General features: G+C 60.0%; 55 protein-coding genes and 2 pseudogenes (1 of these 57 cut by a window edge). 38 read left to right on the plus strand and 19 right to left on the minus strand.

Annotated features, from left to right (window positions below; genetic code table 11):
• On the plus strand, nt 1–908 hold a 908-nt coding region (gene mltG / locus AC2FND_RS03070), incomplete at its 5' end, for an endolytic transglycosylase MltG (RefSeq protein ID WP_496767855.1).
• 90 nt (nt 909–998) lie between these two features.
• On the opposite strand, the gene AC2FND_RS03075 is transcribed toward mltG, so the two are convergent.
• Nucleotides 999–2264, minus strand: coding sequence for a DEAD/DEAH box helicase (locus AC2FND_RS03075; protein WP_496767935.1), 1266 nt, complete (start codon nt 2262–2264; stop codon nt 999–1001).
• A gap of 690 nt (nt 2265–2954) precedes the next feature.
• Between AC2FND_RS03075 and AC2FND_RS03080 the strand changes: the two genes are divergently transcribed.
• The 20 genes and pseudogenes from AC2FND_RS03080 to AC2FND_RS03175 all read left to right on the plus strand — a co-directional run bounded on the left by AC2FND_RS03080 (nt 2955) and on the right by AC2FND_RS03175 (nt 18397).
• Nucleotides 2955–3299, plus strand: a complete 345-nt coding sequence (locus AC2FND_RS03080; protein ID WP_480473381.1) for a hypothetical protein — start codon at nt 2955–2957, stop codon at nt 3297–3299.
• Entirely contained in the window at nt 3208–4578 is a 1371-nt protein-coding gene (locus tag AC2FND_RS03085) for a DNA-packaging protein (RefSeq protein WP_496767857.1), read from the plus strand. Before AC2FND_RS03080 ends, AC2FND_RS03085 begins: the two co-directional genes overlap by 92 nt.
• Before the next feature lie 163 nt (nt 4579–4741).
• Nucleotides 4742–5608: a hypothetical protein gene (locus tag AC2FND_RS03090; RefSeq protein ID WP_480538122.1), complete on the plus strand. Its 867-nt coding sequence runs from the start codon at nt 4742–4744 to the stop codon at nt 5606–5608.
• 103 nt (nt 5609–5711) lie between these two features.
• Entirely contained in the window at nt 5712–6875 is a 1164-nt protein-coding gene (locus tag AC2FND_RS03095; RefSeq protein WP_496767859.1) for a phage portal protein, read from the plus strand.
• Nucleotides 6868–7086, plus strand: a complete 219-nt coding sequence (locus AC2FND_RS03100) for a GTA head formation protein, RCAP_rcc01685 family (protein WP_480480401.1) — start codon at nt 6868–6870, stop codon at nt 7084–7086. The genes AC2FND_RS03095 and AC2FND_RS03100 overlap by 8 nt, the downstream gene beginning before the upstream one ends.
• A gap of 14 nt (nt 7087–7100) precedes the next feature.
• Nucleotides 7101–7658, plus strand: coding sequence for an HK97 family phage prohead protease (locus tag AC2FND_RS03105; protein WP_496767861.1), 558 nt, complete (start codon nt 7101–7103; stop codon nt 7656–7658).
• Nucleotides 7659–7693: 35 nt separating this feature from the next.
• On the plus strand, nt 7694–8872 hold the full coding sequence (locus tag AC2FND_RS03110) for a phage major capsid protein (protein ID WP_496767863.1): 1179 nt from the start codon (nt 7694–7696) through the stop codon (nt 8870–8872).
• 171 nt (nt 8873–9043) lie between these two features.
• Nucleotides 9044–9643 carry a head-tail connector protein gene (locus tag AC2FND_RS03115; RefSeq protein ID WP_496767864.1) on the plus strand — a complete coding sequence of 200 codons (600 nt, stop codon included), beginning with the start codon at nt 9044–9046 and terminating at the stop codon, nt 9641–9643.
• On the plus strand, nt 9640–9978 hold the full coding sequence (locus tag AC2FND_RS03120; protein ID WP_496767866.1) for a phage head closure protein: 339 nt from the start codon (nt 9640–9642) through the stop codon (nt 9976–9978). The genes AC2FND_RS03115 and AC2FND_RS03120 overlap by 4 nt, the downstream gene beginning before the upstream one ends.
• Nucleotides 9975–10388: a DUF3168 domain-containing protein gene (locus AC2FND_RS03125; RefSeq protein ID WP_480485295.1), complete on the plus strand. Its 414-nt coding sequence runs from the start codon at nt 9975–9977 to the stop codon at nt 10386–10388. Before AC2FND_RS03120 ends, AC2FND_RS03125 begins: the two co-directional genes overlap by 4 nt.
• Nucleotides 10389–10408: 20 nt before the next feature.
• The gene (locus AC2FND_RS03130; protein WP_267364994.1) at nt 10409–10822 is read left to right on the plus strand and encodes a phage major tail protein, TP901-1 family; all 414 of its coding nucleotides are present in this window, start codon (nt 10409–10411) and stop codon (nt 10820–10822) included.
• A 4-nt stretch (nt 10823–10826) separates the two neighbouring features.
• The gene (locus AC2FND_RS03135) at nt 10827–11147 is read left to right on the plus strand and encodes a gene transfer agent family protein (protein ID WP_480485297.1); all 321 of its coding nucleotides are present in this window, start codon (nt 10827–10829) and stop codon (nt 11145–11147) included.
• On the plus strand, nt 11144–11353 hold the full coding sequence (locus tag AC2FND_RS03140; protein WP_480538114.1) for a rcc01693 family protein: 210 nt from the start codon (nt 11144–11146) through the stop codon (nt 11351–11353). The genes AC2FND_RS03135 and AC2FND_RS03140 overlap by 4 nt, the downstream gene beginning before the upstream one ends.
• Nucleotides 11340–12002, plus strand: a complete 663-nt coding sequence (locus AC2FND_RS03145; protein ID WP_496767869.1) for an RcGTA-type gene transfer agent tail tape measure protein — start codon at nt 11340–11342, stop codon at nt 12000–12002. Before AC2FND_RS03140 ends, AC2FND_RS03145 begins: the two co-directional genes overlap by 14 nt.
• Nucleotides 12003–12017: 15 nt before the next feature.
• A complete protein-coding gene (locus AC2FND_RS03150; RefSeq protein ID WP_267364987.1) occupies nt 12018–12650 on the plus strand; it encodes a phage distal tail protein, Rcc01695 family in 633 nt (210 codons plus the stop codon).
• Nucleotides 12650–13537, plus strand: coding sequence for a phage/gene transfer agent baseplate hub protein (locus tag AC2FND_RS03155; protein WP_496767871.1), 888 nt, complete (start codon nt 12650–12652; stop codon nt 13535–13537). Before AC2FND_RS03150 ends, AC2FND_RS03155 begins: the two co-directional genes overlap by 1 nt.
• Nucleotides 13534–13980 carry a C40 family peptidase gene (locus tag AC2FND_RS03160; protein WP_496767873.1) on the plus strand — a complete coding sequence of 149 codons (447 nt, stop codon included), beginning with the start codon at nt 13534–13536 and terminating at the stop codon, nt 13978–13980. Before AC2FND_RS03155 ends, AC2FND_RS03160 begins: the two co-directional genes overlap by 4 nt.
• A pseudogene (locus AC2FND_RS03165) lies at nt 13980–15311 on the plus strand (baseplate multidomain protein megatron); the annotation flags it as partial. The gene AC2FND_RS03160 and the pseudogene AC2FND_RS03165, both read left to right, overlap by 1 nt.
• A 165-nt stretch (nt 15312–15476) precedes the next feature.
• Nucleotides 15477–18092: pseudogene (locus AC2FND_RS03170) on the plus strand (baseplate multidomain protein megatron); the annotation flags it as partial.
• 8 nt (nt 18093–18100) lie between these two features.
• A complete protein-coding gene (locus tag AC2FND_RS03175) occupies nt 18101–18397 on the plus strand; it encodes a DUF7742 family protein (RefSeq protein ID WP_209503584.1) in 297 nt (98 codons plus the stop codon).
• Here AC2FND_RS03175 and AC2FND_RS03180 read toward each other — a convergent pair.
• Complete coding sequence (locus tag AC2FND_RS03180; RefSeq protein ID WP_480485305.1) at nt 18378–18716, minus strand: TraR/DksA family transcriptional regulator; 339 nt, start codon at nt 18714–18716, stop codon at nt 18378–18380. The genes AC2FND_RS03175 and AC2FND_RS03180 overlap by 20 nt on opposite strands.
• Nucleotides 18717–18800: 84 nt before the next feature.
• Between AC2FND_RS03180 and cysE the strand changes: the two genes are divergently transcribed.
• On the plus strand, nt 18801–19610 hold the full coding sequence (gene cysE / locus AC2FND_RS03185; RefSeq protein WP_480473363.1) for a serine O-acetyltransferase: 810 nt from the start codon (nt 18801–18803) through the stop codon (nt 19608–19610).
• A 69-nt stretch (nt 19611–19679) separates the two neighbouring features.
• Here cysE and AC2FND_RS03190 read toward each other — a convergent pair whose 3' ends face one another.
• The 6 genes from AC2FND_RS03190 to AC2FND_RS03215 form a co-directional block, all read right to left on the minus strand.
• Nucleotides 19680–20993 (minus strand): pyruvate dehydrogenase complex dihydrolipoamide acetyltransferase, encoded by a 1314-nt coding sequence (locus AC2FND_RS03190; protein ID WP_496767875.1) that lies wholly within the window; start codon nt 20991–20993, stop codon nt 19680–19682.
• A 14-nt stretch (nt 20994–21007) separates the two neighbouring features.
• Complete coding sequence (locus tag AC2FND_RS03195) at nt 21008–22381, minus strand: pyruvate dehydrogenase complex E1 component subunit beta (protein ID WP_496767876.1); 1374 nt, start codon at nt 22379–22381, stop codon at nt 21008–21010.
• A gap of 15 nt (nt 22382–22396) precedes the next feature.
• The gene (gene pdhA / locus AC2FND_RS03200) at nt 22397–23386 is read right to left on the minus strand and encodes a pyruvate dehydrogenase (acetyl-transferring) E1 component subunit alpha (protein WP_209503593.1); all 990 of its coding nucleotides are present in this window, start codon (nt 23384–23386) and stop codon (nt 22397–22399) included.
• Between the two features lie 159 nt (nt 23387–23545).
• Nucleotides 23546–23845: an FtsB family cell division protein gene (locus AC2FND_RS03205; protein ID WP_496767877.1), complete on the minus strand. Its 300-nt coding sequence runs from the start codon at nt 23843–23845 to the stop codon at nt 23546–23548.
• Between the two features lie 141 nt (nt 23846–23986).
• The gene (locus AC2FND_RS03210) at nt 23987–24331 is read right to left on the minus strand and encodes a lysozyme inhibitor LprI family protein (RefSeq protein WP_209503597.1); all 345 of its coding nucleotides are present in this window, start codon (nt 24329–24331) and stop codon (nt 23987–23989) included.
• A 72-nt stretch (nt 24332–24403) separates the two neighbouring features.
• On the minus strand, nt 24404–25594 hold the full coding sequence (locus AC2FND_RS03215) for a phosphoglycerate kinase (protein WP_496767879.1): 1191 nt from the start codon (nt 25592–25594) through the stop codon (nt 24404–24406).
• Between the two features lie 133 nt (nt 25595–25727).
• Between AC2FND_RS03215 and AC2FND_RS03220 the strand changes: the two genes are divergently transcribed.
• Together AC2FND_RS03220 and AC2FND_RS03225 are read left to right on the plus strand one after the other, a co-directional pair.
• Nucleotides 25728–26234, plus strand: coding sequence for a peptidylprolyl isomerase (locus AC2FND_RS03220; protein WP_209503601.1), 507 nt, complete (start codon nt 25728–25730; stop codon nt 26232–26234).
• Nucleotides 26227–26784 carry a peptidylprolyl isomerase gene (locus AC2FND_RS03225; RefSeq protein ID WP_209503603.1) on the plus strand — a complete coding sequence of 186 codons (558 nt, stop codon included), beginning with the start codon at nt 26227–26229 and terminating at the stop codon, nt 26782–26784. The genes AC2FND_RS03220 and AC2FND_RS03225 overlap by 8 nt, the downstream gene beginning before the upstream one ends.
• A gap of 41 nt (nt 26785–26825) precedes the next feature.
• Here AC2FND_RS03225 and AC2FND_RS03230 read toward each other — a convergent pair whose 3' ends face one another.
• From AC2FND_RS03230 to AC2FND_RS03260, 7 genes are all read right to left on the minus strand, one after another.
• Nucleotides 26826–27668 carry an alpha/beta fold hydrolase gene (locus tag AC2FND_RS03230; protein WP_496767881.1) on the minus strand — a complete coding sequence of 281 codons (843 nt, stop codon included), beginning with the start codon at nt 27666–27668 and terminating at the stop codon, nt 26826–26828.
• Between the two features lie 98 nt (nt 27669–27766).
• Nucleotides 27767–28456, minus strand: a complete 690-nt coding sequence (aqpZ, locus tag AC2FND_RS03235) for an aquaporin Z (RefSeq protein ID WP_209503607.1) — start codon at nt 28454–28456, stop codon at nt 27767–27769.
• A gap of 102 nt (nt 28457–28558) precedes the next feature.
• Nucleotides 28559–29380, minus strand: coding sequence for a M90 family metallopeptidase (locus tag AC2FND_RS03240; protein WP_496767882.1), 822 nt, complete (start codon nt 29378–29380; stop codon nt 28559–28561).
• Nucleotides 29381–29499: 119 nt separating this feature from the next.
• A complete protein-coding gene (locus tag AC2FND_RS03245; protein ID WP_496767884.1) occupies nt 29500–30000 on the minus strand; it encodes a bactofilin family protein in 501 nt (166 codons plus the stop codon).
• Complete coding sequence (locus AC2FND_RS03250; RefSeq protein WP_209503613.1) at nt 29990–31321, minus strand: DUF5930 domain-containing protein; 1332 nt, start codon at nt 31319–31321, stop codon at nt 29990–29992. Before AC2FND_RS03250 ends, AC2FND_RS03245 begins: the two co-directional genes overlap by 11 nt.
• A 173-nt stretch (nt 31322–31494) precedes the next feature.
• Nucleotides 31495–32313 (minus strand): ferritin-like domain-containing protein, encoded by an 819-nt coding sequence (locus AC2FND_RS03255; RefSeq protein ID WP_496767937.1) that lies wholly within the window; start codon nt 32311–32313, stop codon nt 31495–31497.
• Nucleotides 32314–32402: 89 nt separating this feature from the next.
• Complete coding sequence (locus AC2FND_RS03260) at nt 32403–32864, minus strand: peroxiredoxin (protein WP_496767886.1); 462 nt, start codon at nt 32862–32864, stop codon at nt 32403–32405.
• A 68-nt stretch (nt 32865–32932) separates the two neighbouring features.
• Between AC2FND_RS03260 and AC2FND_RS03265 the strand changes: the two genes are divergently transcribed.
• The 4 genes from AC2FND_RS03265 (at nt 32933) to AC2FND_RS03280 (ending at nt 39482) form a co-directional block, all read left to right on the plus strand.
• Nucleotides 32933–36319, plus strand: coding sequence for a YhdP family protein (locus AC2FND_RS03265; protein ID WP_496767888.1), 3387 nt, complete (start codon nt 32933–32935; stop codon nt 36317–36319).
• Nucleotides 36320–36361: 42 nt separating this feature from the next.
• Nucleotides 36362–37411: a tRNA preQ1(34) S-adenosylmethionine ribosyltransferase-isomerase QueA gene (queA, locus tag AC2FND_RS03270; RefSeq protein ID WP_496767890.1), complete on the plus strand. Its 1050-nt coding sequence runs from the start codon at nt 36362–36364 to the stop codon at nt 37409–37411.
• Between the two features lie 108 nt (nt 37412–37519).
• On the plus strand, nt 37520–38797 hold the full coding sequence (locus AC2FND_RS03275; protein ID WP_496767891.1) for an MFS transporter: 1278 nt from the start codon (nt 37520–37522) through the stop codon (nt 38795–38797).
• A gap of 109 nt (nt 38798–38906) precedes the next feature.
• Nucleotides 38907–39482, plus strand: coding sequence for a DUF924 family protein (locus AC2FND_RS03280; protein WP_209504864.1), 576 nt, complete (start codon nt 38907–38909; stop codon nt 39480–39482).
• Nucleotides 39483–39520: 38 nt separating this feature from the next.
• Here AC2FND_RS03280 and AC2FND_RS03285 read toward each other — a convergent pair whose 3' ends face one another.
• Nucleotides 39521–39955: a hypothetical protein gene (locus tag AC2FND_RS03285; protein ID WP_496767893.1), complete on the minus strand. Its 435-nt coding sequence runs from the start codon at nt 39953–39955 to the stop codon at nt 39521–39523.
• 215 nt (nt 39956–40170) lie between these two features.
• Here AC2FND_RS03285 and lpdA point away from each other — a divergent pair, with 215 nt between their 5' ends.
• Entirely contained in the window at nt 40171–41565 is a 1395-nt protein-coding gene (gene lpdA, locus AC2FND_RS03290) for a dihydrolipoyl dehydrogenase (RefSeq protein WP_496767895.1), read from the plus strand.
• Nucleotides 41566–41720: 155 nt separating this feature from the next.
• On the opposite strand, the gene AC2FND_RS03295 is transcribed toward lpdA, so the two are convergent.
• The gene (locus AC2FND_RS03295) at nt 41721–43106 is read right to left on the minus strand and encodes a M20/M25/M40 family metallo-hydrolase (protein ID WP_496767897.1); all 1386 of its coding nucleotides are present in this window, start codon (nt 43104–43106) and stop codon (nt 41721–41723) included.
• 327 nt (nt 43107–43433) lie between these two features.
• Here AC2FND_RS03295 and hemA point away from each other — a divergent pair, with 327 nt between their 5' ends.
• The 4 genes from hemA to AC2FND_RS03315 all read left to right on the plus strand — a co-directional run bounded on the left by hemA (nt 43434) and on the right by AC2FND_RS03315 (nt 48171).
• Nucleotides 43434–44657, plus strand: a complete 1224-nt coding sequence (gene hemA, locus AC2FND_RS03300; protein WP_496767898.1) for a 5-aminolevulinate synthase — start codon at nt 43434–43436, stop codon at nt 44655–44657.
• Nucleotides 44658–44786: 129 nt separating this feature from the next.
• Nucleotides 44787–45992, plus strand: a complete 1206-nt coding sequence (locus AC2FND_RS03305) for a helix-turn-helix domain-containing protein (RefSeq protein ID WP_496767900.1) — start codon at nt 44787–44789, stop codon at nt 45990–45992.
• Between the two features lie 71 nt (nt 45993–46063).
• Nucleotides 46064–47185 (plus strand): flavodoxin-dependent (E)-4-hydroxy-3-methylbut-2-enyl-diphosphate synthase, encoded by a 1122-nt coding sequence (ispG, locus tag AC2FND_RS03310; protein WP_496767901.1) that lies wholly within the window; start codon nt 46064–46066, stop codon nt 47183–47185.
• 167 nt (nt 47186–47352) lie between these two features.
• Nucleotides 47353–48171 (plus strand): DUF2189 domain-containing protein, encoded by an 819-nt coding sequence (locus AC2FND_RS03315; RefSeq protein WP_496767903.1) that lies wholly within the window; start codon nt 47353–47355, stop codon nt 48169–48171.
• 58 nt (nt 48172–48229) lie between these two features.
• Here AC2FND_RS03315 and AC2FND_RS03320 read toward each other — a convergent pair whose 3' ends face one another.
• A complete protein-coding gene (locus AC2FND_RS03320) occupies nt 48230–48988 on the minus strand; it encodes a DsbA family protein (RefSeq protein ID WP_209503628.1) in 759 nt (252 codons plus the stop codon).
• The gene (locus AC2FND_RS03325) at nt 48985–50367 is read right to left on the minus strand and encodes a M48 family metalloprotease (protein ID WP_496767905.1); all 1383 of its coding nucleotides are present in this window, start codon (nt 50365–50367) and stop codon (nt 48985–48987) included. The genes AC2FND_RS03320 and AC2FND_RS03325 overlap by 4 nt, the downstream gene beginning before the upstream one ends.
• Here AC2FND_RS03325 and AC2FND_RS03330 point away from each other — a divergent pair.
• From AC2FND_RS03330 to prfB, 5 genes are all read left to right on the plus strand, one after another.
• Nucleotides 50366–51529 carry a pyridoxal phosphate-dependent aminotransferase gene (locus tag AC2FND_RS03330; RefSeq protein WP_496767906.1) on the plus strand — a complete coding sequence of 388 codons (1164 nt, stop codon included), beginning with the start codon at nt 50366–50368 and terminating at the stop codon, nt 51527–51529. The two genes, AC2FND_RS03325 and AC2FND_RS03330, sit on opposite strands and share 2 nt — an antisense overlap.
• Before the next feature lie 66 nt (nt 51530–51595).
• A complete protein-coding gene (locus AC2FND_RS03335) occupies nt 51596–52816 on the plus strand; it encodes an N-acetylmuramoyl-L-alanine amidase (protein ID WP_496767908.1) in 1221 nt (406 codons plus the stop codon).
• 94 nt (nt 52817–52910) lie between these two features.
• Nucleotides 52911–55400, plus strand: coding sequence for a penicillin-binding protein 1A (locus AC2FND_RS03340; protein WP_496767910.1), 2490 nt, complete (start codon nt 52911–52913; stop codon nt 55398–55400).
• Between the two features lie 15 nt (nt 55401–55415).
• Nucleotides 55416–55808, plus strand: a complete 393-nt coding sequence (locus AC2FND_RS03345) for a RidA family protein (RefSeq protein WP_496767912.1) — start codon at nt 55416–55418, stop codon at nt 55806–55808.
• A 94-nt stretch (nt 55809–55902) separates the two neighbouring features.
• Nucleotides 55903–56437 carry the start of a peptide chain release factor 2 gene (gene prfB / locus AC2FND_RS03350; protein WP_209503633.1) on the plus strand. The gene runs 593 nt beyond the window's last position, so only the first 535 of its 1128 coding nucleotides appear in the window; its start codon is at nt 55903–55905; its stop codon lies beyond the right edge, outside the window.

A 56437-nucleotide genomic window follows, 5' to 3' on the forward strand; every position in this document is an offset into this window, starting at 1 on the left:
AAGCGGGCAGCTTTCTGGTGCGCGAAGGCGCGTCGATGGCGCAGATTATCGAAGAGATCACCAGCAGCGGCGCCAGCACCTGTGGGTCAGAAATCGAATACCGTATCGGTGTAACGCGCACCCAAACCCGCGTGCGAGAACTGGATCCAGCAACATTGGATTTTGTCGAGATTGCTTCATTTGATGCGGCAGAGGAAGAAACGCCTGATGCCTATACCGAGAAGCGCAACGAAGCTGACACGCGCTATCGCGTGTCACTGGCCGAAGGTGTGACCTCGTGGCAGGTGGTCGAGGCCCTTAAATTATTCGAAGCGCTGTCAGGTGAGGTGACCGAGATCCCGGCTGAGGGCATGTTGGCCCCGGACAGTTACGATGTTGTGGCCGGACAGGACCGCAATGCGATTTTGCAGGCCATGCAGGACAAACAGCAGCTGCGGATCAACGCGGTTTGGGAAAGCCGCCAAGGCGGGTTGCCGCTGGACAATCCGGAAGAGATGCTGATCCTTGCGTCTATCATCGAAAAGGAAACCGGTGTTCCGGAGGAACGCGGCCAAGTGGCCAGTGTGTTTGTGAACCGCCTCAAACAGGGGATGCGGCTGCAAACCGATCCGACCGTCATCTATGGCGTGACAAAGGGGCAGGGCACATTGGGTCGCGGGTTGCGGCGCAGCGAATTGAACCGTCCAACACCTTGGAACACCTATCAGATTGATGGGCTGCCACCGACGCCGATTGCAAATCCGGGTCTGGCGAGTCTTGAAGCTGCGGTTGCACCGGATGACACCAACTATGTGTTCTTCGTCGCCGACGGCTCGGGCGGTCATGCGTTTGCAGAAACCCTGCAGGAGCACAATCGCAACGTTGCCAAATGGCGCGAGATCGAGGAACAGCAGAGCTCGGGGAATTAAACCCGGCGGGTTGCTGGTTTAGCTAACAAAAAACGCCGACGCCGGTATAGCAACTGGCGTCGGCGTTTTCTTTGGTAGCCTCTTCAGCCCTTAGGCGGCTGAGCGTCTTTTGTTGGGACGGCGCCGTCTGCCGCTGGACGGTTTCGCATCGCCGTCGACCGGTTTGGGCTTGAACCCGCGACGGCGGTTGTTTTGACGACGTGCAGGTTGCTGAACCTCGACCCCTTCCGGCATGGTGCCGCTTGTGACAGGGATTTCAGTTTTCATCAGCTTCTGGATCTGACGCAGCAGGTCGACTTCTTCCGGTGCACAGAATGCAATCGCTTCGCCTTCGCGCCCGGCACGGGCGGTGCGCCCGATACGGTGGACGTAATTGTCGGGCACGTCGGGCAGGTCGAAGTTGATGACATAGGCGACGCCGGGGATGTCGATGCCACGCGCGGCAACGTCGGTGGCCACCAGTATGTTCACCTCACCTGCGCGGAAGGCCTTGATCGCCCGGTCGCGCTGGCCCTGGCTTTTGTTCCCGTGAATGGACGCCGCGTTGAAGCCGTCGTCCACCAGCCCTTTCATCAGCCGTTCAGCGCCGTGCTTTGTGCGGGTGAAGACCAGCGTCAGTGCATCCGCGTCCTGCGACAGGATTTCGCGCAGTTTCGAGGGTTTTCCGGGTTTCGAAACAAAGTGAAGGGACTGGGTGATCTTGTCTGCGGCCTTGCCCGGAGGCGAAACCTGCACCCGCTGCGGATTGTTCAGATAGGCGCGGCTGAGCTCCTCCATCTGTTTCGGCATTGTGGCCGAGAACAGCATGGTCTGGCGGGGCGTGCCCAGTGCAGGCGCGATGCGACGCAGAGCGTGAATGAAGCCCAGGTCAAGCATCTGATCCGCTTCGTCCAATACCAGATGGCGCACCGAACCAAGGTCAACAGCGCCCCGTTCCATCAGGTCAATCAGGCGGCCCGGGGTGGCGACGAGAATATCGGTGCCGCGGGCAAGGAACATCACTTGTTTGTTGATCGACTGGCCACCTACAACTGTGGCGACTCGCAGCTTTGTTCCTTTGGTGAGGGTGCGCAAACTGTCGGCGATCTGGTTCACCAACTCGCGGGTGGGGGCGAGGATCAGCGCTTTGGCTGTTTTGGGATCGGGCTTGCCGGGTTGTGCCAGCAGGTGGTCGATCAGGGGCAGACCAAAGGCCAGTGTCTTGCCGGTGCCGGTTTGGGCCAGCCCGAGGATGTCATGCCCGTTCAGGGCCAGCGGAATGGCCTGGTTCTGAATCGGGGTGGGTTGAGTGAAATTGGCGCGTTTCAACGCGTCATTCAGTGTCGGCGCGAGGCCGAGCATATCGAAGTCGAACAAAAAATTATCCTTTGCGGCCCGCAGGTTAAATCCCGCGAGCAGGTGATGACTGGCCACGTTCATGTGACCGGCAGGGTTGTGCGAGACCTCGGGATGCGCGGGCGAATCCAGCGCCATCCGGCCATCGCGTAAAGAACCCTGCGTGAAGGGGAACCGGGAGTTATGTGTTGGCGCTGTGGGGCTTGAAGCCCGACGATGCTCACGCGGTGGCGCCGTGATGAGGGGCACATGAGGGTTTCAAAGGGGAATGTCAAGGACTGGTTTTGCAGCGCGCCGGACCCTGCGGCGCCGAAATCGGGTGATGCGGGCGATTTTGAGCGCGATTTCGGAAAATGTCAGGTTCGTACACGCGTCCGCGCGGGGGTTGTACAATTTGTACACGCTGAAAGCGGCGCGGGGGTAACCCTGTATTAACCCCTCTGGTCGGTGAGGCGGTCAGGGCTAGGGAGGCAAAAGGGCGGGGCGGCGTTTAAGCCGAGGGTTACCACAGCCGGAAATTCACTGTCCGTTAACCTGCACCGTACGATCCCTGTTGCGCGCCTGTTGCGTAAACCCTTGACTTTGCGCGCTTTATCCCGTATAGGTTGTGTCATGCTAGAAGAAGTGGGCGAACGGCCTCGGGGTGACCCGGTGGCCGTTTTTTCGTTTCTCTCGTGCGGAGAACACTCACGCATGAGGTCACAGGCAAACATGACTTTGATTACCCCGGAAGAGCGGATTTCCCAGACGGCTGAACTGTTGCAGTCCCTGGAAAGGTCCATTCGCGATCTGCGGCAAGCGGCAGAAGACCTGCGCAAACAGATCGGTGCCGGGGAGGATGCAGATCTTGCTGGTTCAGCCAAGCAACTCGGTCAGCTGGAGGGGCTGATCCGAAGTTGCCAGAAAGTGGAGACAAGCTTTGTCGAACAACATTACAGACAAGCGGGAATTGCCCAAGGGGGCTATGCGCTCGACCTTGAGCGGGCCCGATTTGAGATCGGGTGCAGGCTGGCTCGCCTCCGCCAATGCTGCGGTGCGGGAGAGATTTCTGAGTGAGATCGGGGAGGGGGGGCTGTGTGCCCTCCCTTTCCTGTTTGAATTCTGGGCGCTGTCGCATCAGTTGCCGCCCGAGGGCGACTGGCGGTCCTGGGTGATCATGGGCGGGCGTGGCGCGGGCAAAACGCGGGCAGGGGCCGAATGGGTGCGATCGATGGTCGAGGGTCCGAAACCGCTGGACAAGGGCGAGGCGTGCCGCGTGGCGCTGGTGGGTGAAACATTCGATCAGGTGCGCGACGTGATGATCTTTGGCGATAGCGGGATATTGCAATGCTCGCCCCCGGATCGGCGGCCCACGTGGAAGGCATCCGAACGCAAGCTTATCTGGCCCAACGGGGCCGAGGCGCAGGCGTTTTCAGCGCATGATCCCGAAGGGTTGCGCGGGCCGCAATTTGATGCGGCCTGGGTGGATGAGCTGGCCAAGTGGAAGAAGGCGGGTGAGACCTGGGACATGCTGCAATTTGCGCTGCGCTTGGGCGAGCGGCCCCGGGTTTGCGTGACCACAACGCCGCGCAATGTGAAGGTTTTGAAGGAGTTGCTGGCGTCGTCGTCCACCGTGCAGACCCATGCGCCAACCGAGGCGAACCGGGCCAATCTGGCGGCGTCGTTTCTGGAAGAAGTGCGCGCGCGCTATGCGGGTACTCGGCTGGGGCGGCAGGAGCTGGACGGGGTGCTGCTGTCAGACGCGGAAGGAGCGCTGTGGACGGGTTCGATGCTGGAGGCGGCGCGCTGTGCGCAGGTGCCCGAATTGGATCGCATCGTGGTGGCGCTGGACCCGGCGGTGACGTCCGGGTCAGGCGCGGATGCCTGCGGGATCGTGGTGGTTGGCGCGCAAGTGCAAGGCCCGCCTGAGGCGTGGCGGGCGTTCGTGCTGGCTGACCGGACGGTGCAGGGCGTTGGCCCGGCGGGCTGGGCGCAGGCGGCGATTGACGCGATGGATGAGTTCGGGGCCGAACGGCTGGTGGCCGAGGTCAATCAGGGTGGGCAACTGGTGGAAGAGGTCGTGCGGCAGGTGGACCCGCTGGTGCCTTATCGGGCGGTACGGGCGTCACGCGGCAAAGTCGCGCGGGCCGAGCCTGTGGCGGCGCTGTACGAACAGGGGCGGGTGCGCCATGTGGCCGGGTTGGACGCGTTGGAGGAGCAGATGTGCCAGATGACCGCGCGCGGGTTTGAAGGGCAGGGCTCGCCCGACCGCGTCGATGCGCTGGTCTGGGCGCTGCATGAGTTGGTTGTGGGGCCTGCGGGGGTGTATCGGCGACCTAGGGTGCGGGCGTTGTGAATTGAATAGCAAATACCGCTAGAAGTCTGAGTAAGGAATTCCAGAATGGATATTTGAGACAGGCAGATGCATCTTGAATTCAAAGGGTATTTGTCATTTGTTTCCAATAAATTCGCCCACACTCTTTAGCTTGACCTTGGTCGCAGTCGCAATGTGTGCTGCTATGGCAGTTCGATTTAGGTCATTTTGGCGACTGCTCTTCACTGCGTTGCTCGCCGCGCTGCCATTGCTGTTTATCAGACAAATGCCTTCAGGCACGCAGTATGATGGGCTTGGCTATGTAATCGTTGTTGCAGCGTCGTTGCTTGCTGCCGGGGCTGGTGCCGGTTGGGGTGCAATTTTGCGTTTGCTCGGAGTGCCAGCAGTGGTTTCAGCAATTGTTGTTTGTGGATTAGCAGCACTGGTCGCAGGAAGTATGTTGTGGGGGCAGTACGTGCCAAACTCCTGCGACGGTAAACCTCTGCTGGTAAACGTTGCAGGTCAAAAACTAAGTATACCCTCGGAAATGCGCCCACTCGTATGGCCCGAAGAGAAGCAAAAATACTGGGCCAACCCAGAGAGAAAAAGAGAGCACTCCTACCTGTGTGGGATCAGCGAGAATGCTTCTCGAGTAATTTCTGTGAATGAGATCAAGATCAACCCTGTAGCCGTACACAAATCCTTGTCTGCTGTTTGTATGGCGTCTGATCCGCCGTCTTGGTGCAGCAATTACTCTAACCACTTCATGCCGTTGTTGGTGGAGTTCAGTGTTTCTTCCCCGGCAGACCCTGGGAAACCTGCATACTACTGGAATTGGGACTCACCTGATGTTTTTAGGCAAGGTGACGTGCGGGAGGGTTTTAGTTGTCTTTGGGATGCTGAAACAAAATTAGTGAGGGAATGTTCGATTTGGCAACCTTTCGGAACAGGTTTTCGATTGACGGTCGAAACTACAAATCGTCCTGGTGATTTCGAAAGTCTGTCCATTGACGAAGTGCGTGAAGGTATGATTGCAGCACGTAGTTCACTTCTTTCCTCAATTCAGAACTGACCCGTTGCCCCCCCCCCGTACGCCCCGTTCCCAAGGCTTAAACGTCTTTCCGTCATAACTCCTTTCAACAAGCCGGGCAAAGCGGCGGCAGAAAGGAGCACAGATGGTATTCGATTTCTTGCGTCGTGGATCGGCTGGGAAAGCGCCCGAGGCGAAGGCGAGCGCGACCGGGCCTGTGGTGGCGTGGCAGACCGGCGGGCGCGTGGCGTGGAGCCCGCGGGACACGGTGTCTCTGACGCGGACGGGATTTTCGGGCAATCCGGTGGGGTTTCGGTCGGTCAAGCTGATTGCTGAATCGGCGGCGGCGCTGCCCTTGATATTGCAGGGTCAGGGGCAGCGTTTCGATGCGCACCCGATTCTGGCCCTGTTGCGACGCCCGAATGCGGCGCAGGGGCGGGCAGAGATGCTGGAGGCCCTGTTCGGGCAGTTGCTGCTGTCGGGCAATGCTTATGTCGAGGCGGTGCAGGCCGAGGACGGGCTGCCGGTTGAGCTGCATGTTCTGCGCTCGGACCGGATGAGCGTGGTGCCGGGGGCGGATGGGTGGCCCAAGGCCTATGATTACAGCGTCGGCGGCAAGACGCACCGGTTCGCGGCCGAGGCCATCTGTCATATCAAGACGTTCCACCCGCAGGATGATCATTACGGGTTCTCGCCGATGCAGGCAGCGGCGACGGCGATTGATGTGCATAACAGCGCCTCGCGGTGGTCGAAATCGCTGCTGGACAATGCGGCGCGGCCCTCGGGGGCGCTGGTGTGGAAGGGCGGTGATGGGCATGGAATGATGGCCGAGGAGCAGTTCCGTCGCCTGTCCGACGAGATCGAGCAGAACTATCGCGGGGCGCGCAATGCCGGCCGTCCGATGGTTCTGGAGGGGGGGCTGGATTGGAAGCCGATGGGCTTTTCCCCCTCGGACATGGAGTTTCAGAAGACCAAGGAAGCCGCCGCCCGCGAGATCGCGCTGGCCTTTGGGGTCCCGCCGATGCTGCTGGGGATACAGGGCGACGCGACCTATTCGAACTATCAGGAGGCCAACCGGGCGTTTTACCGCCTGACCGTGCTGCCCCTGGTGACGCGGGTGGCGGCGGCGGTGTCGGAATGGCTGACGGGCTTTACCGGCGAGGATCTGATCCTGAAGCCCGATCTGGATCAGGTAACGGCCCTGTCCGCCGAGCGGGATGCGCAATGGGCGCGGGTCAACCGGGCGAAATTCCTGAGCGATGTGGAAAAACGCAGGTTGCTGGGGCTGCCGGAGCGTGCCGATGGCTGAGGGGTATCCGCCGTTCGACTGCGCGCCGGGGCTACGTCTGGCCGCGCATGAGCGGGTGGCAGAGATCCAGCACGCGCATCTGTGCAGGCGGTTGGATCAAATCGAAGAGATGATGGAGCGGCTGGAGAAACGGCTGTGGCTGACGGTCTATGGTGTGGCCGCAGTGATCCTGGCGCAGGCGTTTCAGTCATTCCTGGTGGTAACGCCATAAGTTCAGTGGGTTACATGGAGAAGTTCATGGATTTGGAGCATAAGTTCGCAGGGTTCGGTGACATCCTGTCGGTGACCGAGGATGCGGTGATCGAAGGCTATGCCAGCCTGTTCGGGCAAGTCGATCAGGGCAGTGACATGGTGCAACGCGGGGCCTATCGCGCCTCGCTTGAGGGGCTCGCCAAGGCGGGTCAGCGGGTCAAGATGCTGTGGCAGCACGACCCGGCGCAACCCATAGGTGTCTGGGACGAGGTGCGCGAGGACGACAAGGGCCTGTGGGTCAAGGGTCGCCTGCTGGAATGCACCCAGAAAGGCCGGGAAGCGGCCGAGCTGATCCGGGCGGGTGCGATGGACGGCCTGTCGATCGGTTATCGCACCAAACGGGCCGTGAAGAATGACAAGGGCCAGCGGGTCCTGACGGAACTGGAGCTGTGGGAGGTGTCGCTGGTGACCTTCCCGATGCTGCCCAGTGCGCGGGTGGCGGCAAAGGGGAGCGACCCCGACGCCGAGAACACCTGGCGCAGTATTGCCGAGGTGTTCAACAACGCCCGGCAGGAGCTGGCGCGGACCTAGCGCGCCTCAAACCCACCCAAAAACAGGACATGCTGATGAGCAAGACCGAGACCCCGGCCTTGACCGGAGAGGGTGCGCCCCTGGTTCAGGAGGTGAAGCAGGCGATGGCTGGCTTCGTGAATGAATTCAAGGGACTGAAGGCTGAAGTTAAAACAAAATTGCAACAGACAGAAGAGCGACTGACCATGCTGGATCGTAAATCAACCATCGCGGCGCGCCCGCATCTTGCCGCTTCGACCCTGGACGGCGCCCCGCACCAGAAGGCGTTCGACGCCTATGTACGCTCGGGCGAGGATGATGGGCTGCGCGGGCTGGAAATGGAGAGCAAATCGCTGTCCACCGCCGTCAACAGCGATGGCGGGTATCTGGTCGATCCGCAGACCGCCGAGACGATCAAGTCGGTTCTGAACGCAACCGCGTCAATCCGTTCGATTGCGTCGGTAGTGAATGTCGAGGCGAATTCGTTCGATGTGCTGATCGACCATACCGATGTCGGTGCCGGCTGGGCAGATGAGAATTCATCCACTTCCGAAACCGGAACCCCGTCGATTGACCGCATCTCGATCCCGTTGCACGAGTTGAGCGCGCTGCCCAAAGCCTCGCAACGTTTGCTGGATGACAGCGCGTTCGATGTCGAGGGCTGGCTGGCCGGTCGGATCGCCGACAAGTTTGCCCGTGCCGAAGCGGCGGCCTTTATCACGGGTGACGGTGTGGACAAACCCAAGGGTCTGATGATCCACCGTGCGGTATCCGATGACACGTGGTCCTGGGGCAGCCTGGGGTATGTTGCCACCGGCATCGATGGCGGCGTCGATGCGGATGCGATTGTCGATGTGGTTTATGCGCTGGGCGCGCAATACCGGGTCAATGGCACATTCGTCATGAACTCGAAAACGGCGGGTGTGATCCGCAAGCTGAAAGACAGCGATGGCCGTTTCCTGTGGTCGGACGGTCTGGCCGCCGGTGAGCCCGCGCGCCTGATGGGCTATCCGGTGCTGATTGCCGAGGACATGCCGGACGCCGCCTCGGACAGCTTTTCGATCGCGTTTGGCGACTTCAAATCCGGTTACACCATCGCTGAACGCCCCGATCTGCGCGTGCTGCGCGATCCGTTCAGCGCCAAGCCGCATGTCCTGTTCTACGCGACCAAACGCGTGGGCGGCGATGTGAGCGACTTTGCAGCCATCAAGCTGGTGAAATTCGGCATCGCCTAAGCGGTGACGAATCCGGGGGGCCATCGGCCCCTCGGGCGGCGGGCGCGGGCCGGGGTGAGATCCCCCGCGTTGTCTAGCTGCTCCCCTCCGTCCGAGCAACGTGGGGCGGCGCGTGCCCGTCATTTTCCTGACTGAGGCCCCCGGTGGGGTCCGAGATTGCGGAGTGAATGGATGATGTTGATCGAAGAAACCGCCATCGCGGATGCGGCGTTGCCGGTGGATCAGTTCAAGGCGCATCTGCGGCTGGGCAGGGGCTTTGCCGAGGATGATGTTCAGAACGAGGTGCTGAAGGGTTTCCTGCGGGCGGCCATGGCCGCGATTGAGGCGCGCACCGGCAAGGTTCTGATCGAGCGCGACTTTTCATGGAGCCTGAGCGGTTGGCGCGATCCGTCGGGCGAGGTTTTGCCGGTAGCTCCGGTGACATCGGTGCTGGCCGTGACGCTGACCGATGCGGCAGGTTCTGAAACCGTTGCGGATGCGGCGGCGTATCGGCTGGAAAGCGATGGTCAGCGCCCGCGGTTGCGGCCGGTCGGGTCGGCCTTGCCTGCGATTGCAACGGGGGGCGCGGTGAAGATCGCCTTCACGGCCGGGATGGCCACGGATTGGGCCGGTTTGCCTGCCGATCTGGGCCAGGCGGTACTGTTGCTGGCGGCGCATTATTACGAATACCGGGACGAGACCGCGCTGGGCGCGGGGTGTATGCCGTTTGGCGTCACCAGCCTGATCCAGCGCTATCGCATGGTGCGCTTTGGGGCGGGGGTGGTGCAATGAACACGCCGCGTCTGAACCGCAAGCTGGTGCTTGAGGCCCCGATGCGCAGCGCTGACGAGTCCGGGGGATATACCGAGGCGTGGGCCGCGCTGGGAACGCTGTGGGCCGAGGTCACGGCGCGCAGTGGCGCGGAACGGCAGATCGCTGGCGTTTCCGTCTCGCGCGTGGGGTATCGCATCGTGGTGCGGGGCGCGCCCGAGGGGTCGACCATGCGCCCGGCGCCGGATCAGCGGTTTCGCGAGGGCAATCGCCGTTTCGTCATCCGCGCCGTGGCTGAGCGCGACGCGCGCGGCCAGTACCTGACCTGTTTCGCGGATGAAGAGGTGGCGGCATGAGCTATGGCGTATCAGCCGCCTTGCAGGCGGCGGTGTTTCAGCACCTGACCGGGGATGCGGATGTCAGCGGCCAGTCCGGTGGCGCGATCTATGACGCGGTACCCACGGGAACGGTTCCGCAGACCTATGTGACATTGGGCCCGGAAGAGGTCCGCGACGCCTCGGACCGGTCGGGCGCGGGTGCGATCCACCGCTTCACGGTTTCGGTGGTGTCCGAAGCCGCCGGGTTTGGCGCGGCAAAGACGCTGGCTGGGGCGGTGTGTGACGCGCTGGACAACGCGCCATTGGCTCTGAGCCGCGGGCATCTGATCGGGCTGTGGTTCGAGCGTGCCTCGGCCCGGCGGACCGGGACAGGCGGCAGCATCCGCCAGATCGACCTGAGATTCCGCGCCCGCGTGGAAGACGACTAAGCAATCAACGGAGAGAGCACATGGCTGCCCAGAACGGAAAAGACCTTTTGGTCAAAGTGGATATGAACGGCACGGGCCTGTTCCAGACCATAGCGGGCCTTCGGGCCACGCGGATCAGTTTCAACGCCGAAAGCGTGGATGTCACCAGCCTGGAAAGCCAGGGGGGCTGGCGCGAGCTGTTGTCGGGGGCGGGGGTCAAATCGGCCTCGATCTCGGGCTCGGGCGTGTTCAAGGATGCTGGTACGGACGAACGTGCGCGGCAGCTGTTCTTTGACGGCGAGACCCCGGCGTTTCAGGTGATCATCCCCGATTTCGGCATTGTCGAGGGGGCGTTTCAGGTGACGGGCATCGAGTATGCAGGCTCGCACAACGGTGAGGCGACTTATGAGATGAGCATGGCAAGCGCCGGTGCGCTGAGCTTTACGGCGCTGTAATCGCATGGCCAATCCGTGGACGGGCGAGGTGGCACTGACCATCGATGGAGAGCGGCGGGTGCTCAAGCTGACGCTGGGCGCTTTGGCGGAACTGGAGCAGGAGCTGAGCACCGGATCCCTGGTCGAGCTGGTGCAGCGGTTCGAGGGTGGCGCGTATTCCAGCAGTGACGTGCTGGCGCTGATCGTTGCCGGGTTGCGGGGCGGGGGCCGGGATACCACCCGCGCCGACCTGTTTCATGCCGAAATCGAGGGCGGCCCGATGGCTGCGGCCAAAGCGGCGGCCGAGCTGCTGGCCCGCGCCTTCATGGTGCCGGAAACGACATGAGCGGGTTCGACTGGCCCGCCCTGATGCGGGCCGGGTTTCTGGGGCTGCGGCTGACGCCGGATCAGTTCTGGCGTCTGACCCCGGCGGAACTGCGGTTGATGCTGGGGAAGGGTGCCGGGATGCCCGCGATGAACCGGGCAGGCCTTGACGCGCTGCTGGCCGCCTTCCCGGACAAGCAACAAGGAGAGCGTGATGACGGATCGTGACGGGTTTGACGACTTGCAGGAACGGGGCGCAGCGCTGGGCGATGCCCTGGGTGATGCTGCGACGATGGCCGCAGCGTTTGACAGCCAGATGAAGCGGATCAGCGCCGCGTTCGAGGAAACCGGCAAGGATGTCGCCACGTTGGAGCGGGGCATGTCCAGCGGTTTGCGCAAGGCCTTTGATGGTGTGGTTCTGGACGGGATGAGCCTGTCGGGCGCGCTGGATGTGCTGAAGAACTCGTTGATCCAAACGGCTTATGCGGCCGCAATCAAGCCGGTGACGGATCATTTTGGCGGAATGCTGGCCAACACGGTCGGCGGGTTGGTGCAGGGTCTTCTGCCCTTTGCCGATGGTGGCAGTTTCAGCCAGGGCCGGGTGATGCCCTTTGCCAATGGCGGCGTGGTCAGCAGCCCGACGATGTTTCCGATGCGGGGCGGCACCGGGCTGATGGGCGAGGCTGGCCCCGAGGCGATCATGCCGCTGGCGCGCGGCACGGACGGCAAGCTGGGCGTGCGCACGCAGGGCGGCGGGCATTCGGTGAATGTGGTGATGAACATCACGACCCCGGATGTGCAGGGGTTCCGCCGCTCGCAGGGGCAGATTGCAGCACAGATGAGCCGTGCGTTGGGGCGCGGCAATCGCAACAGGTAAATCAGGGAGCAGGTGATGACTTTCCACGAGGTGAGATTTCCCGCCAGCCTGAGCTTTGGCTCGGTCGGGGGGCCTGAGCGGCGCACGGATATTGTGACGCTGGCCAACGGGTTCGAAGAGCGCAACACGCCCTGGGCCCATTCCCGGCGCAGATATGACGCGGGGCTGGGGATGCGCTCGCTGGACGATATCGAGACGCTGATCTCGTTCTTCGAGGCGCGGCAGGGCCAGATGTACGGGTTTCGCTGGAAGGACTGGTCGGATTTCAAATCCGGCAAGGCCACGTTGGATGTCGATGTCGGAGATCAGGTTATCGCTCGCGGCGACGGTGTGCGGACCGAGTTTCAGCTGATCAAGACCTATAGCTCGGGCGGGGTCAGCTATGCCCGCCCCATCGTCAAGCCGGTGCTGGGGACGGTGCGTCTGGGGCTGGATCAGGACGAAATCCGGGAGGGCGTGGAATTCGAGGTTGATCTGGCAACAGGCCGGATCACCTTTGCCGACCCGCCACCGGAAGAGGTGGATATCACCGCCGGGTTCGAATTCGATGTGCCGGTGCGGTTTGACACCGACAAGATCCATACCAGCGTCGCCAGTTTTCAGGCCGGAGAGGCGCCGAACGTTCCCGTGGTCGAGGTGCGTGTCTGATGGCTGTGGATGAACAGGGCCTGCACGCGCATCTGCAAAGCGGAATGACCACCGTGTGCCGGTGTTGGGCGATCAGACGCCGGGATGGTCAGGAATACGGGTTCACCGATCACGATCTGGAGCTTGGCTTTGACGGATTGACATTCAGGGCCAGCACCGGATTGACGGCGGCGGCCATCGAGCAGGCCACCGGCCTGTCCATTGACAACACCGAAGCCATGGGCGCGCTGTCGGATGCGGCCATTCGCGAAGAGGATATAGAGGCGGGGCGGTTCGACGGGGCCGAAGTGCGCGCGTGGCTGGTCAACTGGGCCGACCCGGATCAGCGTATCCTTCAGTTCCGGGGCTCGATCGGGGAATTGCGGCGCGCAGGCGGTGCATTCCACGCCGAGCTGCGTGGCCTGACCGATTTGCTGAACCGCCCGTTGGGGCGCGTGTATCAGAAGCCTTGTACTGCCGTATTGGGGGACCGGACCTGTCGGTTCGGCATGGATACGCCCGGCTATTGGATTGAGGGCGCCGTCACCGGTTTCGATGGCGGAACCGTTCTGCTTGTTGCGGGCGGGGCAACCATCGAAGACGGCTGGTTCGAGCGCGGCAGGGTTGACGTTGTGTCGGGAGCGGCGAAGGGGCTTTGGTCTTCAATCAAGCATGACCGGCAGGTGGCGGAAGGGCGGCAGATTACGCTCTGGTCCGGTTTCGGGGAAAGCCTGGTGCCGGGTGACATGGTCAGGCTGAGGGCGGGGTGCGACAAACGCATGGAGACCTGCCGCCTGAAGTTCAACAACCTGCTGAACTTTCAGGGATTTCCTGATCTTCCGGGCGAAGACTGGGTGATGGCCGTTCCCAAACAGAGCAAAGCCAACAGCGGAGGGAGCCTGAGGTGACGATACACAGGCAGGATATTGTCGCAGAAGCGCGCAGCTGGCTGGGGACGCCTTATGTGCATCAGGCCTCGACCAAGGGGGCGGGCACGGATTGTCTGGGCCTGCTGCGCGGCGTCTGGCGCGCCGTGATCGGACAGGAGCCCGAGGCGGTTCCGGTCTACAGTCTGGACTGGTCCGAACCGCAGGGCGAGGAACGCATGTGGGCGGCGGCGCGGCGGCATCTGGTCGAAAAACCGGTCACCGATTTCGCGGCCGCAGATGTGCTGCTGTTCCGGATGCGCGATGGCAGCGTGGCCAAACATCTTGGTATCGTCAGCGTCGCAGGCCCTGAGCCGAGGTTCATTCACGCCTATTCCGGACATGGCGTTGTCGAGAACGCGCTGAGCGGCCCTTGGCGTCGCAGAATCGTTTCCAGTTTCGAATTCCCGTTGGAGGTGCGCTGATGGCTACTATTCTTCTTTCCGCAGCGGGGGCGGCGCTGGGCGGGTCAATCGGCGGAACAGTTGCGGGCCTGTCCACCGCAATCATAGGCCGGGCCATTGGCGCAACGGTCGGGCGGGTCATCGACCAGAGGTTCTTCAGCCAGTCCGTCATGGGCAGTGGCAGCGAAGTCGTCGAAACAGGCCGCATGGACCGGTTCAGGCTGACGGAAACCGGCGAGGGCGCGCCGGTGACAACGGTCTTTGGGCGTATGCGCGTGGGTGGCCAGGTCATCTGGGCCTCGGACTTTCTGGAGACCGAGACCCGGGAAACGCAAGGCGGCGGAGGCGGGGGCAAAGGCAAACCCAAGGCGCCCGAAGTGACCACCGTCAGCTACAGCTATTCGATTTCGCTGGCCATTGCCGTTGGCGCGGGTGAAATCGCCGATGTCGGGCGCATCTGGGCAGACGGGGAAGAACAGGACCGATCCGGGTTGAACATGCGCATCTATCACGGCACGCAAGACCAGTTGCCCGATCCCCTTATCGAAGCAATCGAAGGGGCGGGCACGGTGCCGGCCTATCGCGGTACAGCCTATGTCGTGATCGAGGATTTCCCGCTTGCGAGTTTTGGCAACCGGGTGCCGCAGTTCTCGTTCGAGGTGGTGCGCCCCGCGCAGCGCGACATGCCGGATTACCCAAGCGCCCTGCCGCAGATCGTGCGGGGCGTGGCGATGATTCCGGGTACGGGCGAGTATGCGCTGGCCCGTTCGCAGGTGAATTATACGCAATCCGGGACAAGCTGGGCGGCCAATGTGCATTCCGCGTCGGGTGTATCGGATCTTGTGAGCTCGACCCGTGCACTGGAGACCGAACTGCCAAATTGCGACGCGGCCTCGTTGGTGGTGTCGTGGTTCGGTGACGATCTGAGATGCGGCGCATGCACGATCCGGCCCAAGGTCGAACAGAGTGGCACGGACAGCCGCAACATGCCGTGGATCGTGTCGGATCAGGTCCGCAGCACGGCGGGCCAGGTCGCGCGGCAGGACGGTCGCCCGGTCTATGGCGGGACACCCGCAGACCCGGCGGTGGTCGAGGCGATCCGACACCTCAACCAGTCGGGAAAGCGGGTCATGTTCTATCCGTTCATCCTGATGGAGCAATTGCCGGGAAACGGGCTGCCGGACCCCTGGTCGGAGGCTACAAACCAGCCCCATCTGCCTTGGCGGGGACGGATCACGCTGGATGTGGCGCCAGGTCGCGCAGGGTCTGCTGATCAGACCGCTGCGGCGGACGCGCAGGTGGCCGCGTTCTTTGGAACCGCGAGTGCTGCGGATTTTACGATCAACGAAGGCTTTCACGCCCCGGCGGAAACGGGCGGTGGCAACGGCGGTGTCAGAGGCTCGGGCCCGGTGCTTGGCGGGCGGCCGGATGACCGCGGGCCTGGCGATCTGCAATGGGTAAACGGTGGTGGCACGTTTGGCGGCTTGCTTGGCAATGGTCCCGTTCCGGCCACGAATATCGTCAAATACTCTGGCCCGCAGGAATGGGGCCTGCGCCGGTTCATTCTGCACTATGCCATGTTGTGCAAGGCGGCTGGTGGGGTGTCGTCCTTCTGTATCTCGTCCGAGATGCGTGGCCTGACCCAGATCCGCGGAGCCTCGGGCTTTCCCGCCGTTGCGCAACTGCGTGCGCTGGCGGCAGAGGTGCGCCAGATTCTGGGGCCAGAGACCAAGATCGGCTATGCGGCGGATTGGAGCGAGTATTTCGGATACCAGCCGGATGGAAGCGGAGACAGGTATTTTCACCTCGACCCGTTATGGGTGGATGACAATATCGATTTCATTGGCATCGACAATTACATGCCGTTGTCTGACTGGCGTGATGGCGAAAATCACGTGGACGCCGAGGCAGGTGCGCCGTCAGTCTATGACCTTGGGTATCTGCGCGGCAATATCGAAGGGGGCGAGGGGTATGACTGGTATTATGCCTCGCCGGAAGAGGCCGAGGCACAGATCAGAACGCCCATCGAAGATCAGGAGCATGATGAGCCATGGGTCTGGCGCTACAAGGACCTGCGCGGCTGGTGGTCAAATCTGCATCGCGAGCGGATCGGCGGTGTTCGTCAGCCCAATCCGACCGACTGGGTGCCCGGATCAAAGCCGATCTGGTTTACCGAGTTGGGATGTGCGGCAATCGACAAGGGCACGAACCAGCCGAACAAGTTTCTGGACCCGAAATCGTCTGAATCGCTGTTGCCTGCATATTCAAACGGACTGCGTGACGATTTCATTCAGGTCCAGTACCTTGCGGCGACCCTTGGATATTGGAGCGACCCGAACGTCAACCCGGTGTCGCAAGTCTATGGCGGACCAATGCTGGACCTGGCGAATGCCTATGTCTGGGCGTGGGATACCCGCCCGTTTCCGACCTTTCCAAATCTGCGAAGCCAGTGGGATGATGGGGCAAACTATGACCGGGGGCATTGGCTGAACGGCCGGTCCGGCTCGCGCACGCTGGCCTCGGTCGTGACTGAGATATGCCACGCGGCAGGGGTGACGGATATCGATGTTGCCGGGCTTTACGGCGTGGTTCGGGGATATGTCATAGAAGATGTGACAAATGCGCGGTCGGCTTTGCAACCGCTGATGCTGCGCTATGGGTTCGACGCGATCGAACGGAACGGCATCTTGCGCTTTCAGATGCGGGATGGTTATGGCGCGATTGCCCTGAACCCCGATCATCTGGCGATCAGCGGTGATCTGGATGGCACGGTTGAACACCGGCGTGAAGCCGAGGCCGAGATGACGGGTCGCGTGCGCCTGCGCTTTGTCCAGTCGGATGCGGATCACGATCTGGTTGCGGAAGAGGCGGTTCTGCCCGAGGACAGCACGCATTCTGTCTCGGTCAACGAGATGCCGTTGTCCATGACACGCACCGAAGGCCGGCAAACGGCTGAGCGCTGGTTGAGCGAGGCCCGTGTTTCCCGCGATACGGTGCGGTTTGCCTTGCCGCCATCGCTGCTGCATCTGGGCGCAGGTGATCTGGTGCGGTTGTCAGAGACCGAAAACAGCTCGCTTTACCGGATTGACCGTCTGGAATCTGCCGGTCTGCAACTGGTCGAAGCGGTCCGGGTTGAACAGGGTGTGTATAAGGCATCGCAACTGCACGACGACCCGGCGGTTGCCAGACCCTATGCCGCGCCCGTTCCCGTGCTGCCGGTGTTTCTGGACCTGCCGCTGATCACCGGGTCAGAGATCCCGCATGCACCTTATCTTGCGGTGACCGCTGATCCCTGGCCGGGGGCTGCGACGGTTTATTCCTCCTCAACCGATGAGGGGTACAGCCTGAGTGATGTGATCCCCGGTCAGGCCATTATGGGCGTGACCGAAACGCCGCTGAGGCGCGCCAGCATCGGCGTTTGGGATGAAGGCCCGGCGGTGAAGGTGCGGCTGTTGGCCGGTCAGCTGGAATCGCGTCCGCGTGGCGCGGTTCTGAACGGTGTCAATCTGGCGGCCATCGGCGACGGAACACCCGGCAACTGGGAGGTGTTCCAGTTCTCGGATGCCACGCTTGACTCCGCCGGCGTTTACGCGTTGTCCGGGAGGTTGAGAGGCCAGTTGGGGTCGGATGCCCTGATGCCGGATGTCTGGCCGGATGGGTCTATATTCGTGTTGCTGAACGATCAGGTGCAGCAGATCAACCTGTTGCGTACCGAGCGGGGATTGGTCAAACACTATCGCATCGGCCCGGCGACCCGCGGCTACGATGATCCGGCTTACCAGCACCTGATCGCCTCATTCGACGGCAATGGTTTGCGCCCGTATTCCCCGGTTCACCTTCAGGTGCGATCCGACGCAACCGGCGATCACCTGACCTGGGTGCGGCGCGCCCGGTTGGACGGGGATGACTGGTCAGGGCTGGAGGTTCCGCTGGGCGAGGAAAGCGAATCCTATCTTGTGCGTGTTTTTGCGGGGGGAACCGTTGTCCGTGAAGAGATGACATCCCTGCCGGGGTGGTCCTATTCGGCGGCGATGAAGGCGACAGATGGTCTGACCGGGTCATATGAGGTCGGGATTGCACAGGTGTCGGCCATTTACGGCCCCGGTGCGGTGGCGCGTCTGGTTGTCGGGTAAGCGGTCTGATGCGACCGCTACTGCACGGTGATGTAAGTGCCGCGGCGCGCGCCTTGTTGGCGGCGCCGCCGCCAGAGCGGACCCGCTTATGCGTCCGGATGATCCATGAGGCGGAACTGGCCGACATACACCGGGCGCGCACGGGTCAGCTGCATCCGGTTTACGGCAACGGATCGCTGATGGCGGTTGCGCGCAACAGGGTGCTGGCCGACGAGCCGGGGTTTGACGATTTGCAATATTGTCAGTGTTTTTCGTTGGTTTTGCACCATCTTGCCGAGTTTCTGATCACCCGGTCGCGCAGCTGACGCATTTGCTGGCAGCCAGATCCAGAGACAATCGCCCATCGGGAATACGGTCGCCGCAATCTTCGCAATATCCGTATTCCCCCTCGTCCAGCCGCATAAGCGCGGCCTGAAGGCGGCGGGTTTCGACATTGCGATTCACCTGTTGCGCCTTTGCCATCGCCTGGTTTTGCAACGCATCCATGCGGCTGAGGCGACCAACCGCCTGCTGATCCAGTTCAACAACGGCCTGAGCCTGCTGGCCTGATGCGGACAATTGATCCAGTTCGGCCAGACGCTCGTGAATTCGTGTTTCAAAATATGTGCGCTCGGACTCATTCATTTTCGTTGTATCGCGGATCACGGGTTTGCGTTTGGCCTTTTTGCCACTAAATGGCATTCTAGGCGCAGCAAAGGATCAAAAGCTATGTTTGAAAAACGCAGCCCTGTGACACCGGTCGATCCGGTCTGGAACCGTATCACATCCGAGGCCCAAGCAGCCGTCGAGACAGAACCGCTTATGGGCGGGCTTGTGCACGCCTGTATCCTGCATCACCGCAGCCTTGAACGTGCGCTGTCGTATCGGATCGCGGCCAAGCTGTGTTCGAACGAAATGTCGATGATGGTGCTGCGCGAGATCGTGGACGAGGCCTATGCAAACGATCCCGGTTTGCTGGAAGCCGCACGCGCCGATCTGATGGCGGTTTACGAGCGTGATCCGGCCTGCCATCGGTTGTTGCAGCCAATCCTGTATTTCAAGGGCTATCAGGCCATGCAGGCCTATCGCGTCGCGCATTGGCTGTGGCGCAAGGGGCGCTTTGATCTGGCCTATTTCTTCCAGATGCGTTCATCCGAGATTTTCGGCATCGACATTCACCCGGCCGCAAGGATCGGCAAGGGGATTATGATCGACCACGCCCATTCCATCGTCATCGGTGAGACCGCCGTGGTCGGAGACAACGTGTCGATGTTGCATTCGGTGACGCTGGGCGGAACCGGCAAGGAAGAGGAAGACCGCCATCCCAAGATCGGAGACGGTGTTCTGATCGGGGCCGGGGCAAAGGTTCTGGGTAACATCAAGGTCGGCCATTGCAGCCGTATCGCTGCCGGTTCGGTGGTGTTGCAGGACGTTCCGCCGTGCAAGACCGTTGCCGGTATCCCGGCCAAGATCGTGGGCGAGGCTGGATGCGATCAGCCGTCGATCTCGATGGACCACATGCTGGGCAAAGATCAGTAGGTCGATTGGACTAACAAAAAAGGCCGCCTCGATATTCGAGGCGGCCTTTTTTTGCGAGGTCGGTATGGCTTACGCCAGCATGACCATCGGGTTTTCAAGATTGTCGACAATGGCCTTGAGCAGTTCGGCCCCAAGCGCGCCGTCGATGACGCGGTGATCAACGGACATGGTGACAGACATCACCGTTGCCACGGTCAGCTCGCCATCATCCCCGACAACCGGTTTCTTGACGCCGGTGCCGACGGCCAGAATACCGGCATGGGGCGGGTTCACGATGGCATCGAAATTGTCGATGCCGAACATGCCCAGGTTCGAGATGGCAAAGGTGCCGCCCTGATATTCATGCGGAGCCAACTTGCGCTCGCGTGCGCGGGCGGCAAGGTCTTTCATCTCGGTCGAAAGGGCTGACAGGGATTTCATGTCAGCGTCTTGCAGGACCGGCGTGAACAACCCGCCTTCGATTGCGACGGCAACAGCCACATCTGACGGTTTCAGTTGCAGCACCCGGTCACCTGCCCAGACGGCGTTGCAGGCCGGAACCTGTTGCAGCGCATTGGCGACGGCTTTGATGATGAAGTCATTGACGCTGAGCTTGACGCCGCGACCTTCCAACTGCTTGTTCAACTGACCACGGAATTTCAGCAGCGCGTCCAGCTTGATATCGCGGCGCAGGTAGAAATGCGGAATGGTCTGTTTGGCCTCGCCCAGGCGTGCAGCAATGGTTTTGCGCATACCGTCGAGCTTGATTTCCTCGTACGGGCGGCCTTCGTACATCCGCGCTACCATATCCGCCGATGGACCAGACAGAGCTGCTGGGGCAGCTGCGGGCGCGGCGGCGGCGGGAGCAGTGGCAGGAGCCGCTGCCGGCGCGGTGGCAGTTGCGCCTTCGACATCGACCTTGACGATGCGACCATGCGGGCCGGAACCGGAAATCTGTGTCAGGTCGAGACCTTTTTGCGCAGCAATCCGGCGGGCCAGAGGCGAGGCAAAAATCCGACCACCATCAGCCTTGGCCGGAGCGGCCGGGGCAGGGGCGGGTGCCTCGGGTGCCGCTGGCGCGGCAGCCTCGTTGCCCGCGACGGCTGCGGGGGCAGCCGCCGGTGCAGCAGCCGGAGCCGTGCCAATGTCATCAGCGCTTTCGCCGTCTTCCAGCAAAACCGCGATGGCGGTGTTGACCTTGACCCCTTCGGTGCCCTCGGGGATCAGGATCTTGCCGATGGTGCCTTCGTCAACGGCCTCGAACTCCATCGTGGCCTTGTCGGTTTCGATCTCGGCCAGCAGGTCACCGGAGGAGACGGTGTCGCCTTCCTTGACCAGCCATTTGGCGAGCGTGCCTTCCTCCATCGTCGGGGACAGGGCGGGCATCAGAATTTCTGTAGGCATCTGTCTGTCGCTCCTTACCGGTAGGTCACTTGTTTGACAGCGGCGATCACCTCATCCGTGGTGATCAGGGCCAGCTTTTCGAGGTTCGCGGCATAGGGCATCGGAACGTCCTTGCCGGTGCAGTTGATGACCGGTGCGTCGAGGTAATCAAACGCCTCCTGCATCACGACCGAACTGATGTAGCTGCCGACAGACCCCTGCGGCCAGCCTTCTTCCACTGTCACCAGACGGTTGGTCTTCATCACCGAGTTGATGATGGCGCCAGTGTCCATCGGGCGGATGGTGCGCAGGTCGATCACTTCGGCGCTGATGCCTTCTTCGGCCAGCCTGTCGGCGGCTTCCAGCGCGTATTGCATGCCGATGCCAAAGCTGACGATGGTCACGTCCGAGCCTTCGCGCCAGATACGCGCCTTGCCCAGCGGAACGGTCAGGTCATCGACTTGTGGCATGTCGAAAGTCCGACCATAGAGGATTTCGTTTTCCAGAAAGATCACCGGGTTGGGGTCGCGGATGGCCGATTTCAGCAGGCCCTTGGCGTCGGCTGCGGAATAGGGCATCACCACCTTCAGGCCGGGGATCTGCATGTACCACGCGGCATAGTCCTGGCTGTGCTGGGCAGCCACGCGCGCGGCGGCGCCGTTGGGGCCGCGGAACACGATCGGACAACCCATCTGACCGCCGGACATGTACAGCGTCTTGGCGGCCGAGTTGATGATCTGGTCGATCGCCTGCATCGCGAAGTTGAACGTCATGAACTCGACGATCGGTTTCAGCCCGCCAAAGGCCGACCCCACGGCGATGCCGGCAAAGCCGTGCTCGGTGATCGGTGTATCGATCACGCGTTTGGGGCCGAATTCGTCCAGCAGACCCTGGGAAATCTTGTATGCGCCCTGATACTCCGCGACTTCCTCGCCCATCAGATAGACATCTTCGTCGTTGCGCATTTCTTCGGCCATCGCGTCACGCAGAGCTTCGCGAACGGTTTCGGATTTCATCTCGGCATCTGCCGGCCAGTCGGGCGACAGGTCGACCACCGGCGCAGCGGGGGCCGCAGCGGCAGGAGCGGGGGCCTCGACCGCCGCCGGGGCGGCTTCGGCCACCGCTGCGGCTGCGGGTGCAGCCGCGGTCACGGCCGAGGCGTCTTCACCTTCCTCGACCAGAACCGCAATCGGGGTGTTCACCTTGATCCCTTCGGTGCCTTCGGCGATCAGGATCTTGCCGACGATGCCTTCGTCGACAGCTTCAAATTCCATTGTCGCCTTGTCGGTCTCGATTTCGGCCATGATGTCGCCCGAAGATACGGTATCGCCTTCCTTGACCAGCCATTTGGCCAGCGTGCCCTCTTCCATCGTGGGGGAAAGGGCGGGCATGAGAATTTCGGTTGCCATGTCTTATTCGTCCTCTCAGGCGTAAATGTCAGTCCAGAGCTCTTCGACCGAAGGCTCGGGGCTTTCTTTCGAGAATTCGGCGGCCTGATTGACGATCTCCTTGATTTCCTTGTCGATCGCTTTCAGGTCATCCTCGGTCGCGTGCTTGCCGGTCAGCAGCAACTCGCGCACATGTTCGATCGGGTCGCTTTGTTCGCGGACCTTCTGAACTTCTTCGCGGGTCCGGTACTTGGCCGGGTCGGACATCGAGTGGCCGCGATAGCGGTAGGTCTTGATTTCCAGGATATAGGGGCCTTTGCCCGCGCGGCAGTGCGCGACAGCCTTTTCGCCTGCTTCCTTGACCGCCAGCACATCCATGCCATTGACGATCTCGCCCGGAATGCCGAAGGCCTCGCCGCGATGAAAGATGTCCTTGGTCGAGGTCGAACGGGACTGAGCGGTGCCCATGGCGTATTGGTTGTTCTCGATCACGAAAATCACCGGCAAACCCCAGATGGCCGCCATGTTGAAGGTCTCATACACCTGACCCTGGTTCGCGGCACCGTCCCCGAAATAGGTGAAGGTGACGCGGCCGTTTTCCTTGTACTTGTCGGCAAATGCCAGCCCCGCGCCCAGCGGAACCTGCGCGCCGACGATACCATGCCCGCCGTAGAAGTGCTTTTCTTTCGAGAACATGTGCATCGAGCCGCCCTTGCCTTTGGACAGGCCACCGATGCGCCCGGTCAGTTCGGCCATCACGCCGCCCGGATCCATGCCGCAGGCCAGCATGTGGCCGTGGTCGCGGTACGAGGTGATGCGCTTGTCGCCTTCCTCTGCTGCGGCCTCAAGCCCGACAACAACGGCCTCTTGTCCGATATAAAGGTGGCAGAACCCGCCGATCAGGCCCATACCATAAAGCTGACCGGCCTTTTCCTCGAATCGGCGGATCAGCAGCATCTCGCGGTAGTATGTCTGGAGTTCTTCCGCAGAAACATTTGGTTTCTTTGTGGTTTTTCGCGCAGCCATCGTGGCGATCTCCCCCTTTCGGACAGATAGTTTAGCGTTAAACTATCTCATAAAGCATTTGGGGCTTTCTGGCGAGGGGAAATGTGACGCAGCGTTCGCCACGGCGCATCCCGGCCGAAACGCCGGGCCTGAGTTGCCTTTTCTGAATAGGGTCTTTGATCAGCGGATCACGATTTCGTCCGACCGGATCATGCCCAGAACCGAGCGCGCCTGCTGGTCCAGCAGGTCCAGATCCAGATAGGTGTCGGACAGACGCCGTGTCAGGTTTTCCATCTCGGCGATTTCGACATTCAGTTTTTCCAGACTGCGTAACAGAGCGTCCCGTTCCGCCGCAATTTCGACCCGCCGGAACAGGCCGTAATCCCCTTGAACAGCGGCAAAGGTGAAATACACACCCAGCATGAAAGCCACCGAGAAGAAGAGAACTGCACCCAAACCGGGCCGATGGGAACGGGACACTCTGTTTACCGCCGTATGAAAACTTGCCTCAATAACGGGCTCTTTCCGAGCCTCTGATCGCACTATGTCACAGGCGATTCGGGTTGTGAATCCCCTGATTCGGTTTTTTCATCAGTATTTCGTGTGTGTCCCGGTTAAAGCTCAGCGCCAGGACTGAAGCTGCTGATTTCTTGCGACCGTCTGCTCTTTCATGCAGGTCCAGTAGAACATGGGCGCAGCGCTGCCGCCGCCGGATAGTTCCTTGTCGCAGGTGGCGTCCCGCGCCTTTAGCCACGCACGTTGTTCCGCCAGAAGGGCATCGCCGTTGCCACGTGCATCAGCGACCGGCTTGATCTGTTTCCACAACCGGTTGAGGTCGCGGTCAACGGCTTCCCATTGTTCCTTGGCGCAGAAATTTGCATCAAGCTGTGTCTGGCCACCGCAACTGGATTGTGCTGTTGCAGGCCACGGCATTGCGAGAAGGATGAGCAGGTATAATGACCTCATGACATAATCCCCCGTTCAAATAGGGGATAATACCATGAACCGTGACAAGCGGCCAAATGCGATCAGTGCCGCTTATTGTTCCAGCGCAGCGACACCCGGCAGGGTTTTGCCTTCCATCCATTCAAGGAACGCACCACCTGCGGTCGAGATATAGGTGAAATCCTTGGCCGCACCCGACGCGTTCAGCGCCGCAACCGTGTCACCGCCACCCGCGACCGAAATCAGCTGACCCGACCGGCTGAGGGCTGCGGCTTTCAGGGCCGCGGCATTGGTGGCTGCGTCAAACGGCTCCAGCTCGAACGCGCCCAGCGGGCCGTTCCAGATCAGGGTCTGGCTTTTGTCGAAAATCGCGGTAATCGCGGTGACGCTTTCAGGGCCTGCGTCCAGGATCATGCCATCCGCAGGGCATTGATCGGCGGGCAGAACCTTGTGGGGCGCGTTGGCCTCGAATTTCTCGGCCACTACAACGTCACGCGGCAGGACGATCTGGCAGCCCGAGCTTTCGGCCTTGGCCAGAATTTCGGCGGCGGTGTCCTTCATCGCGGTTTCAGCCAGTGATTTGCCAACGCTGATACCTTGGGCGACAAGGAATGTGTTCGCCATACCGCCACCGATCACCAGGTAATCGACCTTGTCGATCAGATTGCCCAGCAGTTCCAGCTTGGTCGAGACCTTGGCGCCGCCGACAACCGCCGTTACCGGGCGCTTGGGTGCACCCAGTGCGCTTTCCAGCGCCTGCAACTCGGCCTGCATCAGGCGGCCCGCACAGGCAGGCAGCAGACGGGCGATGGCCTCGGTTGAGCTGTGGGCGCGGTGCGCGGCTGAAAACGCATCGTTGCAATAAATATCCCCCAGCTTGGCCATGCCAGCGGCCAGATCGGCGTCGTTTTTGGTTTCGGCCGCGTGAAAGCGGGTGTTTTCCAGCAGTAGGACCTGGCCGGGCTGCAAGGCAGCGGCGGCCAGTTCCGCCTCGGCCCCGACGCAATCGGCAGCAAACAGAACCTTTGCGCCAAAAGCGCTTTCCAAAGTCGGGACCAGTTGTTTCAGTGACAGGCTTTCACGCCGTTCGCCACCCGGACGGCCAAAATGAGCCAGAAGGATCGGTTTGCCGCCAGCGGCCAGAATATCGCGCACCGAGGGGACGATCCTTTGAATGCGGGTGGCGTCGGTCACAACACCGTCAACCACGGGCACGTTGATGTCCACACGCACCAGCACGCGTTTGCCGTTCAGGTCCATATCGTCCAGTGTTTTCCAGCCCATTGTGCGATCCTTGTCATTGGCAACCGATTTAGGCGGTTCTTTTCCTGCATTTTGCCCTCAGGTCAATGCGTCACTTGGCATTCGCACGCGTGCGTCATAGGTATTTGCGCAAGATAAACGACAGGAGGGCCTCATGGCCGAGATCAAAGACCCCGAAAACACAATCATCATCGAGCTGAAAGGCGGCAATGTCGTCATCGAGCTGCTGCCGGATGTAGCGCCTCTGCACAGTGCGCGGATGAAGGAACTGGCCCGTGGCGGTGAATATGACAATGTGGCCTTTCACCGTGTGATCGACGGTTTCATGGCGCAAACCGGCGACGTGCAGCATGGCGATATGGAAGACGGGTTCAACCTGCGCATGGCGGGCACCGGGGGGTCGTCACTGCCGAATGTTCCGGCAGAATTTTCCAAGCTGCCCCATGATCGCGGCACGCTGGGCGCGGCGCGCTCACAGAACCCGGATTCGGCCAATTCGCAGTTCTTCATCAACTTCAAGGACAATCACTTCCTGAACGGTCAGTACACGGTCTATGGCCGGGTCATCGACGGGATGGAGCATGTGGACGCCATCGTACGCGGTGAGCCGCCTGCAAGCCCGGACCGCATGATCAGCGTCAAGGTGGCCGCAGATGCATAAACTGGCTGCGGCTTTTGCCTTGCTGGCAAGCCCGGCGCTGGCCAGCGGTTTGCAGATCGAGGTCGAAGGGGAAGGGGCCAATGGCACAATCTCGATCGACCTGTTCGAAGATGTGGCACCCCAGCATGTGGAACAGATCACCGCTCTGGCCGCTGACGGTCAGTACGATGGCGTCGTGTTTCACCGCGTGATCGATGGCTTCATGGCGCAAACCGGAGACGTGCAATACGGCAACTCGGGCGCGGACGGCTTCGACATGCGCTATGCCGGGCGCGGCGGGTCTGATCGCGCGGACCTGCCGGCCGAGTTCTCGGACGTGAGTTTTGACAGGGGCGTTGTCGGCATGGCCCGGTCCAGCGATCCGGATTCGGCCAATTCGCAGTTCTTCATCATGTTCGCCCCCGGCCCGTTTCTGGACGGCCAGTATACCGTGGTTGGTCAGGTGACAGACGGTATGGATGTGGTTGACGCGATCAAGCGGGGCGAAGGTCAGAACGGTGCGATCATCGGTGCTCCGGATGTGATGAAAAAAGTTACCGTTACCGAATAAGATGATTTAGCCCGGCTTAAGCGCCGGGCTTTTTCTTTGGTCTATTGGTCGATGAAGTCGCGGATGGCACGGGTATAGGCACCAGGATCCTGAAAAGATGCGAAGTGGCTGACATCTTCCAGAACAAGCAACTTGGCGCCCGGAATCGCGTCAGCAATTGCTTGTGAATGCGCCATCAGAATGGCCTCGTCATGTGCGCTTTGAACCACAAGTGTCGGGACGGTGATCGATGACAGCGCCTCAAGCCCGCCGGGTTTTTCGGTGCCCCACATGGCGGCAACCCCACCAAGGAATGCCTCGAACCCGTCAGGGGTGGGGGACATGGCCGCATAATCTTGGGCCATCATGCCCACGTAAGTGCCAAACACCTCGTTGGTTTCCACCGAAGGATCGATCCCGTCCAGTGTGACATTGCCTGCGTGGGCAAAGTGACTGGCCAGCCGATCCGGGTTGGTGGTCGAGATTGAATACCCGATATTTGCCCCGTCGGACCAGCCGACTAGATGCACCTGATCGACCCCCAGATGATCCAGCAGCGCCAGATAATCCTGCGACAACAACTCGTAAGAATAAGGGCTGCCATCGTTGGTGGATCGTCCATGCCCGCGCGTATCCGCCACAATCACCCTGTGGTCCTGGGACAGGTCGGCAACCTGCGCGGCCCAGACATCGCCATGGGCAAGCCCGCCGTGGATCAACAGAACCGGGGTGCCGCCCGCATCGCCATACGTTGCGTAATACATGTTGATGCCGTTGATCTCTGCCGTGCCCGCCTCGGTGGCGGCGGGCATCTGGGGGACTTGCGGGATGCTCAGCCATTTGTCTTCGGCCCAGCCTGCCGTCGCGGCGCAGCTTAGGAAAAGTGCTGTAGTAAATATCTTCATTGTATCCTCCCGTTGAACCAAAGGCCGTGACCTAGCCAGATTTGACGGAAGGATACCGTGTTTTTCAGTAAACGGGATAATTACCTTTCCCGCGGGGATCAGTCATCCGAGGACATTGCTTTCCAGATCAAAGCGCCGATTGCGCCGCCAATCAGGGGGGCCACCCAGAACAGCCAGAGCTGAGCCAAAGCAGGGCCGTCGGCAAACAGGGCAACGCCGGTCGAGCGCGCCGGGTTGACGGAGGTATTCGTCACCGGGATTGAGATCAGGTGGATCAGGGTCAGCGCCAGACCGATGGCAATCGGAGCGAACCCGGCAGGTGCCTTGTCCGACGTCGCGCCCAGAATGATCAGAATGAAGAAAGCCGTCATCACGATTTCGATGATCAAAGCCGACATCAACGAATATCCCTGTGGCGAGGCCTCACCATACCCGTTTGACGCGAACCCACCGACACCAGCGAAATCGGGTGCGCCACTGACGATCAGGTACAGAACCACTGCGGCGGCAATTGCGCCAATGACCTGTGCAACCCAATAGGGCAGAAGGTCTTTGGCCGGAAACCGCCCTCCAATCATCAGGCCCAAACTGACCGCCGGGTTGAAATGCCCGCCCGAGATTGGGCCGACTGTATAAGCCATCGTCAAAACTGTAAGGCCAAAGGCAAAGGAAACACCAAGCCAACCGATGCCGACATCTGCGACACCAGCCGCCAGAACGGCACTGCCGCACCCCCCTAGAACCAACCAGAACGTGCCGAAGAACTCGGCAAGTAGTTTCGATGACATAGAAAATCCTCCGCCCAATAATGAGGTTAACCGTAATTCAAGAATTAACTTATGTTAAATTGTTGCGAACGGGGAATTTTTTACGACGCTTCCTCAATCGGGTCAGAACTGACCCCTGTGCCATAGAGCGGGATCAAGATGAAAAAGCTTTGACAGCTGTTCGTAGATTGCCGGGTCAGAGGATTTCAGTTCCTTCGGCCGTTCAAAGAACACTTCGACAGAAACGGCAAAGAATTCTTCGTGCCCTTCCGCGCCGTAGGGATCGATTACTGTGGGTTTTCCGTTTTCCACGGCATGAACATGTGCCTTATAACCGTTCAGAAAGGCGGTTTCCCACTCGCCAAAGCTTTGGCCATTGCTGAGCACGGGAACACCATTGGTTGCGCCCGAGAGGTCATCAAGCTGGTGCGCGAACTCGTGAAAGACGACGTTCCGGCCATCGTGATCATTCAGGGCACCGCGCTGGCTGTGGGCCCAGGACAAGATCACGGGGCCGCGGTTCCAGCTTTCCCCGCTGCGGATGATTTCCTGTTCGGTGACGACATAGCCACTGTGACGGCGCTGTTTTGATTTGAAGGCACCGGGGTAAACCAGAATGGTCGTCAGGTTGTCGTACCACTGGTCCGTATTCACCACGAGCAGACAGGCTTGCGCGGCAATCGACACCTGCATGTCTTCGGTAACGTCCAGCCCGTCGCAGCCGACGAAATCGACCTGATCAAGGAACAGGTTGATCTTTCCTTCCAGCGCCCCGCGCAGGTCTTTGGGCAGTTTCCGGATTATCGGCACCTGAGCGTTCACAATATCGCGCTGGTGCTGGGACAGCGATGTGGCCAGCAAGGTCAGGCGGGATTGTCTTTTCGACCAGAAGTGAAAGGCCGCAGCGCCAGCGATCAGCGCGACAACCGTCAGAAAAAGCAACATGGATCGACTGTAGCGCGATCAGAAAGGGACGAAAACGGGAATCCCGACCCCGAACGGTCGCGCAAAAGAAAAGACGCCACGGGTTGCCCCACGGCGTCCTGACAAGAAATGCAGTCTGCTTACTGTTTGACTTCTGCCGCCGGGTTCGATCCGGCTTTGGCGCTGCGGCCGGGGTTGAGGGGGTCGTCCTGACGCTGAACCGAGCCTTCGAAATGCGCGCCGCTTTCGATGGCAATGGTCTTGTGTATGATGTCGCCTTCGACCCGGGCCGTCGATGTCAGGCGAACCTTGAGACCACGCACGCGGCCAACGATGCGACCGTTGATCACAACGTCATCTGCGGTGACTTCGCCCTTGATCGTTGCCGATTCACCAATGGTCAGCAGATGGGCGCGAATGTCGCCTTCGACGGTGCCTTCCACCTGAATGTCACCGCTGGTCTTGATGTTGCCGGTGATGTGCAGATCCGAGGACAGGACCGAGGCCGGCGGCTTGGGCTTGGGTGCCATTGCAGGTTTCGCGTCAGCCGGAGCAGGGGCCGCTGGGGTCGCCGGAGCGGCAGGTTTGTCCGCCTCAGGTGCTTTGGGTGCGGGCTCGTTGATTTTGCTTTTAGAAAACATTTTTCGCAGCCTTGATGTAAGTCATTGGGTTTACGGGATTTCCGTTCACGCGCACCTCATAGTGAAGATGCGTGCCGGTGGACCGTCCGGTGCTACCCATATCAGCAATATGATCCCCGCGCGAGACCCTTTGGCCGACCTTTACGTTGATCTTGGTGTTATGAGCATAAAGTGTCTCAATTCCGAACGCGTGCTTGATTTTCACAAGGCGTCCGAAGCCTGATTGCCAGCCGGCATGCGTGACCACACCATCAGCGGTCGCGAATATATCTGTGCCTTGTGGTCCTGCAAAATCGACACCGTTATGCTGCCGGCGACCACCGGACTTGGGGTCACGCCGGTTGCCGTAGCCACTGGTGAAACGCACGGCAGAATGTACGGGATTGGCGAAGGGGGCCTTTTCCGCAGCAATCCGGTACAGGTTCAGCTGATCCATCTGGCGCAGCAACGTGTTTGCGCGGACTTCTTCGGGCGAAAGCTCGTCTTCTTCGCCGCGTGTGCTAAGGGATAAAGGGGTCAGCGGACCGCCCATACCGCTATATCCGCGCCGGACCTCTTCGATGATGCGATCGGTGGGCATTCCGGCCTGACGGAACATCTTGTCCAGAGGTTCGACCGAGATGACCATCGCCTCTTCCAGCTGGCGGAAGATTTCGTCGCTGCGTTCCTGCATCAGACGGATTTCAAGTTCCAGATCGTCCCGCTGTTCCAGCGCGTCCTGCGCGTTGGAGGCGATCAGATCGCGTTCTTTGGCCGTCCTCGCCAAGGCGTCGGTCATGAAGGCCATCTGTACCGGGGCGCTGGAAACCGCGGCATACATATCAGAGCCGCTGGTGTCCTGTTTCAATTGGGCCAGCTCTGAGCGCGCCTCTTCGCGCTGTTTCATCGTGGCGCGCAATGTCGTCTGGATAACTTCGATACCTGTCTCAAGCTCGCGGCGACGGTTTTCCGAGGCCAGCAGTTCCGACTGCATCGCGGAAATCTGGTCCAGCGCGGCATTGAACCGGTCCTGAGCGGCCAGTGCTTCATGTGCGCGGGAATCGCGTTCTGCCGACAGGGTGTTCAGGCGTTCCTGATAGATGGCTTGATCGCGCTTTGCCTGTTCCCGGAAATTCCCGGCCCCGATGCTGTCCATCAACAGTATGGCTGTCGCAACCGCTGTCCATCCGACCATGACGGCAACTCCGGCCACTGCGACCACCTGAGTTTCCGAACTGAGCCGGATAAACCTTGTGTCCTTGTCGGATTTCAGAAAGACCCGGCGTTCCGGGAAATGCCTCTCAAGCAGTGAGTGCAGTTTTATTGTCAGACGTGTTCGCACGCGCCCTACCTTTCATCCCCAAGATCGGAACCGGTCGTGAGTGCCTGCCGTCCCTTGCGCCGATTGCATAAAGCGGCAGGGACGTTCGGGCAAGTTTGTTGACCAATCAAGTGCAAATGGCGCTGATATCCCGCAAAGATCGGCGAGATTTTGCCGAAAATTACGCAGAAGTGTCAGTTCGAGAGGTCTCCGGGCGCGGGCAGGTCTTCGGTCAGGGGCCAGTAGAAATCGGGGGGCAACCCGGCTTCGGCCCGTTTTTCTTCGTTGAAGGGGGGCTTGAGAACACCGTGGAAGTACCGCCGGACCAGCGCGTGAAACACATCCTTGGGGTCGGCATTTTCGCGGCCGCACAGGAAGTGGAACCATTTTGAGCCGTAAGCGACGTGGCCGACCTCTTCGGCATAGATTACCTCGAGCGCGGCGATGGCCTGCTCGGCCTTGGCCTTGCGGAATATCTCGATCATGCCGGGGGTCACATCCAGCCCACGCGCCTCAAGCACCATGGGCACAACGGCCAGCCGCCCCATCAGATCTTCGGCAGTATCTTCGGCAGCGCGCCACATACCGGCATGAGCGGGTAGGGCACCATAATGGCTGCCCATCTGTTCCAGACAATCGCAGACCATCTCGAAATGGCGCGATTCTTCTTCGGCGCATTTCACCCAGTCATCGTAGAACCCGATGGGCATGGGTACATGGCCAAAGCGCGCGATGATGTCCCAGTGCAGATCGACAGCGTTCAGCTCGATATGGGCAACCGCGTGTAGCAGGGCAATGCGCCCGGCCTCGGTACCTGGTTTCCGTTTGGGTACCTCACGCGGGGACAACAGCGCGGGCTTGTCCGGGCGCGCGGGGGACACGGGCGGTGATGCGGTGCCGATCTCGATGGGTTCACCCTCGGCCTTGCGGGAGGCAAACCACGCGGCGGCATGGGCTTTGGACAGGGCGGTTTTAGCCCGCCCGTCCGCTGTTGTCAGAACCTCTGTCGCCATCTGTGTCAGTGTTTTGGGCACCGGGTCGCTCCGCCTTTGGCATGTCAGCGCGGGTGATAGACCGGATGGCGCGGCAGGTCGAGGGGGGCTTAGATCGCCTTCACCGTTTCCAGCACCTCATCCACATGGCCGGGCACCTTGACCTTGCGCCAGACCTTGGCAATGCGTCCTTCGCTATCAATGACAAAGGTTGATCGCTCGATCCCCATCGATTTCCGGCCATACATGTTCTTTTCAACCCATACGCCATAGTCCTCGCAGACGGTCGTGCCTTCGTCCGACAACAGCGGAGTGGTCAGCCCGTGTTTGGCGACAAACTTGTCATGCTTGGCGACGCTGTCCCGCGAAATGCCGAAAACGTGAGCCCCTGCATCGGTAAACGCCTGAAGCTGCTCTGAGAAACCGATGGATTCCTTGGTGCAGCCCGGCGTATCATCACGGGGATAGAAGAACAAAACCACGGTGCCACCGCGCAACGCCGAAAGCGTCACCTCGCCACCGCCGTCGCGCGGCAAAGTGAAGTCGGGGGCGATGTCTGAAACGTCGGGCATTGGAAACTCCGCTAAAGGTTTTTAAAGGCTGCCCATCATCATAGGGCAACGCGTGCGGGTTGGAAGGCGTGGATAGCAAATTGAAGCAGCACGAAGACGACGAAGCAAAGCCGGGCAAGCCTGTGCGCCGTCGGTCGCGCCGCCGCACCGCTGGTCTGTGGGCTATGCGTGGGGCCATCGTGCTGGTGCTTCTGGCGATGTTCACCGGTTTCATGGTCGTGGGACAGAGGATGCACGCGCCGGTCTGGCTGCGCGACAGGGTCGAAGCCCGGCTGGAACGGGCGCTGGGCGGGCTGCAAATCCGGTTTGGAGACGCCAGTTTCATCATCCACGAAGGCTGGCGCCCCCGTCTGCGGCTGACCGATGTTGCCATCAGTGACGCGGCAGGCCAGCAGATTGCGCAGGTTTCCGACATGCGCGCCAGCCTGGCCATGCGCCCCTTGCTGCGCGGTCAGGTCCGGCCCAAGCGCATCATTCTGAGTGGCGCGCAGATCGCCATGACCCGCGATCAGGACGGGGCGCTGACCCTGACCGTAGGATCCGGCAGCGCGCCGGTTCAGGAAGCGCCGAACCTTGCACAGCTAATCGAGGCCTCGGACGAGGTGTTTCAGTCTCCGATCCTGTCGGCACTGACCTCGGTCGAATTTGATGCGATCACCCTGGATTACCGCGACCTGCGACAGGGGCGGTCGTGGGTTCTGGACGGTGGGCATATTCAGGCGAACCGCAGTGGCAACGAAGTGCGGCTTGCGACCGGGTTTTCGGTTCTGTCGGGGCGTGACTATGTCAGCAGTATCGAGGCCAACTATACCAGCGTACTGGGCACGCTTGCCGCCAGCTTTGGCATCTCGGTCACCGATCTTCCGGCCGAGGACATAGCAGGCCAAAGCCCCGCCCTTGCCTGGTTGCAGGTTCTGCGCGCACCGATTTCAGGGGCCTTGCGCGGCAGTGTCGATGAAAACGGGGCCACAGGAACCGTGTTCGCAACCCTCAATCTGGGGGCCGGGGCGGTGCAGCCCAACCCGGAAACGCGCCCTGTTCCTTTCGAATCTGCCCGCACGTATTTCACCTATGACCCGAAAGCCCAGATGCTGGACTTCAATGAGGTGTCGGTGGTGTCGGCCTGGGGCACAGTTCAGGCCGATGGAAAGGCATTTCTGCAAGGGGCTGAAGACGGTGTGCTGGACAGTCTGGAGACGCAGCTGCGCTTGTCCGGGATCAATGTGAACCCGGCGAACCTGTTCCCAGAGCCGATTCAGCTGTCGCGTGCCAGCGTGGATTTCAAGATGGCGTTCAACCCGTTCCAGCTGCGCCTTGGCCAGATGACCATCGAGGATCCGGGCCACACCGTGCGCGCCTTCGGGGTATTGCACGGGCGTCCCGATGGCTGGGCTGTGGCGCTGGATGCCCATCTGGATCAGATGAGCTCGGACAATGTTCTGAGTTACTGGCCCGAGCGTCTGGCGCCGAAGCCACGGGAATGGGTGACGGAAAACCTCTATCAGGGGGTTTTGTCGGACATGGATTTCGCCCTGCGTCTGGAGCCCGGTTCCAAACCGGATCTGTATCTTGATTTCGGGTTTGAACAGGCCAAGGTCCGCTTTGCCAAGACCCTGCCGCCGATCGAGAATGCACAGGGGCAGGCCAGTCTGATCGACAGCCGGTTTACGGTCACCGCACAGCACGGGGTGGTGATCGCCGATGACGGGGGGAGTGTGGATGCCGCGGGGACGTCCTTCATCATACCTGACACGGATATCAAGAAATCCGCACCTGGCATCGCGCGTATTCAGGCAAGGGGCAGCGTGACCTCTGCGTTGTCGCTGCTGGACCGACCACCGCTGGAATTGCTGAGCAAGGCCGGGTTGCCCGTTGACGTTGCCAAAGGCACGGTTGCGTTGACCGGAACGCTGTCCCTGCCGCTGATAAAAGAGCTGAAGTTTCAGGATACCGAATTTCACTTCAACGGAACGCTGGCCAATCTGTCCAGTGACCGTCTGGTGCCGGGATTTTCCGTAAGTGCTCCGATGCTGGATATTTCCGGCACTCAGTCGGGTGTTCAGATTCAGGGACTGGGTCAGTTCGGCGATGTACCGCTAGAGGCGCTTTGGCAGCAACCCATTGACGGCGAAACCGAACAGCGCAGCACCTTGACCGGCCAGATCGAACTGTCCCCGCGTCTGATGGATGAGATCAGGGCCGGCCTGCCGCCGGGGATGCTGACGGGCAAAGGAACTGCCGATATTACACTGGGCCTGGGCGCTGGGGTACCTCCGAAACTGTCTGTTGTTTCGGACCTTCAGGGCGTGGCACTTGCCATCCCCGAACTTGGCTGGCGCAAGGCAGCGAACACCACGGGATCGCTGACTGCGGACGCGACGTTGGGCGCGCAGCTGAAGGTGGACGACCTGCGGATCGATGCAGCGGGACTGCGCACAACCGCATCCATTTCCTTTCACGAAAACGGTGAATATGACCGCGTCCAGTTCAGCTCGTTCGACCTGGGGGACTGGCTTGCGGTTCCAGCGGAGCTGATCGGGCGGGGGGCTGCTGTCCCGGATATCCGCGTCTTAGGCGGTGTGCTGAACATGGGGCGTGCGAATTTCGGGGAAAGCGGCGGAGGATCGGGCGGCGGCGGGGCCCCCGGGCCGAAGCTGGACGTGGCACTGGACCGTCTTCAGGTCACCGAATCTGTCGCGCTGACAGGTTTCCGGGGGGCGTTCCAGACAACCGGTGGCGTAAATGGCACCTTCACAGCGCGGGTGAACGGCGGTGCGGCTGTTTCCGGTCAAGTGACCCCGCGAGGAAATCGAAGCGCCGTTGACCTGACGTCGAAAGACGCGGGGGCCGTTTTGCGATCAGCCGGGGTTCTGACACAGGCGCGCGGCGGTGATCTGGACCTGAAGCTTGAGCCAGTAGCTGCGCCCGGCAGTTACGACGTGATCCTGAAGATCGTTAATACCCGGATCACCGATGCCCCGGCCATGGCCGCGATCCTGAACGCGATCAGCCTTGTTGGTCTGCTGGACGAGATGGCCGGGCAGGGGATCTTCTTTTCGGCGATTGACAGCCGCATGAGGATATCGCCCACCGACATCAAAGTGCTGAGTGGCAGCGCTGTTGGCCCGTCAATGGGGCTTTCGTTTGATGGCACAATCGACACCGTGAACAGCCTGCTGAACCTGCGGGGGGCGATTTCACCGATTTACCTTCTAAATGCCGTTGGCAGCGTATTTACCCGCAAGGGTGAAGGCGTCTTTGGGTTCAATTACACGCTCACCGGGCCGATATCCTCGCCCAAAGTCGCGGTGAACCCTCTGTCCGGTCTGGCGCCCCTTTTTCTGCGTGATCTCTTGCGTCAGCCTGCGCCGACGGTCTCGGACGGCCCCAATGCTGCGCCGGTGGAACCTGACGAGCCGAAACCGACTTTTGGCTCTCCTCCCAGTGACCGCTGACGGGATATGGCCGAATCTTTTGTGGGGTTGTAAGGCGCGGTCATGAAGCTCAGCGATTTTGATTTTGACCTGCCCGACGACCTGATTGCCACGCGGCCTGCCAGCCCACGATCCTCTGCCCGCCTGCTTGTGGCGCAGGGGGGTGCTACAGTGGACAGCCACGTGTTCGATCTGCCCGATTTTCTGCGGCCAGGTGACCGACTGGTGCTGAACGACACGCGCGTTATCCCGGCGCGCCTGAACGGGCGGCGCCACAGGGACAGCGCGCAAGGCCCGGTTTCCGCCGGGATCGAGGCCACTCTGCTGGATCCGCAAGCCGATGGCACCTGGTCTGCGCTCATCAAGCCGCTTAAGAAAGTGAAGCCGGGGGAAGTGATCGTGTTTTCGGCCGATCTGAGCGCGACGCTGGATCGGGTGGAAGACGGGCAGGCCTTTTTGCGCTTCAATCTTAGCGGAGAAGATTTCGACAAGGCGCTGGATCAGGCCGGTGCGATGCCGTTGCCGCCCTATATTGCCGCCAAACGTCCGGCGGATGAGCAGGACAAGACGGATTATCAGACCATCTGGGCCCGCAGGTCCGGTGCGGTGGCAGCCCCGACCGCCTCGTTGCATTTTGACGATGCCCTGATGCAGGCTTTGTCGGACCGGGGTGTCGCCGTCACACATGTGACCCTGCATGTCGGCGCCGGAACCTTTTTGCCGGTCAAGGTCGAGGATGTGACAACCCACAAGATGCATGCCGAATGGGGGCAGGTCAGCGCCGAGGCTGTTGCCGAGATTCAAGCCACCAAAGCTGCGGGCGGGCGTGTCATCCCGGTGGGCACCACCGCCCTGCGCCTGATCGAAAGCGCTGCGCGTTCGGGCACGATCGAACCGTGGGAAGGTGACACCGATATCTTCATCTATCCCGGTTTCCGGTTTCATGTGACCGATGCGCTGATGACAAACTTTCATCTGCCAAAATCCACGCTGCTGATGCTGGTTTCAGCGTTAATGGGTCAGGACCGGATGCGCGAGGTTTACGCCCATGCCATCGCGCAGAAATACCGGTTCTTTTCTTATGGCGATGCGTCGCTTTTGATCCCCGGATAGGCGCGCATACGGCATCACCGACAGGGAATGTCGTAGACAAGCGCGATGGAAGCGGTCTTTGATCGCAGAACAAAACTCAAACAAGGTTGGCACCTATCGGAGGCCCAAATGATTCAGGTTCTGTCCAGCGCATGGGCATTGTTGCTCGGCATGGGGTTGCTGATGGTCGGAAACGGCCTTCAGGGCACGATCCTGGGTGTTCGTGGACAGCTTGAGGGATTTTCGACCCTTGAGATGTCTTTTGTAATGTCAGCTTATTTCGTTGGTTTTCTGGGCGGTTCACGGCTTGCGCCCGAGATGATCCGGCGTGTTGGCCATGTGCGGGTCTTTGCGGCACTGGCGTCTTTCATTTCGGCCGTGATGATCATGTATCCGATGCTGGCAGACCCGATTGCCTGGGTTCTGGGGCGCGTGGTGATCGGGTTCTGTTTCTCGGGCGTTTACGTCACTGCGGAAAGCTGGCTCAACAACGCAGCCAATAACGAAAATCGCGGGCAGGCCCTGTCGCTTTACATGATCGTTCAGATGTTGGGTATCATCGGCGCGCAGGGCCTTTTCCTGTTGGGCGACCCTGCCGGGTACGAAACATTCGTGATTGCCTCGATCCTTGTTTCGGTTTCTTTCGCACCGATTTTGCTGTCGATCTCACCAACTCCGGCGTTCGATACCACCAAGCCGATGACGCTGCGGGAGTTGATGAAAAGCTCTCCGCTGGGGTGTGTCGGCATGTTCCTGCTGGGGGGCGTGTTCTCGGCGCAGTTCGGGATGTCGGCGGTTTATGGAGCTCAGGCCGGATTGTCCTTGGTTGAAATCTCGGCGTTTGTGGCGGCGTTCTATGTTGGGGCAATTGTCCTGCAATACCCGCTGGGCTGGTTTTCCGACCGGATGGACAGGCGTTTCCTGATCCTGTTGGTCGCGGCAACCGGTGCAGTTGGCGCCGTCAGTGGTATGCTTTATGGTTTTTCCTTCGAAATCCTTCTGGCGTCTGCTTTTGTGATCGGCGGAATGACCAACCCTTTGTATTCATTGCTAATTGCGCACACCAACGATTTTCTGGAATACGAAGATATGGCCGCGGCATCCGGCGGCCTGATCTTTATCAACGGCCTTGGTGCAATTACCGGACCCGTTATCACAGGTTGGCTGATGGGTGACGCGGTGTTTGGCCCGCCGGGCTTTTTCCTGATCATCGCCGTATTGCTTGTCGCGTTGGCCGCCTATTCGGTCTACCGGATGACACAGCGTGCAGCAGTTCCTGTTGATGAAACCAGCACCATGTCGACGCTCTATCCCACCGCGTCGCCCGTTGCGTTCGAGGTCGCACAGGAAGTTGCCATTGAGGCGGCAGAAGCCGAGTTCGAAGAAGGCGTGCGCGAAACCGCTTAAGACACGAAATTATGTCGGTTGTGTTGCAATATGTTACTGTAACAGTTCTGTAAAAGGGACTTTAATGACGTTACGTCTGGGGCGCGGGCAATTGACGGAGTTTAAGGCAATGGTAACGCCTGAAGAAGTATTGAGTTTTTGGTTAGATGAAGTTGGCCCTAAGGGTTGGTATCTTGAAGATGAGGCGCTGGATGCAGACATTCGGGCGCGGTTTCAGTCAACTTGGGAAGCAGCGGCAGCGGGTCGGTTCTCGCTCTGGCTGACTTATCCCAGTGGGGCGCTTGCCTATATCATCCTGACAGATCAGTTCCCGCGCAACATGTTCCGAGGGGAGGCGCGTGCCTTCTCGACCGATCGCGCGGCTTTGGCGGCAGCAAAATGTGCAGTCGACAAAGGCTGGGACAAAAAGATTGACGAACCGGCCAGACAGTTCTTTTACCTGCCCATGATGCACTCGGAAAACCTGTGTGATCAGGAACGCTGTGTGCGTCTGATCTGCCAAAACATGAGCAGTGACGCAAGCAACCTTCTGCACGCCAGAGCGCATCGCGAGGTGATCCGCAAGTTCGGTCGTTTCCCGTATCGGAACGCGGCGCTGTCCCGCAGCTCGACCCCGCATGAAACTGCCTATGTCGATATGGGCGGGTACGGCACGACCGTGCGCGAACTACAGGCAACGGGCTGAGCGCGAAGCCGCAACCGCGCTTTGGTCGCGGCTGCGCTTTATGACTCCGGTGTACATCCCCGCAATGCCAAAACGCGTTCTGCCGCGATATCGGCACCGGTTTGGATCGCCTGCGCAATCAGCACTTCTGGCGTGTCAGCAAGTTCCGAAATCCGCTCCTGAACCGTTTGCAGCTTCTGTTCTGCTGCATTCAGGCGCCCCAGCGTTGCCCGGAGGTTTTGCGCGGCTTGGCTGTCTGCCAACGTGTCTTGTTGTAAAAGTACCGTCAAATCAGTCCGCAACGCCGCAAGCTCGTCCCGAATGCCCTTTGCCTCATCCCGGAGGGGGGCCACGGCCTGAACCGTTTGCGAGACTTCAGCAGTGATGCTTTCGGCTTTCGACGCCAGTTTCCAGCCCAGAAACAGGCACAGCGCAACAAGTATCAATGTGGCGTTGAGCAGGGCAAGCAGCAGATCTTTCAGAGTTTTGGCCATGGTCAGCCCCTTGAATGGGTTGAGAAAAGAATAGGTCCGACCGGTGTCGGCGTTTCTTTTCTAGCCATTGCATGGCCCGGGGTATAGGCTGAATTCCGCAAGTTCAGGCATCGCTTACCCTGCGTCCTATTTGTCGCGGGATCGGTATATTGATGCGTTCCGAATAATAGTTTAATGGTAAACTAAATTTTCAACTCCTGCGCCGAGAGGAACACATGGCTGCACAATCCTATGATCTGATCGTAATCGGGGCTGGCCCCGGCGGCTATGTCGCTGCAATCCGCGCAGCCCAGCTGGGCTTGAAAACCGCGGTTGTCGAGCGCGAGCATTTGGGGGGGATCTGCCTGAACTGGGGCTGTATTCCCACCAAGGCGCTGTTGCGGTCGTCCGAAGTGTTCCATCTGATGGAGCGCGCCAAGGATTTCGGTCTGAAAGCCGAAAAGATCGGATATGATCTGGATGCGGTGGTCAAACGATCCCGTGGCGTGGCCGCACAGCTGTCAGGTGGCATAGGCCACCTGTTGAAGAAGAACAAGGTTGCCGTCGTGATGGGGCAGGCCACGATCCCAGCAAAGGGCAAGGTCAGCGTCAAGACCGACAAAGGCACCGAGGAACTGACCGCCAAGAACATCATTCTCGCAACCGGGGCACGGGCGCGGGAACTGCCGGGCCTTGAAGCTGACGGCGATCTGGTCTGGACCTACAAGCACGCGCTGCAACCGCCGCGGATGCCGAAAAAACTGCTCGTCATCGGGTCTGGTGCAATCGGCATCGAGTTTGCCAGCTTCTACAATACGCTGGGCGCAGACACCACGGTTGTCGAGGTGATGGACAGGGTGTTGCCGGTAGAAGATGCCGAGATCAGCGCATTGGCCAAGAAGGCGTTCACCAAACAGGGCATGACCATCATGGAAAAAGCCATGGTCAAGCAGCTGGACCGTGGCAAGGGGAAGGTGACCGCGCATATCGAGATTAAAGGCAAGGTTGAAAAACACGAGTTCGACACAGTGATCTCGGCCGTTGGGATCGTTGGCAATGTCGAAAAGCTTGGTCTGGAAGCTCTGGGTGTCAAGATCGACCGGACACATGTGGTCACGGACGCGTATTGCCGCACCGGTGTTGAGGGCCTTTTTGCGATCGGTGATATTGCGGGGGCGCCCTGGCTTGCGCACAAAGCAAGCCACGAGGGTGTCATGGTCGCGGACCTCATCGCGGGTCAACATGCGCACCCGGTCAAACCCGAAAGCATCGCAGGGTGCACCTATTGCCAGCCTCAGGTTGCCTCGGTTGGATATACCGAAGCAAAAGCCAAAGAGCTGGGTTACGACATCAAAGTCGGCCGTTTCCCCTTTATCGGCAATGGCAAGGCCATCGCTTTGGGTGAGCCTGATGGGCTGATCAAAACCGTGTTCGATGCCAAAACAGGCGAGTTGCTGGGCGCCCACATGATCGGTGCCGAAGTTACCGAACTGATCCAGGGTTACGTGGTCGGTCGCCAGCTGGAGACAACGGAAGAAGACCTGATGAACACTGTCTTCCCGCACCCGACACTGTCAGAGATGATGCACGAAAGTGTGCTGGATGCCTATGGCCGCGTGATCCATATGTAAGACCGGCGTATTTGCCCCTTCCGGGCGGGGGGCTCTGCCCCCGCCGCGCGTGCCGCGCGCCTCCCCCGGGATATTTTGGGCCAGATGAAGCAGGGATCCATTATTCATCTGGCTGCAAATATCCCGGAGCGCGAGGCAGAGCCTCGCAAAAAAAACTATGTGTTCAAAGCATCCAGAATGCGCGCCCATGACCGGATGCCCTTGTGGAAGCTTTTCACGTCATATTTCTCGTTCGGCGAATGGATGGCATCATCTTCGTTTGCATAGCCAACCAGCATCGAGTCGAGCCCTAGAACGGTGTTGAAATAGCCGACAACAGGGATTGATCCCCCCATGCCGGTGAACACTGCCTCGCGGTCCCACTCATCCGACAGCGCGCCGCGCGCGGCTTCGAATTCGGGTCGGGTGATATTCATGACCGACGCGGGAGAGCCTTCCATGTCGTTGTCCCAGACCACTTTGGCGTCCGGGGACAGCCGATCCTCGACATGTTTGCGGATTTTGGCGCGCAGCGCGTCCGGGTCCATGTCACCAACAAGGCGGCAGGTGATTTTGCAATGGGCCTCGGACGGAATAACGGTTTTGGAGCCCGCACCGTTATAACCGCCCCACAGCCCGTTCACTTCGAGCGTTGGTCGTGCCCATTGTTGCTCCAAGGTGGAGTACCCCTTTTCGCCATGCGGCTGGGTGTAGCCGACCGAATTCAGATAATCCGCTTCGTCGAAGCCGCAATTCTGCCATTGGCGCAACTGGTCTTCGGGTACTTCATGCACACCTTCGTAGAATCCGTCGACCGCGACCCGTCCGGTTTCGTCGTCATAAAAAGAGGTCACGATTTTCGACAGTTCGCGCAGCGGATTCAGGCCCGGGCCGCCATAGTGGCCGGAATGCAGGTCGATGCGCGGCCCCACAATGGTAAACTCGTCCTTCAGCATGCCCCTCAACTGCGCCGCAATCGACGGAACGCCGCGTGATACCATGGATGTATCGCAGACCAGCGCCAGATCCGCTTTGAGTTCGGCGGCATTTTCCTTGAGGAAAGGAACCAGTGAGGGCGAGCCTGATTCTTCTTCGCCCTCGAAAAAGAAAGTGATGCGGCAGGGCAAGGATCCGTGCACGGCCTTCCAGGCGCGGCAGGCTTCGACAAAAGTCATCAGCTGACCCTTGTCGTCTGATGCTCCGCGTCCGCGGATGACTGGACCGGTTTCGGTGTCCTCAATGGCGGGATCGAACGGATCCCGGTTCCACAGGTTCAGCGGATCGACCGGCTGCACATCGTAGTGGCCGTAAAACAGGAAATGCGGAGCAGTCGCGTCCTCACCCACGTGACCGACAACTATTGGGTGGCCCGGTGTTTCCCGTTTCTCAGCCGCAATCCCTATGCTGTTCAGATCAGCAACCAGCCAGTCCGCGGCGCGGCTGACCTCGGCCTTGTATGCGGGGTCGGTCGAGATCGACGGGATACGCAGTAGTTCCATCAGGCGGTCGATCGAGGTTTGCAAATCTTCGTCAATCCGGTTCAGCACGGCGTCTAGCGACATGGGAGGCTCCTGCCTGTTTTGTTGTTCCTGCGAACCCTAGCAGCGTTGCCGGCGCCGTCCAGAGGTGTTGACACGGATTGCGGCCTGGCAGTGTGATCTTTGGGTAGGGGGCGAGACCTGCGTCGTTTCCACGCGTCCGATGGCCGTAACTTTACTTGTCGGATGGGGTGCAAACTTATATTTGATGCAAATCAAAGTTGGGTTCACCTTTTCGGCTGTAACCAGCTGAATAAGGGAACACAAAGCCACCGAAGCAGAGTAAGCTGTGGGAGGTGACGGAAATATCGCCCAATGGGAAACCGGAAACGGGCGTTCAAGGAGGGTCCTTTGGACTATACTGCTCAGCTCGATTCAGCGATCGCCAGGCTGCATGACGAAGGACGTTACCGGACCTTTATCGATATCGAACGTCGCAATGGGCATTTCCCCCATGCGGTGCGCACGCGTTCGGACGGGTCACAGCAGAATATCACCGTATGGTGCGGCAATGATTATCTGGGTATGGGGCAAAACCCGGTCGTTTTGAATGCAATGCACGAAGCTGTTGATGCAGCCGGTGCAGGTTCGGGCGGTACGCGCAATATCTCGGGCACGACGGTTTATCATAAAAGGCTTGAGGCTGAACTGGCCGATCTGCACGGCAAGGAAGCCGCGCTGCTTTTTACCAGTGCCTATATCGCCAATGACGCAACGATCAGCACGCTGCCCAAACTGTTCCCGGGCCTGATCATCTATTCTGACGCGCTGAACCATGCCTCGATGATCGAAGGCGTGCGCCGGAACGGCGGGGCTAAGCGCATCTTCCGGCACAATGATGTGGCGCATCTGCGCGAACTGCTTGAGGCGGACGACCCCGCCGCGCCCAAACTGATCGTATTCGAGTCGGTTTACTCCATGGATGGCGATTTTGGTCCGATCGAGGAGATCTGTGATCTGGCAGATGAATTCGGCGCACTGACTTATATCGACGAAGTGCACGCGGTAGGCATGTATGGCCCGCGCGGCGGCGGTGTGACCGAGCGCGATAACCTTGCCCACCGGATCGACATCATCAATGGCACGCTGGCAAAGGCCTATGGCGTGATGGGCGGCTATATCGCGGCCAGCGCCAGGATGTGCGACGCCGTGCGGTCATACGCACCGGGCTTTATCTTTACCACGTCCCTGCCACCTGCGGTTGCGGCCGGGGCTGCCGCATCTGTTGCCTACCTGAAGACCGCACCTGAACTGCGCGAGCAGCATCAGACGCAGGCCAAAATCCTCAAGCTGCGGTTGAAGGGGATGGGACTGCCGCTGATCGACCACGGAAGCCATATCGTGCCCGTGATCGTCGGAAACCCGGTCCATACCAAGAAGCTCAGCGATATGCTGTTGGATGATTTCGGCATTTATGTGCAACCGATCAATTTCCCGACCGTTCCGCGTGGAACCGAGCGTCTGCGCTTTACCCCTTCACCGGTGCATGGGCCTGACGAAATGAACCGTCTGGTGCAGGCGATGGACGAACTTTGGTCACATTGTGCGCTAAATCGCGCCGAACTTGCCGGTTAACCTCACGCCAAAGTGTGCAACGTATTTGCCGCGTGTTAAGCTTACGCTAACAAAATTGGCGGACGAATCGTTTTGGGGATGATTCGCCGCTAACGCGAAACGCGCGACAGGCAGAATGGGGCAGCAGGAATGATTGGGCGCAGATCACAGCGCGAATCTGATGAGGATGTAGATGTCAGACCAAAAGGGTTTGACGACTACGAAGTACGCCTTGGTGACAAGATGCGCGGCGAACGCGCAACCATGGGCAAATCCCTGTTGGATGTTCAGCGCGAGCTGAGGATCAAAGCCAACTACATTGCTGCCATCGAAAACGCAGATCCTGATGCCTTTGACACGCCCGGCTTTATTGCCGGGTATGTGCGTTCTTATGCGCGTTATCTGGGGATGAACCCGGATGAAACATTCTCGACTTTCTGCGCGGAAAGCGGTTTTGCGGTCGCGCATGGCATGTCGGCCGAAGCCTCGGTAGTGCGAAAGCCGACCGGCGCGCTTCCGGCGCGCGGGCCAATGGGGCGCGATCCCTTCATCTCGCCCAATACGCCGTATATTCCGGGCAAGGAATCTCTGGTCAGTCAGATTGAACCGCGCGCCATCGGCTCGTCGCTGGTGCTGTTGGCGGTTATTGGTGGCATCGGCTATGGCGGGTGGGCCGTTCTGAACAAGATCCAGCAGGTGCAGGTCAGCCCGGTTGAACAAGCGCCTGTGGTGCTTTCCGACCTTGATCCACTTGATGCCGTGCGCGGTGGTATTGGCGAGGACGAGGTGGCAGTGGCGAACACCGAGGCATTGGACCGTCTCTATCGTCCGCAGGCCTTGGATGTGCCGGTTCTGGTTGCCCGCGATGCGCCGATCTCGACCCTTGATCCACGCGATGTCGGAACCTTCCGCCCACCAAGCCTGCCGCAGTTCGAAGTTGCCGAAGTGCACACCGTTGAACGACCAGCCTTGCCGCAGGTCGTGGAACAGGTTGATACCACGCTGAAAATCGTAGCTGTCGATCCGGCTTGGATGCGGGTAACGGCGGCAGATGGCAGTGTCATTTTCGAAGGCACCCTTGGAACGGTCGAGCAAGGCAGTGTCTTTGAGGTTCCGCTGACAGAAGAACCGCCGCTGTTGCGGGCAGGGGCGTCGGGATCGGTATATTTCTCGATGAACGGCGAGCACTATGGCCCGGCAGGGGCGCCCGGCACAGTTGCCAAAGGGGTGATCCTTTCGAAAGACGCGGTGTCTGAAGTTTATGCCGTTGCCGATCTTGAGGCGGAACAGAACAGCGCACTCAAGCAGCTGGTGGCTGAGCTGCAAACCGCGGCGACAGAAGCGCCCGCCGATTGATCTTGCCATTGCGGTAACCCCTTTGCCGGACTATCTACTGTCGCAACTCAGGCAGACGCGGATCCGTCCTTATGTCCCTTAATCACGTGCGCCCCTGGCGCGACATTTATCGTCGTAAATCCCGTCAAATCATGGTCGGCAACGTCCCTGTTGGGGGCGATGCCCCGATCGCTGTTCAGACCATGACCAACACCCTGACCACCGATGTGGCGGCAACGGTGGCGCAGGTTCAGGCCGCAGCGGAGGCTGGCGCGGATATCGTGCGCGTTTCAGTCCCCGATGAGGCGTCGGCTAAGGCATTGAAAGAGATCGTGCGCGAAAGCCCGGTGCCCATCGTTGCGGACATCCATTTTCACTATCGTCGTGGTATCGAAGCGGCCGAGGCAGGCGCTGCCTGTCTGCGCATCAATCCCGGCAACATCGGCGATGAGCGCCGGGTGAAAGAAGTCATTCAGGCCGCGCGCGACCACAATTGCTCGATCCGCATCGGCGTGAATGCGGGCAGTCTGGAAAAGCACCTGCTTGAGAAATATGGCGAGCCGTGCCCCGAGGCGATGGTCGAAAGTGGGTTAGAACATATCCGGATTCTGCAAGACAACGACTTCCACGAGTTCAAGATTAGTGTGAAAGCCAGCGACGTATTCCTGTCCGCCGCCGCGTATCAGGGCATAGCCGAAGCCACAGATGCGCCCATCCATCTGGGTATCACCGAGGCGGGCGGGCTGGTGTCCGGCACCATCAAATCTGCCATCGGGTTGGGCAACCTGCTGTGGATGGGGATCGGTGACACGATCCGCGTCAGCCTGTCTGCCGATCCGGTAGAAGAGGTTAAGGTCGGCTTTGAAATCCTCAAATCCCTTGGTCTGCGCCACCGGGGCGTCAATATCATCTCATGCCCGTCCTGCGCGCGGCAGGGGTTTGACGTTATCAAGACCGTCGAGGCGCTGGAACGTCGTCTGGAACACATCAAGACACCGATGAGCCTGTCGATCATCGGTTGCGTGGTCAACGGTCCGGGCGAGGCGCTGATGACCGATGTCGGGTTTACCGGTGGCGGGGCCGGGTCCGGGATGGTCTATCTGGCAGGCAAGGCCAGCCACAAGATGTCCAACGATCAGATGATCGACCACATCGTGGAACAGGTCGAAAAGAAAGCGGCCGAATTGGACGCGACTGCGGAAGCGGCAGAGTAGTGTGGGGTCGGCTGTGTCGGTAAGGCAGACATAGCCGACCTTACTCATCCCTTGCCCAAGTGCCTGAGCTGTTGCTAACTTGTTTCGTGACTGAACGATGCCTGTTTCGCCGCTGGTTCCGTCGGTAAACAGACCAGCGCGGACCCATGCTTTGGGAGGAGTGTGTCATGACATCCAAGACCGCAGGCCCTACGCCACCCGAGAACCTGACGCCACACCAGCAGGCCATGCCCAAGGTCAATCGGGTTACTTCGGATGACATAAAGGCGTCGCTGAAAGCTGGGTTTTCCGATTTTCTGGCGCGCCCCTTCATGAGCGGTTTCTTCGGGCTGTTCTATGCGGCTTTCGGAATCCTGATGGTCTGGAGCTTGGTCTGGCTCGGCAAAATCTGGATGATCATTCCTGCGATTGTCGGATTTCCTCTGGTCGCGCCTTTCGCCGCTGCAGGACTTTATGAGATGTCCCGGCGGTTACAGAAGGGCGAGAGTTTTGGCTGGTATGAAATCCTCACTGTCATGGCCGATCAACGCAAGCGCGAAATGGGCTGGATGGCCTTTGTCACGCTGTTCATTTTCTGGGTTTGGGTTTATCAGGTCCGGCTTTGGCTTGCGATCATTCTGCAGAATTCATCCTTTTCGGATTTTGACGGATTCTTGAACATCATCTTGTTCACTCCGCAGGGGTGGACATTTCTTGCAATCGGTACCTGTGTCGGAGCGTTTCTGTCGGCTGTCCTGTTTTCGGTAACTGTCGTCGCCATGCCCATGCTTCTGGACCGGGAAACAAATTTCGTTTCAGCCATGTTGACGTCTTTACGCGTCGTCTCGGAAAGCCCTGTGGTCATGCTCGGCTGGGCAGGGATCATCTCGGTCACAATGTTATTGTCGATGGTTCCGGCGTTTATGGGCTTGATCTTTACCTTGCCGATCCTTGGCCACGCCACGTGGCATCTCTATCAACGGGCTGTGGAACCGGTAGACGGCTAAGGTCAGCGATTAGTCCGTCTTTTTTGTTTGGGGGCAGCTATGCCGCCCCCAATACCTATTAACCCTGTTCTGCGCGAACGCCATCTGCAATCTGCTGCATCTGATCGGCAGGCAGATAGCCGCGCAGCAACTCGGTTCCCAACACGAATGAGGGCGTGCCCGAAATCTGCATCCGTTGCGCCAGGGCACGGGTGCGGCTGATCTCATCCGTGACGCTGTCGCTGTCCATCGCGGCGATGATCGCGTCACTGTCCAGACCCAGCCCGTCAGAGATGCGGCGAAGAGTTACTTCTGAGGGTTCGCCGCTGAATTCCATCAGCGCATCGTGAACCTGTTTATAGGCGTCATTGCCTGCCACTTGCTTGGTTGCCACCGCAAAGCGCGAGGACAAAACAGATGCGTCGCCCAGAATTGGCAGTTCTTTGATCACAAAGCGAATGTTGCCATCGCTGGCCAGCAGGTTTGCCACTTCGGGCACCGCGCGGCGGCAATAGCCGCAGCGGTAGTCCATAAACTCGACCAGTGTAATATCGCCGTCCGGGTTGCCGCCGACCCAGCTATAGCCATCGTCGAACAGTTCTTCCGCATTGGCGGCGACCAGTTCCTTGTCTGCGGCCGCTTCGGCCACTGCGTTTCGCTGTTCGAGGATATTGATTGCCTCGATAATGACTTCGGGGTTTTCCAGCAGGTATTCGCGTACCTGAGCGCCAAACTCTGCCTTTTCGGCATCATTCATCGCGTTCAGGTCCAGCGCCTGTGCTGAGGTCGCCGCCATGGAAAGCCCCAGAAGGGCAGGTGCAGCATGTCTGAGGATCATTTCCGTTTCCTTTTGTCTTTCTTGAGTCGTTCTGAGGCAATCAGCACGTCTTGTGCCCTTTGCCAACCCGGAGAGCCTTCGGGCAATTGCGCCACGGCCCGTTTCGCGTGAATTCCGGCATCCTCCATCCGACCTTGCAGCGCGTAACGCTCTGCCGTCACGGTCGAAGCCATACCGTTATTTCCGACCTGCGCGTAAGCCACACCCAGGTCCTGCATCAGGCGTGCGTTACGAAAGTCGCGCGCACGCGCCTGTTCCAATGCATTCAATGCCTGTTTTGTTTCCCCTTGCGCCAGCAGGGCGCGCCCATAGCCCGCAAGGATCAACGCATTGTTCGGGGCCTTTTCAACAGCGCTTGCATAGGCTTTAACAGCCTCGCTTACCCTTCTGTTTTCCAACAGGATTTGTCCTTTCAGATCGAAATAGAACGGGTCATCAGGACGTTCGGCAAGTGCCGCGTCTATCGCGGCACGGGCGCGGGACAGATCGCGGTTCTGATGATAGGCCGAAGCCTCTCGCATCAGGCGGATGTCGCGATAGGGTTCTTCACCGGCACGCCGCAAGGTCCAGCTGGGTGACCGCAGAAAGGCCGACAGCTTACCTTTAACCCGCGCAAACCAGTAATCCGAATTGGGGTTTGGAACGGCGCGGTCGCCAAACTCGTCCAGGAACGCCTCGGCGGCGCGCAGACGATCACGGCTTGTCGGGTGTGAGCGCATATAAGGGTCCTGATTGGCGACACTTAGCAGTTCCTGACCGGCGAACTTCCGATGCAGTTCCACCATCCCGCTGGGTGAGATTTCGGCCCATCGCAGGTAACTTGCGGCGCTGCGGTCAGCGGATGCCTCTTCCGCGCGGGTGTGACCCAGAAAACCGCGAATTGCTGCGCCTTGGGTGCCAGCAGCGATCCCGATGGCGGCCTCGCCCCCACCTGCCGCAGCTGCCAGCAGGGCCAAAGCCGTGCCGAGGCTGGCGTTGCGCTGCGCCGCTTTCAGGTTCTCAGCCCGTCGTGCCAGATGACCATTCGAGATATGGGCGGCCTCGTGGGCGATGACAGCCTGCAACATCTCGGGGCTTTCGACGGTCAGAATCAGCCCGTAGTTCACATAAATCGCGTTGTAGTCGATGACGAATGCATTGAACGTGTTGTCGTTTACGACCAGAATCTGAACCCGGTTCGTGTTCAGCCCCGCAGCCCGCAACACCGGAAAGGCCAGTTCACGCAGGCCATGTTCGATATCAGGGTCGCGGATCAGGCTTTGCGCGTGCGATTGCACCGCTGCCGCCAGCCAGACGACAACGGCAACCATCAAGGCCGGGATTGACGCCAACCGGGATACGCGCTCAAAAGCCATGACTGCAACATGGGAGATGGGCATGAGAAACTCAACCCGGTCCGGGGTCGATCCCTTCATCGTGATGGATGTGATGGAGGCGGCACGCAAGGCCGAAGAGGCAGGTCGCCACGTGATCCACATGGAAGTCGGCCAGCCCGGAACCGGCGCGCCCAAGGGTGCGACCGAAGCTTTGGCCGCGGCGATGGAGCAAGGCCCGCTGGGCTATACGGTTGCCCTGGGTCTTCCCGCCCTGAGGCAGCGGATCGCCCGGCTTTACGGCGATTGGTACAATGTCGACCTGAACCCCGAGCGGGTGGTGATCACTCCTGGCTCGTCCGGCGGATTCCTGCTGACCTTTACCGCTTTGTTCGACAGTGGCGACCGTGTCGGTATCGGGGCGCCCGGCTATCCGTCCTATCGCCAGATCCTGAAGGCGCTGGGTCTGGTCCCGGTCGACCTGCCGACCGCGCCGGAAAACAGGTTGCAGCCTGTCGCAGCGGATATTCAGGGGATGGACCTGAAAGGGCTGATGGTGGCTTCACCCGCAAACCCGACCGGTACGATGTTGGATCGCGCCGCCATGGGTGCCTTGATCGAGGCGGCTCATGGGCAGGGCGCGTCGTTCATCAGTGACGAGATTTACCACGGGCTGGAATACGAAGCCAAGGCCGTGACGGCGCTGGAACTGACAGATGAATGCTATGTGATCAACTCGTTCTCGAAGTACTTTTCGATGACCGGATGGCGCGTAGGCTGGATGGTGGTGCCCGAGGATCAGGTGCGCGTGGTCGAACGGATCGCTCAGAACATGTTCATCTGCGCCCCCCACGCCAGTCAGGTCGCGGCGCTGGCTGCGATGGATTGCGACAACGAATTGCAAGCCAATCTGGACGTGTACCGCCGCAATCGCGCGCTGATGCTGGACGGGCTGCCCAAGGCCGGGTTTTCGAACATCGCGCCGCCCGACGGGGCGTTTTATGTCTATGCCGATGTGTCTGATCTGACCGATGACAGCCGCGCATTTGCGGCCGAGATTCTGGAACAGGCCGGTGTGGCTGTGACACCCGGGCTGGATTTTGACCCGCAGCGCGGCCATACCACATTGCGTTTTTCCTATGCGCGCGCGACGGATGACATTCAGGAAGGGCTTGAGCGTTTGCGCCTGTTTATGACCCGGCGCGGCGCTGTCAGGGAACGGGCCTGAGCCGTTCACAAACCGCCCCTTGTGGTATAGGGTGCCCGACAAACGATCTCGGGAAAACTTGAGGCCATGAGCAGGATCTTCTTTAGCATTGCGCTGTTCTGGGCGTTGGCTGGTGGTGCCATTGCGCAGGATTTCAGCGCGTTGGCGCGTGTCCAGCCTGAGCAGAGCCGTATTACGGATGTCGGGCGTACCGGTGTTCGGGTGGACATCGCCCTCAGTCAGGGCGTTCCCTACAGGATTTTCACCTTGCAGGATCCCTACCGTATGGTTCTGGACTTCAACGAAGTGGATTGGGCCGGGCTGACCCGCGAAGATTTCCTGCAATCCGATCGCATCAGCGGCGTGCAGTTCGGCGCATATGTTCCGGGTTGGTCACGTCTGGTGCTGGAACTGGGTGCGCCGATGGCAGTGACGAAAGCAGAATTGTCGGTGGCAGAGGATTCGGGGGCCGCATTGCTGTCGCTCGACCTCAAGGGGACGGATTTCGATGCTTTCAACGCCTCGGCGGGTGCGCCGCGAAACCCGGGCTGGGACCTGCCGGAACCGGCGGATGTGCCGCAAGCCGCGGTGCGCAGTGCCGACCGACCCTTGCGTGTCATGCTGGATCCGGGCCACGGAGGCATTGATCCGGGGGCCGAGACTGACGCGATTGATGAAAAAACCCTGATGCTGACTTTCGCGCGTGAGCTGCGCGAAATCCTTCTAAGATCAGGCGGGTACGAGGTGGTTCTGACACGGGTCGACGATCAGTTCGTCTCGCTGGAGCGCCGAATTGCGCTGGCGCACCGGGCTGGTGCGGACCTGTTCATCTCGCTGCACGCTGATTCCCTGTCCGAAGGGCGGGCGCATGGCGCGGTGGTATATATCCTGTCCAACGATGCCTCGGATGTGGCCAGTGCGAAGCTGGCGGAACGGCACGACCGCGGGGATTTGATTTCCGGTATCGATCTGAACGGAGCAGATGATCAGGTTACGGATGTCCTTCTGGACATGGCCCGTCAGGAAACGATGCCACGCACAAGCGCGCTGGCCAAAGCCATTGCAAACGGTCTGGCACAACAAGGCGGGCCGATGAACGGCAAACCCCTGCGTACCGCATCTTTTTCAGTACTCAAGGCGGCGGACATCCCGTCGGTTCTGGTCGAGCTTGGGTTTCTGTCCAGCCCCAGAGACCTCAAGAACCTCAAAGATCCTGATTGGCGGGCAAGAATGGCGCTGGGAATTCAACGAGGGCTTGAGGATTGGCGCCATCAAGATGTGATCCGCAAATCCCTTATAGGCCAGTGACCTTGCGGCGCAAAACGGCTAGAATACGCTCGGTGTTTTGACCCTTGGGCGGCGCATCACTATATAGGCGGCACCGCGAGAAAAAGGCAGTAACGTGATCCGGTTCATTCTTTCGATTTTCGGGGCGATTTTCAGCCTCGTGACATTGGGTATTTTCATGGCCGCGCTGGTGATCGGTGCGGTGTTCTGGATGTATGGGCGCGATCTGCCCAGCCACGAGTCGCTGGCACAGTACAAGCCACCCACGATCAGCCGGATCTATTCGGGTGAAGGCAAGCTGATCGATGAATTCGCGCAGGAACGCCGCCTGTTTACCCCGTCCGAGGAAATCCCGGATCTGGTGAAGCAGGCGTTTATTTCGGCGGAAGACAAGAATTTCTACAACCATCAGGGCTATGACCCGCGCGGCATCATTGCCGCCGGGGTCGAGGCGGTGCGGACCAAGGGCGAAACCGTTCGCGGTGCGTCGACCATCACGCAGCAGGTCATGAAGAACTTTCTGCTGTCCGGTGATCGCCGGGCCGAGCGTAAGATCAAGGAAATCATTCTTGCGACCCGGCTTGAGGATACATTGGACAAGGAACAGATCCTCGAACTTTATATGAACGAGATCTTTCTGGGCCAGAACTCCTACGGTGTGACTGCCGCCGCGCAGACCTATTTCAACAAGACCCTGCAGGAACTGGCCCCGCATGAGGCCGCCATGCTGGCTGCCATGCCCAAAGCACCGTCAGATTACCACCCCGTTTGGCAAAAAGAGCGCCTTCTGGCCCGGCGCAATTACGTGTTACGCGAGATGCAGCAGAACGGTTACATCGATCAGGCGACTTATGAGGCCGAGGTCGAATTGCCATTGCGTTCGGTCCAGAACGGAGATTTTGAAAGCTTCCGTACAGCCCTGCCGCCCCGCGACTATTTCACCGACGAAATCCGTCGCCAGCTGAGCGAAGATTTTGGTGAGGGCGAGTTCTTTACCGGCGGCTTTACCGTGCGTGCATCGGTGGATGAGGAAATGCAGGTTGAGGCCGCACGTGCCCTGCGCGAGGCGCTCGAGAAATATGACCGCTCCCGTGGCAAATGGCGCGGAACAGGTGACGTGATCCCGGAAGAAAAACTGGTGGATGAGGCGCAGTGGCGCGAGGCGCTGGCGGCCGTGGAAGTTCCGCGCGACGTCATTCTGCCAACCCGGTGGTATCCCGCCGTGGTTCTGGGCATGACCGACCAGCAACTAACCGTTGGTGTCGAAGAAGGTCCTGCCGATGGGACTATCCCGCGCGCGGACATCAAGTGGATGCAGGGTGATTTTGCCGCCAACTTCAAGCGTGGTGATGTCATTTTTGTTGTTGCGGGTGAAGATGGGCAATGGTCGGCGCGCCAGGTGCCCGAGGTACAAGGCGGCTTTGTCGCGATGGACGTGAACTCGGGTCGTGTTCTGGCGATGCAGGGCGGGTTCTCGTATCAGGATACCGTGTTCAACCGGGCCACACAGGCACAGCGTCAGCCGGGATCGTCGTTCAAGCCGTTTGTCTATGCTGCTGCGCTGGACAGCGGATACAGCCCCGCGACCATCGTTGTCGATGCACCGATCGAAGTGAACACGCCGCAGGGGCTGTGGCGCCCCAAGAACTCCTCCAACAAGTTCTACGGTCCAACTCCTTTGCGCACTGGGATCGAACAGTCGCGGAACCTGATGACCATCCGTCTGGCGCAGGAAGTTACAATGCCCGTCGTTGCCGGCTATGCGGAACGGTTCGGTGTCTATGACAGGATGGGCGCGTTTTTGGCCAACTCGCTGGGGGCCGAAGAAACCACGCTTTATAAGATGGTCGCGGCCTATGCGATGTTCGCCAATGGCGGCCAGCGTGTGGAACCCACTCTGGTCGACCGCATTCAGGACCGGTTCGGAAAAACCATCTATCGCCACGATGACCGTCAGTGTCTGGACTGTAACTCGACCTGGCTGGAACCAGATGAATCGCCGACCCTTGTCACGGATCGCGCGCAGGTCATGGATGCGATCACCGCCTATCAGCTGACATCGATGATGAAGGGTGTGGTCGACCGCGGGACGGCATCCAGCGTTGTGAATCTGCCCGTGCCAACAGCGGGCAAAACCGGAACCACCAACGACTCGAAGGATGCGTGGTTCATCGGCTTTACGTCGAACATCGTGGCCGGTTGCTACATCGGTTATGATCGACCGCGTCCGATGGGACGTGGGGCCTATGGTGGCACGCTGTGCGGCCCGGTCTTCCAGAGCTTCATGGAAAAAGCGGTCGAGAAATATGGCGGCGGTCCGTTCGAAGTGCCCGAAGGCGGCCATTTCATCAAGATCGACCGCTTCAGCGGTGCCCGTCTGCCCGATGATGCCACCGGCGACTATGTTGTGGCCGAATTCTTCCGCGACGGCGTCGATGGTTTTATCGACCGTGTCTATGATGGTGGTTTTGCCATCGGATCGGACCTGCCATTGTTTGAAGAAGTCCAGCGCGCGGGTGTACAGGTTCAGACGTCGACGGGCCAGACCGTGACCGTTGGTCCGAAAGCTTCCCAAGGGGACCTGAGCACCGGCGGGCTTTACTGATAAGGCGCGTTCCAATTGGCTAAAACCCCGCTGATTCCGCATTCTTTGTTGGGGGCACCCGGACAGTTGCGCATTTCTCCGGGCGTCCTCTCGGGCCAGCACGTGTTTCTCACCGGCATGACCGGAAGCGCGGCGGACGGCTCGATGCCAAGCGATCCGGAAGAACAATTCCGAAACGCCTTTGCAAAGATTGCAGTGGTCTTGAAGGAAGCCGACCTTGGATTGGATGCGGTGGTCGAGATGACGACCTACCATGTTGAAATGCGAGATCATTTCGATGTGTTTGACCGCGTGCGTCTTGAGGTTCTGACCGCGCCTTACCCGGCCTGGACCGCAGTTGAAGTTGCGGGATTGCGACGGGAAGGGGCGCTGGTGGAAATTCGGGCGATTGCGCATCTTTCTGATTGAAAGCACGATAGCTGTTTCAGCATCCAGCCTGTCTTGTGGTGTCTCGCACCTCTTGCTATCACGCAGGCCTGATTGAGCAAGTTGGGACAAGACCATGCGCGCCGAAACCCAGAACATCGTGGCGGATATCAAAAAGTCACTGGAGCTGCTGGCGCAGCGTATGGACTATGAAACCGCGCCGCATCGCCTTGAGGAATTCAACGCGCGCGTCGAAGACCCCAACCTTTGGGATAACCCTGAAAATGCGCAGAAACTGATGCGCGAACGGCAGTTGCTGGTCGATGCAATCGAGACGTATGAATCCATCAAGACCGACCTCAGCGACAATATCGAACTGATTGAGTTGGGCGAGATGGAGGAAGACCAGGAAGTCGTTCAGGATGCCGAAGCGGCGATCAAGACGCTGAAAACCAAGGCTGCAAAAAAAGAGCTCGAGGCGCTGCTGGACGGCGAGGCTGACAGCAATGATACCTTCCTCGAAATCAACTCGGGCGCGGGGGGAACCGAAAGCTGCGACTGGGCGTCGATGCTGGCGCGCATGTATGTGCGCTGGGCCGAGAAAAAGGGTTACACGGTCGAGCTGCAATCCGAGACACCGGGCGAAGAAGCGGGGATCAAATCCGCAGCCT

Source organism: Ruegeria sp. BHSB056 (assembly GCF_059613305.1).

Excerpts from the sequence above, each read along its gene's own strand:
- AC2FND_RS03130 (WP_267364994.1), top strand. The coding sequence starts at position 10,409 with ATGGCTGCCCAGAACGGAAAAGACCTTTTGGTCAAAGTGGATATGAAC.
- ispG (WP_496767901.1), top strand. The coding sequence starts at position 46,064 with ATGTCCCTTAATCACGTGCGCCCCTGGCGCGACATTTATCGTCGTAAA.
- AC2FND_RS03215 (WP_496767879.1), bottom strand. The coding sequence starts at position 25,594 with ATGGGCTGGAAAACACTGGACGATATGGACCTGAACGGCAAACGCGTG.
- AC2FND_RS03195 (WP_496767876.1), bottom strand. The coding sequence starts at position 22,381 with ATGGCAACCGAAATTCTCATGCCCGCCCTTTCCCCCACGATGGAAGAG.
- AC2FND_RS03120 (WP_496767866.1), top strand. The coding sequence starts at position 9,640 with ATGAACACGCCGCGTCTGAACCGCAAGCTGGTGCTTGAGGCCCCGATG.
- aqpZ (WP_209503607.1), bottom strand. The coding sequence starts at position 28,456 with ATGTCATCGAAACTACTTGCCGAGTTCTTCGGCACGTTCTGGTTGGTT.
- AC2FND_RS03105 (WP_496767861.1), top strand. The coding sequence starts at position 7,101 with ATGGAGAAGTTCATGGATTTGGAGCATAAGTTCGCAGGGTTCGGTGAC.
- AC2FND_RS03135 (WP_480485297.1), top strand. The coding sequence starts at position 10,827 with ATGGCCAATCCGTGGACGGGCGAGGTGGCACTGACCATCGATGGAGAG.
- AC2FND_RS03335 (WP_496767908.1), top strand. The coding sequence starts at position 51,596 with ATGAGCAGGATCTTCTTTAGCATTGCGCTGTTCTGGGCGTTGGCTGGT.
- AC2FND_RS03275 (WP_496767891.1), top strand. The coding sequence starts at position 37,520 with ATGATTCAGGTTCTGTCCAGCGCATGGGCATTGTTGCTCGGCATGGGG.
- AC2FND_RS03125 (WP_480485295.1), top strand. The coding sequence starts at position 9,975 with ATGAGCTATGGCGTATCAGCCGCCTTGCAGGCGGCGGTGTTTCAGCAC.
- AC2FND_RS03230 (WP_496767881.1), bottom strand. The coding sequence starts at position 27,668 with ATGAAGATATTTACTACAGCACTTTTCCTAAGCTGCGCCGCGACGGCA.
- AC2FND_RS03085 (WP_496767857.1), top strand. The coding sequence starts at position 3,208 with ATGCGCTCGACCTTGAGCGGGCCCGATTTGAGATCGGGTGCAGGCTGG.
- AC2FND_RS03110 (WP_496767863.1), top strand. The coding sequence starts at position 7,694 with ATGAGCAAGACCGAGACCCCGGCCTTGACCGGAGAGGGTGCGCCCCTG.
- AC2FND_RS03260 (WP_496767886.1), bottom strand. The coding sequence starts at position 32,864 with ATGCCCGACGTTTCAGACATCGCCCCCGACTTCACTTTGCCGCGCGAC.
- AC2FND_RS03155 (WP_496767871.1), top strand. The coding sequence starts at position 12,650 with ATGGCTGTGGATGAACAGGGCCTGCACGCGCATCTGCAAAGCGGAATG.
- AC2FND_RS03190 (WP_496767875.1), bottom strand. The coding sequence starts at position 20,993 with ATGCCTACAGAAATTCTGATGCCCGCCCTGTCCCCGACGATGGAGGAA.
- AC2FND_RS03115 (WP_496767864.1), top strand. The coding sequence starts at position 9,044 with ATGATGTTGATCGAAGAAACCGCCATCGCGGATGCGGCGTTGCCGGTG.
- AC2FND_RS03220 (WP_209503601.1), top strand. The coding sequence starts at position 25,728 with ATGGCCGAGATCAAAGACCCCGAAAACACAATCATCATCGAGCTGAAA.
- AC2FND_RS03305 (WP_496767900.1), top strand. The coding sequence starts at position 44,787 with ATGATTGGGCGCAGATCACAGCGCGAATCTGATGAGGATGTAGATGTC.
- pdhA (WP_209503593.1), bottom strand. The coding sequence starts at position 23,386 with ATGGCTGCGCGAAAAACCACAAAGAAACCAAATGTTTCTGCGGAAGAA.
- AC2FND_RS03180 (WP_480485305.1), bottom strand. The coding sequence starts at position 18,716 with ATGAATGAGTCCGAGCGCACATATTTTGAAACACGAATTCACGAGCGT.
- AC2FND_RS03240 (WP_496767882.1), bottom strand. The coding sequence starts at position 29,380 with ATGTTGCTTTTTCTGACGGTTGTCGCGCTGATCGCTGGCGCTGCGGCC.
- AC2FND_RS03325 (WP_496767905.1), bottom strand. The coding sequence starts at position 50,367 with ATGCCCATCTCCCATGTTGCAGTCATGGCTTTTGAGCGCGTATCCCGG.
- AC2FND_RS03320 (WP_209503628.1), bottom strand. The coding sequence starts at position 48,988 with ATGATCCTCAGACATGCTGCACCTGCCCTTCTGGGGCTTTCCATGGCG.
- AC2FND_RS03295 (WP_496767897.1), bottom strand. The coding sequence starts at position 43,106 with ATGTCGCTAGACGCCGTGCTGAACCGGATTGACGAAGATTTGCAAACC.
- AC2FND_RS03285 (WP_496767893.1), bottom strand. The coding sequence starts at position 39,955 with ATGGCCAAAACTCTGAAAGATCTGCTGCTTGCCCTGCTCAACGCCACA.
- AC2FND_RS03090 (WP_480538122.1), top strand. The coding sequence starts at position 4,742 with ATGGCAGTTCGATTTAGGTCATTTTGGCGACTGCTCTTCACTGCGTTG.
- AC2FND_RS03175 (WP_209503584.1), top strand. The coding sequence starts at position 18,101 with ATGCGACCGCTACTGCACGGTGATGTAAGTGCCGCGGCGCGCGCCTTG.
- AC2FND_RS03245 (WP_496767884.1), bottom strand. The coding sequence starts at position 30,000 with ATGTTTTCTAAAAGCAAAATCAACGAGCCCGCACCCAAAGCACCTGAG.
- AC2FND_RS03145 (WP_496767869.1), top strand. The coding sequence starts at position 11,340 with ATGACGGATCGTGACGGGTTTGACGACTTGCAGGAACGGGGCGCAGCG.
- AC2FND_RS03140 (WP_480538114.1), top strand. The coding sequence starts at position 11,144 with ATGAGCGGGTTCGACTGGCCCGCCCTGATGCGGGCCGGGTTTCTGGGG.
- AC2FND_RS03225 (WP_209503603.1), top strand. The coding sequence starts at position 26,227 with ATGCATAAACTGGCTGCGGCTTTTGCCTTGCTGGCAAGCCCGGCGCTG.
- AC2FND_RS03280 (WP_209504864.1), top strand. The coding sequence starts at position 38,907 with ATGGTAACGCCTGAAGAAGTATTGAGTTTTTGGTTAGATGAAGTTGGC.
- cysE (WP_480473363.1), top strand. The coding sequence starts at position 18,801 with ATGTTTGAAAAACGCAGCCCTGTGACACCGGTCGATCCGGTCTGGAAC.
- AC2FND_RS03210 (WP_209503597.1), bottom strand. The coding sequence starts at position 24,331 with ATGAGGTCATTATACCTGCTCATCCTTCTCGCAATGCCGTGGCCTGCA.
- AC2FND_RS03150 (WP_267364987.1), top strand. The coding sequence starts at position 12,018 with ATGACTTTCCACGAGGTGAGATTTCCCGCCAGCCTGAGCTTTGGCTCG.
- lpdA (WP_496767895.1), top strand. The coding sequence starts at position 40,171 with ATGGCTGCACAATCCTATGATCTGATCGTAATCGGGGCTGGCCCCGGC.
- AC2FND_RS03315 (WP_496767903.1), top strand. The coding sequence starts at position 47,353 with ATGACATCCAAGACCGCAGGCCCTACGCCACCCGAGAACCTGACGCCA.
- queA (WP_496767890.1), top strand. The coding sequence starts at position 36,362 with ATGAAGCTCAGCGATTTTGATTTTGACCTGCCCGACGACCTGATTGCC.
- AC2FND_RS03080 (WP_480473381.1), top strand. The coding sequence starts at position 2,955 with ATGACTTTGATTACCCCGGAAGAGCGGATTTCCCAGACGGCTGAACTG.
- AC2FND_RS03095 (WP_496767859.1), top strand. The coding sequence starts at position 5,712 with ATGGTATTCGATTTCTTGCGTCGTGGATCGGCTGGGAAAGCGCCCGAG.
- AC2FND_RS03330 (WP_496767906.1), top strand. The coding sequence starts at position 50,366 with ATGAGAAACTCAACCCGGTCCGGGGTCGATCCCTTCATCGTGATGGAT.
- AC2FND_RS03100 (WP_480480401.1), top strand. The coding sequence starts at position 6,868 with ATGGCTGAGGGGTATCCGCCGTTCGACTGCGCGCCGGGGCTACGTCTG.
- AC2FND_RS03255 (WP_496767937.1), bottom strand. The coding sequence starts at position 32,313 with ATGGCGACAGAGGTTCTGACAACAGCGGACGGGCGGGCTAAAACCGCC.